Raw genomic sequence first — 57,671 nt, 5'->3', positions numbered from 1 at the left:
TGGGTTATTGCGCTTACCTCTGGAAAATTGCTGTCTAAGGCTTCCTTGGAAATGATGTGGCAGCCTTCAAAGTTCAATAACGGGAAACAAACCCCTTGGGCTTTAGGATGGGGGATGAATAAATTTCGTCCCAAACATAGAGCAGTAGGAATGTCAGGAGGCGGAAGATCCGCATTTTTAATCTATCCTGACGATGATTTATCGGTAATAGTATTGACCAATTTGGGAGGCAGTTATCCAGAAGATTTTTTAGAAGAATTAGCCGGAATTTACAATAGCGATATTATTAAGTCGGATCCTGTGACCTTGCTGCGTACCACTCTTAGAGAAATAGGTTTTGATAAGGCAATAAGCTTTACAGAAAAAGAAAAGAAGAGCAACCCGTACTTTGTTTCAGATGAATTTGAGCTTAATGAATGGGCATATCGATTGGCAGCAAAAGAACAGAATCAGGAAGCGCTGGAGATTTTCAAACTTAATGTACATCTTTTTCCTCACAGCTGGAATGCTTACGACAGTTATGGAGAAATTCTTCTGAAGACGGGCGATGAGAAAAAAGCCGTGGAGATGTATCAAAAGTCAGTCGAACTCAATCCGAAAAATGAACACGGCATTCGTGTATTGCAAAGTATCCAGAAAAAATAATTTCATAGAGCATTTAATCCGTTTATTATTTTTGACGCAAATTTTCTCTATTTCGTTTTAAAGATTTGTTTAAATCACTGATGTTTAAATATAGAAACAGTTTAAATAGTGATACCCAGTGGTTAAAATTATTTTTTACAATTCTATGAAAATCAGCTGAGAAATAAATCTGTTTAAGTCTGCTTTATTCTTTTTGAATCTGCGTGAAAAAATTATAAGTAAAGGATTTCACATTGATTTTAAAGGATTTTAGCCCATCTAATTAGATTTTAACTCTTGAAAAAGCTATTTTATTCTATTTCACCCAACGGGTTAATGAAGTTTTTTTAAGCAGTTATTAGTTTTTTGTCTAGCCGAACCAATAGCTGAGAATATTTTTTAGTATGATGTAAAACGATGAATTAATCTTATTAAATTCATCGTTTTGCTATTGAACCTGCAATGATAGTTTGGTTTTTATTGCAAAAAATGCGTAATATTGCTTTTTTAGATCCTGACTTGTACGAATTAATGTCTGTTTATAGTAAATATGCTGATGATATCTTGTTAAATTTTCTTAAGGAAGATGATCAGTTGGCGTACACCGAAATTTTTGAGAGATATTCTAGGATTCTTGTCAATCATGCGTATAAAATTTTAGGAAATCAGGACGAAGCAAATGATGTTGTGCAAGAAGTTTTTTTGGCGGTCTGGAACAGGAGAGCTGATTTAAATATTACCGGATCACTTTCCTCTTATTTATACAAAGCAGTAAAAAATAGAATCCTCAATCATATCGCACACGAAAAAGTGGTTTCGCGATATGCAGATTCAATTTCAGACTTTATTGAAAACGATTATGTTTTTGCAGATTCTAAACTAAGAGAAAAAGAATTGGAATCAATTATTAAAAGAGAGATTGAACTACTTCCTTCAAAAATGCGTGAAGTTTTTTTACTTAGAAAAGTAGAGGAGCTTTCGTATGATGAAATCGCACTTCAACTAAATATTACAGACAAAACCGCAAAACAACAGGTTTACAATTCACTTAAAATACTGCGAGAAAAACTCAAATTTCTGGCACATGTTTTCATTTGGTAAATTATTGTAAAAGTTTTTGTTAATTTTTACGATAGATTCTTCTCTTAACTCTCTCATTAGTAAATAGAAAATAACATTCCTTTAGATTTATTAATGATATAATAATATTTTTTTAATTTTTTTTGGTGTTTGTCTATGACAAAAGCCTTTTATAACTGTCTTACTTAAAAACAGGACAAAATTTCGTATTATAATTATGAATGAAACTGAAATCAAATCATTGCTGCAAAAATTCCGCGAAGGAATCCTAACTGATGAAGAAAAGGATAAATTGGATGCGTGGTATTTGCAGCAGGCTAGAAACAGTACGCTCCATCTTAATGAATATGAGCTTGAAGACAGCTATGAACATTTGAAATCTAAATTACCGATAAAGCAGGAGGCGAAGACCGTTAGGTTATGGCCTCGTGTTGCAGTCGCTGCTTCCGTTGCAATATTGCTGGGAACGGGCTTCTTTTATTTTACTGAATCAGAAGAAAAAGCTGTTCAGGTTGTCGAAAGAACAAAAGAAATTGCTCCAGGAGGAAATCGCGGCATTTTGACGCTTTCTAATGGAAAACAGATTGTTTTGGATGATGTCTCGGTACAAGATACTATTGCTGCGGAAGGCGAAAAGCAGGAAGTGACTATTACAATGAACGCAGACGGAACGATATCTTATGTTGTTAATCCGAACGCAGCTGGAAATTCAGATGAGAATTCGTTTAATACACTTTCGACTCCAACGGGAGGACAGTACAATATTGTTTTGGCAGATGGAACCAAAGTTTATCTAAACGCAGTTTCTTCTTTAAAATATCCTACACAGTTTAACGGAGATAAAAGAGTTGTAGAACTCGAAGGAGAGGCTTATTTCGAAGTTGCCAAAAACAAAAACAAACCTTTTATCGTAAAATCCGACAACCAATCTATTGAAGTATTAGGAACACATTTTAATGTTCATTCTTATGCTAATGAATCAGTTGTTAAGACTACTTTGCTTGAAGGAAGCGTAGCGGTTACTTCTAAAAATCAGAAAGCGATTTTAAAACCAGGGCAGCAGTCTGATGTGTCGGAGAGTTTCTCTAAAATTAAAGTTAGGGAAGTAGATACAGAAGAAGCGGTTGCCTGGAAAAATGGCCGTTTCAAATTTGACAATGCCGATCTTAAAAATGTAATGCGACAGCTGGAACGCTGGTACGGAATTAAAGTAGAATACCGCGGCGATGTCTCTGATGTTCGTTTTAGCGGCGGTACGTTTAGAAATAAAAATTTATCTGAAGTATTAAAAGTACTTGAGTTTAGTAATATCAAATTTAAAGTCGAAGGAAAAACGGTCATTGTATATCCCTAAATTTTAAGTTTACCCGAATATACTGAGACTATAAACTAAAAAACCAGAAGCAGTTGCGATGCTTCTGGTTGTTTTAAAAGTTTATAGCCAGTATAAGTTGTCCACCTATTGTTTAACTATAACCAATGTAAATGTATGAAATTAAATTTACAACCAAAAAAACCTTACAAAAATCTTGAGAAAAAGATTCCGAAATCTAATTTTTCTACTTATTTAAGTTTGTATGCTTTGCTTTTTATGCTGTTTTGCAGTTTATCGGGGAAGGCACAAAATATTACAATTAATTTTAAAGACGCATCTTTGGAAACGGTGCTGAAAGAAGTGGCAAAACAAGCAAATTACGAAGTTTTGTACACGCAAAAGCAACTGAAAGATTCTAAGCCAGTTACAGTTAACCTTAAGAACTCTTCTTTAAGAGAAGCCTTAAATAAAATTTTCAATGGTCAGAATTTAAAATACAACTTGGCTAATCAGACTATTGTTGTAACAGCCTCAGCTAAAGACAAAGCAGAAAGCTTGGGAAACGACCTAATCCGCGTAAGCGGGAAAGTTACAAACAATAAAAATGAGCCTTTTCCAGGTGTCACTGTAACTTTATCAGGTACAAATAGAACCAGTATAACTGATTTTGATGGCAGCTTTGTTTTTGAAAATGTACCTTCAAATGGGGTTTTGGAATGTTCAGGATTGACAATTGAAACAAAATCTATTGGTATAGGCGGTCGAAATACAATTACGATTATCGTTGAAGATAAGGTTGCGGCAATGAAAGAGGTCGTAATTACAGGTTTCCAGACTTTGGAAAGAAGCCATTCTACTGGAGCAATTACAAGAATTGACGAAAAAGTTTTAAACGAAAACATCAATAAAGATTTGCCGAGCGCATTAGAGGGGCGTGTAGCAGGTTTGGTATTTCAAAAAAATCCAACAGGCGCTTCATCAGACACTCCCATATTGCGTGGTATGGGAACTTTTTCTTCCCTGAATGTCGGGTACGCTCCATTGATTGTAATTGACGGTCTTCCATCTGAATTAGCGTTAGAAGATATCAATCCGTATGATGTAGAAAGCATCAACGTGCTTAAAGATGCGGCTGCGGCTTCGATTTATGGTTCACGAGCTGCGAACGGAATTATAGTTATCGTTACTAAGAAAGGAAACGGTAAATTAAAAGTAAGCATCAACTCCGATTTCTTTGTTTCTACAAAGCCAAATTTAAGAGACATGAATTATGCTTCAACCAGCGATTTGATTGATTTTGAACAGGCTATCTACAATCGTGAGAGAGCAAGATTTGCCAACACAGCAACTATGTTTAGCAGTTACGGCGATATCGGAAACAGCAGTTCTAAGTACTACAGTCCGCTTTACCATTTGAACAGAAATTTAGAAGATGGTAAAATTAGTGCTGCAGATTACGATAGCACAATCGCTCAATGGAGAAAGAATGATTATATTAAAGATTATCGTGATAATGTCTGGCAGAACGAATTTAGACAGCGTTATAATGTTTCGTTTTCTGGGAGTACCAGCAGACAAAATACGTATGTGTCGCTTAATTACGATGAATCGAAAAATCGAATTGTAAACAATCAAAGTAATGCATTTAACTTATATGCAAAAAGCAGTTTCCAGATTAACGATTGGCTAAACGCTACATTTGGAGTAAACGGAACCTACAGCAATGATGATGTTACGGATAACGATTTTGGAAATTATGATATCCAAAAACGTTATGAGCGCATAACAGACGACAACGGAAATCTGGTGATTTCTCCTTTCGTAGGAATCAAAGACGGATTTACTTCTAGTGGTGTAATCAATCCGGCAATGGCAGAAAAACTTGCCGCATTAAGTGGCTTTAAACCAATGACTTTTAATGTCTTAGATGCACTCAAAGAGGGTATTACGCATCAAAAATCATTGAGTATGAGAGCTTTCGGAAATCTTCGTGCAAAATTATGGAGAGGGCTAAGTGTGAGTTCCCAGTTCCAATATGAGGTGAGAAAAAATGAGCAAGACCAGTACTATGATGTCAACTCCTATAAAATGCGTTATGCCATTAGTGCTTTAACTGCTTATAATCCAACAACAAATGCCTATACTTATGTAGATGGATTCTCGACGGGTGGCCGTTACAAACAATTAAGCAATCAGTCAACTAACTATTCTTTTAGAAATCAATTAGATTATAATGAGGAATTTGGTGGCGGGAAACATTCGGTAAACGCATTGGCTGGTTTTGAAATGCGCGAAACTTTTCTTCCAAGAAACATAGAGCAATTGCGCTATGGGTACGATCCAGTAACCCTTACATCTGCGGTAATCAACAGTCTTGCTTTAAGTCAGACAGGTACTCCAAGCTATATGTTTGGAAACAACAGAACATTAGCGGCTTTATCTCGAACTCAAACAGAAATACTGCACCGTTATTTCTCTGTGTTTAGTACAGTTGGGTATACTTTTTTATCAAAATACAATGTAACAGGAAGTTACAGAGTTGATAGAGCAGATTTGTTTGGAGTAGATCCTAAATATAAAAATCGTCCGTTGTGGTCAGCAGGTTTAGGATGGAATGTGAGTAACGAAGAGTTTATGAAACAGTATAAATGGGTTACGGCACTTAAACTGAGAGCAACTTATGGTGTAAATGGAAACATTGATCAATCTACTACACCTTACATTACCGCTACTAGACGTAATGACAACTTGTATCAGTCTTTACAATATACAAACATCACAGCGCAACCAAACCCAATGCTGAGATGGGAAAAAACACAGAGTACCAATTTAGGTTTAGATTATAGCTTGTTTAGGGCTAAGTTAAATGGTAGCATCGATATTTATCGTAAATACAGCAGTGACTTATTGGCCACAACCGATTTGGATCCAACTGTTGGTGCGTTGTCAAGAAAAATTAATGCTGGAGCATTAATGAATAAGGGAATCGAATTTAATGTTGGATCTGAGTGGTACAATAACGGAGATTTGCGTATTGGTTCTACAGTGATTTTAGCATTCAACAAAACGACAGTTAAAAAAGTAACAAGAGCACAATCTACAGCTTCTGTGTATACTAGTTCTCCTATTGACTATTTCTTTGAGAACGAAAGGTACAATAGTTTGTATGCTTATCAATATGGCGGAACTACAAATGGTTATCCGTATGTGTTGGATGAAAATGGAAATCCGTCAGTTACTTTTGATGCCGATGGAAATCCAATAGCGACTTCAATCAAAACCATTACAAATCCTGATGCGCTTGTAAACATGGGAAGTTTAACTCCGACTTACTCAGGTTCGTTCTCACAACGTTTTTCGTACAAACAATTTGACTTGAATTTCTTATTTGTTTTTTCAGGCGGAAACGTAATGCGTAAAGAAACAATCGATATGAGTTCAGATGCAGTAAATCTTGCAGGTATCACAGATCGTTATACAGATGCTAATCCGAACGGAAATACACGTCTGTATGTAGATTTAGCTGAAAATGTTAGAAATTATGCAGGAACAATAAGTTCACAATGGAGAAACTCAAGTGCAAATGTGGTTGATGGAGATTATCTAAAACTTAGAAACGTATCGCTTGCTTACAATCTTCCAAAAACTTTTGCTACAAAAATCAATGTTTCTTCGGCTAAATTCACTTTCCAGATGAATAATATCTGGTATTGGAGCGCTGCAGGAAATCGAATTGATCCAGAAGTTTATTCAGCTAATTCTGGTACACGTAATTTACCATTGCCAAAAACATATCTATTTGGCTTTAACCTTACTCTTTAAACTATGAAAAAGATATATATATCAATAGTATCACTTATGATGTTAGGTATGACATCTTGTGAGGATTATACAGACGTAACCCCAAAAGGATCTTTGGTAATCGAAACTGCGGATCAGTTTTTAGAACTGGTTTCTCTTCCGGGACGCGGTTATCCAATCAACAACTTTCAATACTTGTCAGACGATCAATGGATGAGAGAAGCCAATGTAATTGGAAGGACTCCAAACATCGATATTCTTAATTTTACTTTTGATGAAAGTGTTGATCGAGTTTCGTTAATGACAGGATCAAGTTTTTACAATCAGGCTTATAATTACATTAACCGATGGAATACTATTATTTCCTTAGTTGATGAGAGCAAAGGAGATGCAAACACAAAACGTTTGGCCAAAGCCGAGGCTAAGATTTATAGAGCTTACGATCACTTTTTGTTGGTGAACACTTATGCAAAAGGATACGATCCGCAGACCGCAGCTACAGATGGCGGTGTCTGCATTATGGATAAATTCGATTTAGAAGCGCAGCCTTCAAAAGCTACGGTTGCACAGGTTTATGATTTTATTCAGAAAGATATCGAAGAAGCATTGCCGTATCTTCAGGAAAAACCACTTGATGTTTATCATCCGTCATTAGCATTTGCGTATGCTTTTAAAGCAAAAGTTCATTTGTTTAAGCGCGAAATTGCACAAGCTCAGGCAGCAGCCGAAAAATCGTTGAGCTATAACAATCAAATTTTTGATATGGTGGCTTACAACGCTCAAGGCGGACCAACTGCAGTTGCGGTTCCAGCAGCAAATAATGTGGAAGTCTTAAGCTATATGTATATGACGGGTTTTAATGAAATGAACTTTGGACAGCTTTATATCATTAGCCCAGAATTGAGAACGTTATTCGGAACAAATGATGCTCGTTTCAATTTGTTTTTTAATTCTACCAGTACAACCAATTTAGACCAAGGTTCCAATACGGCTTATTGGGGAACGCAGTACACGAGATTTTTCTATCCGACTGTGGGTATGAAAACAACTGAAGTATATCTAATTCTTGCCGAATGTTATGCAAGAGATAACAAATTTAATGAAGCCGTAGCGGTTTTAAATACTTTAAGAGCTAAACGTATTTTATCTGGTACTGTAAATTTGACTGTTCCAACGACCAGAAAAGAGACAATGGATTTGGTAATCAACGAAAGAAGAAAAGAACTGCTTTTGGGGTTTAACCGTTTCTTTGATTTAAAGAGGCTGAACACGGAAACAGAATTTGCCAAAACAATAACAAGAGTGTTTCCATTGGTAAACAAAACCGTTCCTCAGAAAACGTACACTTTACAGCCAAATTCTAGATTATACATTATTCCATTTCCCTTGTCGGCTTTGCAGAAAAATCCAAAACTGACATTAAATACAGACGAGAAAGTACCGTTTTAATTCCAATGAAGAAACTATTATTATTGCTAACCATGCTGTCTTTCGGACAGCATGGTTTTGCTCAAACTCCAGAAAAAAAAGCCGACAGCACCAGTACACAGCCCAAAGGCATGCTGGCTTATACCAAAGTAATTACCGATAAAGCCAAAAATAAAGCTGGTCTTTTTACGGTGAGTCAGGTAGATGCCAAGTATTACTTTCAAATTCCAGACAGCTTGTTCAACAGATACATGCTCGTGGTAACCCGATTTCTTTCTACACCAGAAGGAATGGGAGTTTTTGGCGGAGAAAAAGCCAATGAACAGACTATTTATTTTGAAAAAGGTTCTAACAACACCGTTTTTTTAAGATCACTGCAATACAGACAAGACGTTCGTTCTGCCGATTCAATGCTGGCAAAAGCTTTAGCTGGAAGCAACGAAAATCCGATTGTTGCCGCTTTTCCGATTAAAACAACAAATCCTGATACAAAAGATGTTGTAATTGATGTAACGGATGTTTTTAAGAAAGACAATGCAATGTTTGCTATCGATAGTAAAGAGAAAACAGAGAAAAAGTTAACCTCACTTGCAGATGATAAATCTTTTATTGAAAGTATAGACACCTATCCAATCAATATCGAAGTAAAAACGACAAAGACTTATACTAGTTCAACAGCAAGCAGCGGCAGTATAACATTACGTTTGAATACTTCGATTGTTTTACTTCCAAAAACTCCTATGCGAAAACGTTTCTTTGATGAAAGAGTAGGATATTTTGCCAATAAATATGTTTTGTTTGATGATGACGAACAAAGCGCAAAGAGAAAATATATCGTACAGCGTTACCGATTAGAACCTAAAGATAATGACATCAAAAAATACCTAAGAGGCGAATTGGTTGAACCAAAGAAACAGATTGTTTATTATATCGACCCTGCAACGCCAAAAAAATGGAGACCGTACCTAATTGCGGGAATCAACGACTGGCAGAAAGCATTTGAAGCGGCAGGTTTTAAAAATGCAATTGTGGGTAAAGAATGGCCGGAAGATGATAAAACAATGAGTTTAGAAGACGCAAGATATTCTGTTGTACGATATCTGGCTTCTGAAACACCAAATGCTTACGGACCAAGAATCAGTGATCCAAGAAGTGGCGAAATCATAGAAAGCCATGTAGGCTGGTATCATAATGTGATGAAATTGGTGCAAAGATGGTACATGATTCAGGCTGGACCACTAGACCCGAGAGCCAGAAAAATGCATTTGGATGATGAATTAATGGGACAATTGATTCGTTTTGTTTCTTCTCACGAAATTGGTCATACTATTGGTCTGCGTCATAATATGGGAGCGAGCAGTGCAACTCCTGTTGAAAAACTTCGTGATAAAAAGTGGGTGGAAGAAAACGGTCACACGGTTTCTATCATGGATTATGCTCGTTTTAATTATGTAGCGCAGCCAGAAGATAATATTGGTCCTAAAGGAATTTACCCAAGAATCGGAATCTACGACAAATGGGCGGTAAAATGGGGTTATACCTATTATGCCAATACCAAAGATGAGTTTGAAGAAGAAAACATACTAGCCAAATTAACGACAGACAGTTTAACTGCTAATCCTAAATTATGGTTTGGTGGAGAAGGAAAAGATGAAGATCCGCGCAGTCAGAAGGAAGATTTGGGAGATGATTCGGTTTTAGCAAGTGATTACGGAATTAAAAACCTAAAACGCGTAGTTCCAAATCTGGTTCAATGGACATATGAGCCAAACGATGCTTATGATAATTTATCAGAAATGCATAAAGCGGTGGTGGCGCAATATAGCCGTTATTTATATCATGTATTGAAAAATATTGGTAATAATTATGTAACCAAAAGAACAGTTGACGAAAAAGGGACAGTATATCAGCCAATTCCAAAAGCAAAAGTAAAAGCGGCGGTTGATTATGTGGGCAGACAATTATTTGTTGCACCTTTATGGATGTATCCAAAGGAAATTGAACAGCTTGTACCTTTGAAAACGGCAGACCAAATAGCAGATCAGCAGAATCAGGTTCTGAATATGCTTTTAAGCTCTGGAATGCTTTACAACATCAGCCTAAAATCGATGCAGTTTGAAGGAGCTTACACAGTTCCAGAATTTTTAAATGATTTACAGCAGACTGTTTGGGTAAAATTCAGCGGTGACGAAAAACAAGATTTCTACCGAAGAAGTCTACAGCGCGCTTATATTGAAAAATTAGGAATGCTTTTATTGCCTAAAGAATTAGAACCTGGAAAAGCAGCCAATACGGCACAACGAAGCGACGTGAGATTATACGGAAAACAGCACTTAGTAAAATTAAGAGCCGATGTTGTTAAGTTAATGAACGCAGCATCAGGATTAAGCAAAGATCATTATGAAGCAATCTTGCTTGAAATTGATAAAATAGTTACAAAATTAAATTCAACTACAACAATATGAAAAAAGTATTAGTTATCGCATTAATCTTCTTAGGCAGTATTGCTCAAGCTCAGATAACATCAAAAGATGAAGTTGCACCAGAACTGGTTAAGAAGAGAGAAGAGCAGAAAAAAGAAATCACAAAAAATTATCTGGCTCTAAAAAATAGTCTTGTAGTTTCAGACAGTTTGGCTGTCGTAAAAAATGCGGAAGCTTTAAAAAGCTCTTTAAAGAATTTTAAGTTTAAAAAATTAACGCTGGAGCAGATGAACGCCGCTACTACAACAAGACGAACAATTTCAGATTTAGCAACAGAAATGGCTGCCACTAAAAACATCAATAAGCAACGTAAAATTTTTGAAGCGCTTTCTGCTAAATATTGGGATGTTGCGGCAAAATTTAAAGCGGCAGATGAGACATTATATTTACAAGTGTGCCCAATGACTGGCGCTATGTGGACAAGTGATAGTAAAGAAATCAAAAATCCTTATTATCCAAAAAATATGCTGACTTGTGGAGAAGTAAAAGCAAGTTTGTAAAATTTGAATTAGTTGATGAATGCGGTACTCTGAATAAGGGGCCGTATTTGTGTTTGATAATAGAGCTGTCTAAAACGACAGCTTTTTTTATACAATAGAAATAGGTGTTCCGATTATTTAATTTCTTTTTGGATAATTTTTTATTGAATGAATGACGTCGGGATTTGCTTCTGTTCGACCATATTGTAGTCTTCTGGAAAGATCAAGAGCTGAAAAATTAAGGCTTTTCAGAAAATTTTGAATGCGTAATTTAGACTCAGAATGTTCGGCTATGAAAAATATTTCATCTTTCTGTACAGTTGAAGTATGTTTTTCCAGTTTAACAGGATTGAATAGTTTTACCACATGAGCTTTTGGAAGCAATTCTGCCGTTATCTTATATGTCAAAGCATTGGTAATTCCGGATAACAGAGATTGAGGGTTGAAAATCAGGCTACTGGTATGCACTATTATTTTTCCTGTGGTATCTGGCATATTTTGAAGCACAGATTGAAGGTCGTCTTTAGGAATAAACAATAAAAGGATTTCGCCTTCGGTGGCTTTTTCTAATGATGCTAGTTCAGCATTCTGTCCCAGTTTTTCGACTGTTTCTCTCACTAGTCCGTTGCCTCTCGGATTATTAATGATTACTTGATATCCTGCCTGTGTAGCTCTTCTGGCTAATTCCAGCGTAAGTGTCCCAATTCCGATTATTCCTATTTTCATAATATTTGGATTTAAATTAAAAACCTTATGACCGATATGAAATATGCCGAGGAAAGTGAATAATTTCCTGATAAATTAGTATGCTAAATTTATGGAAAATAACTGATTTTGCAGCAAGTATTTTTACCTGTTTTAATTAAAATAATCAAAATGAGCATTGATTTTCAGATAAATCATTTTCTAATTCATATTATTATAAAAGAATAAATCCGCATCTGAGGACACGGATTTATTCTGGTCATAATGTTTTATTTGGCATAAAACTTAACAATTGTTTTCATCTTTTCAGTTGTGGCGTCCCATGAAGTATTTTTTAAAATTTTGGCATATTCCGCTTCCATTTCTGGACATTCTGTATCATCGCACAAAAATGCTATGGCGTTGGTAAAATCTTCAGCATTATCAATCAAGTTGATGCAATCGCCATAATCACGCATTATCTCGATGATTTTGGTTGAAATGATTGGCTTTTTGGCAGCCATATATTCCAGTGTTTTCGTGGGATTGTTGTATTTCACAGCATCGTTTAATACAAACGGAATCATAGCGATATCAAATGCTTTTAGATAATAAGGCAGTTCGTTATAACATTTCGTGCCTAAATAATGAATATTTGAGGCTTCAGGAAGATCTTTCTCGCTAATTTCTGACAATGGACCAATCATTACAAACGATACATTTGGGAGATTTTTAGCTGTTTCTTGCAACAACTCAAAATCTATGCGTGAGTCAATTACGCCGTAATAACCCACAATAGGAGATTGCAGATCGCCTATATCTGCAGGAATAGAAATATTGTTTAGTGCCTTTGCAAAGTGCTCTTCATCTACAGAATTTGGAAATAAATGAACATTATTATGAGTTTCATTCTTTGTGTCGTATAAAGATTTGCTGTTAGTAAAAACGATGTCGGCGCGTTTGATTAAGTATTCTTCCTGTTGCATTAATTCAGATGTTGCATCTTTTGACAAAGAAATATCTTCTATGCAGTCATAAATAATGGTATCAAAATTAAATAGCTCTAACAACGGACAAAATTCTGGAGAATAAAACCAGCCCGCAGCAATATTCTTGTTTTTTACATAAGCTGGAATTATAGACGCAATTGATTTAATGTCTACAGTATTTGGTTGTAATACATGCAGTCTTTCGTTGATTATCATAAGATTGCCAGAATTTTTATTTTCTGGTTTGTAGCAAGGTTCTTCAATGAATAAAATTTTCATTGATTCTGCCATTCTGCTCATAATATGTTGCGGACGCTGGTACACAAACTGGTATCTCACATTTGAAAAAACAATCATGTCGTAATATTGTCCTTGATCTTCTATAGTGGTAGATTCTGAATGAAAATTTAAATCGGTATCTTTTAAATTGTGTATCATAATGCTGTTGATTTATAATTAGTATGGATGTGTCATTAAAAAGTTCAGCAAATGTAAAATCGTAAAAACGGCTTTTCTTACAAATTAAAAGGCTTCATTTATATAATTTACAGATTTCGAATTACTTGCTTTTATGGTAATCTTGTAAACCAATGATAGTAAAGTGTAAAAATGACGTTTGTTAAGATGCAAAATTTGTAATGTATTAAAATATAATTATTTAACAATCAAATTATTAATTTAAGTCAGACATTATGAGAAATTTAATTTTAAGCTTTTGCATGATTTTATTCTTCGGATTTGCATCGGCACAGGAAACTCCTAGAACAAATAAATCTAAGACTCAAACAGACAGTACTTATCAAAAAAAAGGTAAGCATACTAAAGGTACGGTCAAGAGAGGAGATACTATAAAAAGTAAAACTCCAACACAAAAACAGAGAAAGAGTGGAAGCCCTACTACAACACCTCCGAGAAGAGATACAATAAACAGAACTAATTAATCTAGTGCGTTGGGTGAAATTTTTTTTCAATTCTATTAAATCAGCTTAGATATAGATTTGTTTGAATCTGCGTGAAAAATTTATAAGTAAAAGGATTTCACGCAGATTTAAATAAATCAAATTAGATTTTAATTCTTGAATGAAGCTATTTTACTTTCACCCAAAAGATTAACTTATTTTATTGTAAAAAGAAAATCCTGTTTTTTCAAGACAGGATTTTTTTATGATAATCGATTTTTAATAAAGCTCGCAGACATCATTTGCCCTTTTGTGAAAGGACAAAAATAATCTGAGAGGAAATTTACGCTCTTTCTATGTTATACATCGTTTGATATTGAACGTCGAAAAATCATTGTGCTTATTTTTAGGAATTAACCCGTTGGGTGTAATTAAAAAATAAAAGCATTTTAACACATAGAAGCATAGTTTTTGTGCCAAAAAAAGAAAATGGAAGAACAAGTTTCCAAACATAGCTAAACTATGTGCATTTAGACTAGTGAAACGCCTTTTTTAAGCTTAGTTAAACTATGTTTCTATGTGTTGAAAATAATTTCACCCAACGAGTTAGGAATTAATTAAATTTGCGTTTTCTTAAAATTCTGAATTTTCAGTAAAATAAATGACAATACAAGATTTAATAGGAGATTATTCAATTTTCGGAAGCAATCAGGAAGAAAGCAACGCAATAAGTTATAAAGGAACTTTAAGCCTTTCACTAGATAAAAACAATCGAATTGTGGCCGACTGGCTTATTAATGACACACAAAAACAAAAAGGGACCGGATTTTTTAAGGATAATATTCTGGTGATCAACTTCAGCTACAAAGGTGATGACCATAGAACCTATAAAGGAGTTGCGGTTTACAGATGTATAACAAAAGATATACTCGAGGGTTTTTGGTCAGAAAAACATGGAAATCCGCTTTATTTAGGATCAGAACATTGTCTGCGAATGAAAGCATCTGAACCTTTAAATTGATTTTGAAACAAATAAAAAAAGCATGAAAGACAATTATTCTTTCATGCTTTTATAATTGTTTAAAGCAAAATTTAGCTCATTGTTCCGGCCGCTTTGGTATCGACAAGGAATAATAATTGCCCCGAAACCGGTTTGATCAGCTGCATTGGATATTTTTCAGGATTGTAATCTCCTTCTGCAACTTCTTTAAGCGCAGGAGCTTTTTTCTCTCCAAATGCAATTACGATAATTTTAGCCGCTTTATTGATTAAAGGAGCAGTTAAAGTAATTCGGTGCATGTTTTGAGGGGCAAGCCAATAAGCATCTACCCATTTTGTTTTTTCGTGTAAGACAGCTTCACCCGGAAAAAGAGAAGCCGTGTGGCCGTCATCTCCCATACCGAGCAGAATCAGGTCAAATTGTCCTTCGTCTCCGAGAATGTTTCGAATAGATTTCTCATATTCTACAGCAAAATCCGTAGCGGAAATTCCGTCCCTATACATCGGGAAAATATTGTTTTTTGGAATCGGCACATGGCTTAGAAATGTTTCAAAAGACATTTTGGCGTTGCTCAATTCATTATCAAGAGGCACCCATCGCTCATCGCCCCAAAAAATATAAACTTTGCTCCAGTCTATTTTTGATTTGTAAGTTTCTGAAGCTAAAAGTTTGTAAAGACCCGCTGGCGAAGATCCTCCAGTTAGTACCGCGGTAAAACGGCCTTTTTCTTCTATAGCTTTCTGTGCTGCCGTCAGAAAAATAGTAGCAGCATTTTCATTAAGCTCTTCTAGTGATTTAAATATCTGTATCATTTTAATTATTCGTTTAAAGTAACAGGAGTATTGGAAACCCAAGCATGCCCTTGACGAGCAAGAAGCTCATTTGCGGCTTCTGGTCCCCAGCTTCCTGCTGAGTAGTTAGGAAAATCTGTTGGTGCAGTATTTTTCCATACTTGCTGTATCGTATCAATAGCATCCCAAGCTTGTTCTACCTGATCCCAACGCATAAAAAGCGTAGGATCGCCTGCCAAAGCATCAGCAAGAAGCGTTTCATAAGCTTCTGGAGACATAGTTGAACATGAAAAATAATCAAAAACCATTTCTGCAGGTCGTAAAGATAACGAGAGTCCTGGATTTTTGGTCATGAACTGAAGTTTGATATCCATAGCGGGCTGTATATTGATGATTAGCCTGTTTGGTGTCATGCCTTCAGAACCGTAGGTAAAAGTAGAATGCGGAACCGGCTTAAACTGAATAATTATGGAAGATTGTTTTTCCTGCATTCTTTTACCGCTTCGCAAATAAAAAGGAACTCCTTGCCATCTCCAGTTGTCAAGGTAAATCTTCATGGCAACATAAGTCTCTGTTTTAGAATCGGCTGCAATTCCTTTATCCTGACGATAACCAGCTACAGGATTTCCTTTTATGAAACCTGCATCGTACTGGCCTCTTACAATATAATGATCGACTTCTTCTGGTTTTATGCGTCGAATCGATTTTAAGACATCAGCTTTTCGGTTTCGAATATCGTCTGCGCTCAAAGATGCCGGCGCTTCCATGGCCGTCATGCATAAAATCTGAAGCAAGTGATTCTGAATCATATCTTTTAGGGCTCCGACTCCTTCATAGAAACCACCTCTTTCTTCAACACCAACTTCTTCAGCTACTGTAATCTGAACAAAATCAATGAAATTTCGACTCCATAAAGGCTCAAACATCGAGTTCCCAAATCGGAAAGCCAAGATATTCTGAACGGTTTCTTTACCTAAATAATGGTCTATTCTATAAATCTGCTCTTCTTTAAAAGTCTGTGAAAGCATTTCGTTTAATGCAATGGCAGAAGTTTTATCGTAACCAAAAGGTTTTTCAATAATAATTCGGTCTTGTTTTACATTGGCTGCAAGACCAATTTTCTTGATATAAACCGATATAGTGGTAATAAAAGAAGGCGCGATTGAAAGATAAAACAAACGATTGGCACGAATACCAAAAGCTTGATCGATGCTTTCTAATTTGGAGTTTAATTCCTGGTACGATTCTTCTTTGTCAATATCATGCCTCAAATAGGAGATATGTGAAATAAATTTATAGGTATCATTGTCTGTGTGTGCCGCCTTTCTAGAAAATGTATTTAGATTCTCTAAAACGTAATTGTGAAATTCCTCATCTGTCTTTTCAGCTCTTCCGAGAGCGATGATTTGAAATTTTTCGGGCATTCGTCCATCTAGATATAAATTTTGGAATGCTGGGAACAGCTTTCTTTTTGCCAAGTCTCCAGAAGCTCCAAAAATAACGATGATGGTCGGATTTATATTTTTAGTTGTACTCATTTATTTTCGCTTAAAGTTGCTTAATCATTCCATTGTGTGTGAAAAACACCTGGAGCATCAATACGTTCGTAGGTATGTGCCCCGAAATAATCACGCTGTGCCTGAATTAAGTTTGTTGGAAGATTTTCAGATCTATAAGCATCAAAATAGGCTAGAGAGTTCATTAAGCCAGTAGCTGGAATTCCGTTTTGTACTGCAAATTGTATAATGTCTCGTATTCCTTTCTGACTTTGGTTGGCTTTTGCGGCAATGTTGGAATCCAAAAGAATATTTGGCAGTTCAGGGTTTGCGGTAAATGCTTTTCTAAAATCTTCCAAAATCACTGCACGAATGATACAGCCTCCACGCCATATTTTGGTAACGGTTTCCAAATTTAGTTCGTAGTTGTATTCTTTAGAAGCTGTTTTAAGCATTGCAAGACCTTGTGCATAAGTAATAAGAATCGAAAAGAATAATCCATCTTTAAGCGATTTAAGAGCTTCGTCAGTATTGACAGCTGTTTGCTTTTGATTCCATATTAATTTTGTTGAGGCTTCAATTCTTTCTGGTTTGCTTTTGGACATGTCACGCATTACAACGGCAGCATCGATGGTTGGAACTGGTACTTGCAGATCCATTGCGTTCTGAGAGGTCCATTTTCCTGTTCCTTTAGATTTTGCCCAATCAGAAATCAGGTTTATAAGCTTTACGCCGCTTGGATCTTTTTCTTTAAGGATATGGCCTGTAATTTCGATTAAGTATGATTTTAAATCTGTTTGATTCCACTCTTCAAAAGTTTTCTGAATAGTGTCTTCATCCAGATTATAACCGCGTTTCATCAGGTCGTAAATTTCAGAAATAAGTTGCATAATCCCGTATTCGATTCCGTTATGCACCATTTTTACATAGTTTCCAGCCGATCCGTTGCCAAGGTATTCTACACAAGGTTCGCCGTCTACTTTTGCCGCAATGGCTTCAAAAATCGGTCGTAATCTTTCATAAGCTTTTTTGTCGCCACCAGGCATCATACTTGGACCTAATCGAGCGCCTTTTTCACCACCAGAAATTCCCATTCCAAAAAAGTGGATGCCTTTTTCAGATAATTCCAAGAATCTGCGGTCGGTGTCTGTAAAATAAGTATTTCCGCCATCAATTATAATATCACCCTGATCCAAATGAGGAAGAAGGCTCTGAATTGCGCTGTCAACTGGTTTTCCTGCAGGTACCAAAAGCATAATCGCTCTTGGACGTTGGATTAATTCAACAAAATGCTTAACATCTGTTGTTGCTTCAATAGTGTGTTCCGGATTGGCTTCCTGCTTTAGGGAATTTACTTTTTCGGTATCCAAATCTAAACCTGCAGCTGCAAATTTATGACTTGCAATGTTTAAAATTAAGTTTCGGCCCATTACGCCGAGCCCGACAATACCAAAATCAAATGTGCTCATAATTTTTAAATTAACTAAGTTTTTAGGATACTGTCTTTTTGTAATAAATAAAATTCTATTTTGTTGTTGTTTAGGCTTTTATAAAACTTTAAAAAATTAGTGGACAGTTTGTTTTTCGGATCTTTTAATGTAAAAGATCTGATTTGCTAAGTTAATTAAAAAGGCTGAAATATTTCAGGACAAACTGTGACAGTATATTCCCATAAAAAGAATAAAAAGGTCAAGAATTTCATCTTAACCCTCATCTTTCTGCATTTTTTAATTGATGCCTCTAAAGCGCTTCGTACCATTGCAATATATAATCGGCAACATTTTGCCAGCCGGGTTCTCCGCAAATGAAATGGCTTTTTCCTTCAAATATTTTTAGTTCCACTTTACTGTTTGCATCTCTGTATTTGCTAGCAATGGTTTTGGTAAGAGAAGGCGGAAAAATATGATCGTTTCCACCGCCAATGAACAAAAGTGGCGCATGAGGTTTTTTGAAATCAATATTCGAAAAAGAATTAAGCACCAGCTCACGGCTTACTTTGTAACTTTCTGGTACAGCAAATTTTTCAAACGAATTTCTCTTTTCCGATTCCGGTATCGTATTAAAAAAAGCATAGTCATACCATTTTCTGCTTCCCATAAAATACTTATTAAAAGAGAAAAATCCAAAGGCAGGAATTACCGTTTTTAAAGTCTGAAAAGGCGGAAAAACGTTTTTTGGAGGCGCTCCGTCAATGCTTACACCAGCAGCTGCCTTATCCATTTCTATTAATTTCAATACTGCCATTCCAGCCATAGAATGTCCGATAATCAATGGTTTTTCGGGAAGTGTTTTTAAGAGTGTATTGATATTTTCCACAACATCTATAAATCCCGTACTTGTAAGTTTGGGATGTGCTTTTACTCTTAATTCGGCAGGATTTCCATCATGTCCGGGATTTGCGGGGGCATAAACCGTATAGCCTTTTTGTTCGTAATAGTTTTTCCATTCTTGCCAAGTATCATGATTCACAAAATTTCCATGAATAAGTACTATTGTTTTAGATTTTGCCATGATTATTTTATTTGATTAGGTTTAGAATTTCTTTAAATTTTTGATTTTTGGAATTTTTCATCAATTCATACAAACACATTTCAACACTGGTAAGCGATGCGCCACATTTTTGTAATTTTGCTAAAGCCATTTTAGAATTTTCTTTTGATCGAGAAGAAACACAGTCGGCAGCAATTTCTACTTCAAAATCATTATCCAGTAATCCACGAATGGTTTGGTACACGCAGATATGACTCTCAATACCGCAGACAATCCATTGCTTTCTTTTGGTTTTTAAGACTGCTTCTTTGAATTCTTGATTTTCAAAAGCGTCAAAAGAATATTTTTCGATTGGAGTTTGATTTTTTAAAAGTTCTCTAATTTCTGGAACTGTATCGCCAAGTCCTTTCGGATTCTGTTCTGCCCAAATAATAGGAAGCGAGAGAATCTGACAGCCACGAATAAGTTTCTGCAGATTTGAAATTAATATCTCACTTTCGTTTACAATCCGTGCAAGTTTACCTTGTACATCAATTAAAATTAGGCCTGTATTTTCTATGTGGAGCATCTTTTGCATTTTTGGTTAATGTTATAGCCAACTTTCGTGCCTTTGTGTAAAATGACTGAAAATCAATTAAATATAATAATTTCATCTAAAATTATTGGTTATATTTCGTGAATTTCAACTTGGATTAACTTTATTTCAAAAAAAATGAATTGATTCTGAGTTAGGTGTTTTGGTAAAAACAAAAAAGCCCTTAACTAATTTTAAGTTAAAGGCTCTTTCAAAGTATTTTAAAATTTTATTTCGCTGCATAATCAAGTTTTGACAGTATTTCTTTAATCGAGAAATGAGTTCCACAGACAAATTCATCTGCAGCGCCGTAATAAATTGTGAGTTTATCACCATCGACTATATGACCATTGGTAAAAACGACATAACCAAAGAAACCGCTGAGTTCGTAGTTTTCTGTCGGAACCATGATGGGTTCCAGCGTTCTTGCAATAACTTTTGATGGGTCTTCGATATCCATTAAAAAGGCACCTAAGCAATATTGATGTTCGGCATTGGCTCCGTGATAAATTTCAAGCCAACCGGCGTCAGTTTTAATAGGAGCGGCGCCTGCGCCAACTCTTGCGCTGTCCCATAGTCCTTTTCGTGTTCCTACTAGATATTGATGGTTTCCCCAATGAACTCCGTCGGGAGAATCTGAAAGCCAGATGTAATTCCCACCAATTTGTGGGCTAGACGGACGATGCAGCGCATAAAACTTTCCGTTAATCTTTTCTTCAAAAATAGCACAATCTTTATTGTGAGGAGGAAAAATCATTCCTTTGCTTTCAAAGTTTTTCCAGTCTTTTGTGGTTCTCAACCCAACGCCCACGCCACTAGACGAAACTGCTGTATAAGTAAGGTAAAAAGTTTCATCAATTTTACTGACTCTGCAGTCTTCTATTCCGTATTGCTCTAAATTTCCGATTCCCATCAACGAATTATGATTTTCCGGTTCATAAAAATGAATTCCGTCATCGCTGCAAACTAATCTTAAATGAGATAATGTAGTCAAATAATCTAAACCTTTGTACTGAATTACACGGGCATCATTAGCAATTAAGTCAGGGTCGTTTAACGGTATTTCGATAATTTCGACTTTTCCTAGTTCATTAACTACAGGAAAAAAAATCACGCCTTCTTTTTGCGCTATACTTTCTGCCACTCTCACAATGAGCCAGATTTTGTTCTCAAAGGTAAAAACTCCGGGATTCAAAAGGCTAATAATCTGCAGATCACTGGTACTCGACCGAAGATCTTTAGGCATCAATAGCGGATTTTCTGGAAATCGTTTTGCAATATCGCTCATAGAATTGATTTATTAGAAGTCTATAGCTGATAAAGTTCGTTAATTTGCGCCGACTTTTATTTACAAAATATATTTCGTTATTTTATAATATTCGCAGGTAGTTGCTTAGTTTTCGATTAAACAGATTTCAAAAAGTGTATTTCTGTTTTCGTTTTTTTGTTAAGTTTAAACTATTGTTTTAACAAAAGCATATCAGGTAACAAAAATTGATGTCTTAAAATATTTAAAATATGAATAAAAAAATTTAAGAACTAAATCATAATTCAATAAAACAAAAAAGCGATAACCAACAAAATCTTTAGTTATCGCTTTTTTATAGTCTAGCTTGAGAAAGTAAGGCCTTTGTCTTTAAAACTATTATACAGTTCCTGGCGCGCGCTGCTTATTGTTTCTTCAGTACGGTAAATGCTGCACCAGAATTTTATAAGGAGTTTGTATTTTCCTTGAGAAATAGCACTGTAATAGATCTGCGATGGTTTTGCGCTGTTGACCAATTGCAGATTGGCAAGAGTCTCGTTTACAATGGTGTTTATTTCTTCTGGTACGGTTTCGCCGGTAATCTCGAATGTGACTTCTACAAGTTTATAATTATCTGTATAAGTCCAGTTGGTGATATTCTGCGATAATAAGTTACCGTTCGGAATAATAATTTCGGCACCATTTGGCGCATTGATTTTGGTAGTTCTTAGTCCCATAGACTTCACGCGGCCTGATTCTGAACTGATTTCAACAACATCTCCGATTTGGATAGGTTTGTCAAAAATCAAAATGATACCCGAAACAAAATTGTTGACGATATTCTGAAGTCCGAGTCCGACACCAACACCCAGCGCTCCAAGAAGAATGCTCAATTTGTCCAAAGGCATTCCCGAAGCGGCCACAGCCAGAAGATAACCGCTTATTAAGACGATAAGCCTTGTGATAAGAAGTTTTGAATGCTGTCTTTTATTAATGTTTTCTTCGTTTTCATCGTCAATTTCGCCAAAAAAGTACGCCACATAATTTTGAAGCAGGTGCGCCGCCCAAATGATTATGAAAAACAGAACAACGTTTTCTAAAGTAAAAGTAATGCTTCCGATTGTATTGGGATGGATTAAGATTTTTTGTAACGAAGCACGGAGGGACTCCCAAATGTTTAAATTAGATGCAATTACAATCAGCCACATATAACTGATTACTATGATAAATGGTTTTTTCAGAGTGTCTGACAAACTTTCGTAATCAAACATTTTCTCAATGCCTCGTTTTACTCTTGTGGTGTAAATTTGAAGAAGGATGATTTCTAAGATAATCTTCAGTAAAACACTTAAAGCAACAATTTGAGTTAATGATATAAAAGCAGTTATACTAAGCATGTTTGAAAGTGAAACTCGTCCAAATAAATTAAAAATAATGGATAAGGCATTCAAACCTATAAAAATGATGCTAGCCCATTTGAAGAATCCTTTGATATAAAGCTGTTCTTTTAAGGTCTTGATTTGTACTAGTCCGTATCGAATTCCGAAGATATTGATTACAACAAAGGCGCAACGTTGCACTAATCCGACGGTAATGAATAAATCTAGGAAACAAAGCGCAAAAAATAATCCTAAAAGCAAAAGCCAGTTGCGCATTGCGACACCCGACCATTTGTTTTTGAACAATACTGTTAAAGCCGCCAATAAGATGAGCTGAATTAACTCTAAAAACAGGGCAGGTGCATATAGATTGCTTACTACTGCAATGTTTAGTCCGATAACGACAACCGGAATGAGAACACCTCTGTTCAAATATTTAAAATTAAACTGTGAAAGATTCTCAAAACTGTTTTTAGTTTTTAGTAATTTGATGTTTCTCGAAATATACCAGAACAAAAGTCCCATAAAGAAACATAAAGTAATAAGTCCGCCAGCTTTGTAACCTAGATAATAAGCTGCTACATTTTCTTCAATGATTACTTTAGCTTTTATATTATGCGTCACTTTTTTCTTTATAGCAGAATCGCCGAGTTGCCACAAAGATGGATATTCTTTTTTGAAGATATTCACACCCGATTTTTCCAGTTTTCCTTCAACAGTAACCAAAGCGTTGGAAACGGCAATTTTTCGTTGTACCGTAAGCCTTTTTTTTGTGTTAAGTATTCCTTGATTTTCAGTCATTAGGCTGTCTGTAGCCAGATATCTTTTTCTAAGGTCTGCAAATTCTTTTTTGAATTGTTTACGACGGATGGTATCTCTAAGTAGAGTGATTAAAGTCTTGTCTTTTCGAAGGTCGATGACACGTTTTTTAATCTTTTCCAGTATTAAGTTTCGCGCATTGATTGCGGTGTTCTGCTCATTTAGCTCATGCTGAATTTCTTGCAGAACCAAACGGTACATTTGCTGATTTCGAACATTCGGGTTTGCGCCTTTTAAACTCGCTAAGATGAGTTCGAGTTTGCTTTCGGTGCGCTTCATGTCTCCAAAAAGATGATGTGTGCCGCCTTCAAAATCGGTATCGTTATAGGCAGATTCTAAAACTTCTCCAGCTTTTTCGATAGCCATCAGATAATCGCTGTCGGTTGCTGTAGTATCATTGAACAATCGGCCTGAGTTTTCTTTTTTAGGAGATTTGCTTTCTTGCGAAAAGTGTTGCTGCGAATAAAAAAGTGCTAATAATAGTGTTAGATAATAGATAGGCTTTTTCAGAAAAATCATAATTTTAAGGCTTGTTTACGGAGCTCAAATTTAGATTTTTTTGTGTAACTTTTGATTAAGAAAATAATTTTAAAATGAGAAATCGGTTTCTGTTTCTTTACTTTGGAAGTTTTTGCTGAAATAGACTTTTCTTGGATTTTTGTCGGCAAACGCAGAAACCAATTGCATAATGTACTGGCTACTGGTATAGGCAGTTAGATAATCTTTTATTTCTAAAGGTTCGGTAATGGCGGTTTCGGTGGGAAAATAGCCCATTCCGTAAAAATGTCCGTTTTCTATCCAGATACAACTGCGTTCCTCAAGCGAGCGTCCTTTGTCGATAATGGCAAAACTTGGCCTGCTGTTGATTAAGTATTCCAGAGCGTTTTCTACTTGAGTATTATGAACGGCAATTTCGGGATATTCAGAATTATTCTGGGGTATCAAAAATTCGCCTGGAGTTAGTTTGGAATAGCTGCAGAACCTTTGATCGATTTCAAATTTTTGAGAAAGCGAAAGCAACAAGTTTACACCTTCATACTCAGAATTAAAAACTTCAACACAAGTCTGAAATTTATTCAGTCTTCCAATAGCGAGATGTTTGTAGCCGCTACGCGCTTCATATTCGTATAATCCGAATTTGGGTTCGAAGCGTTTTAAAGCACGATTGTATGTAGGCCAGAGTTTTTTGATTTCGCTGTATTCCAGCAGAAGTGCCATAAGTTCGGTGGCACAGACCTCAAAAGATATATTGTAAATGTCTCGAAGAAAATTCTGTCGTTGCGGTTTTACATTATTGCCTGTAAAATGAGAAGCAACACGTTTTTTTATGTTGACCGCTTTTCCGACATAAATCACCTTTTTGTTTTGATCATAGAAATAGTAAATACCAGGTTTTTCTGGAAGCTGTTCAAAATCTGACGGAGGCAGGTTAGGAGGCAAGCGTTGGTCCTGAGAAGTCGTTTTAAGCATTTTTGATATATGCCCTTCGTCATCCCAATCCATAAGCATTGTAAACAAAATGGCGGTAGCATCGGCGTCGCCTCCTGCGCGGTGACGATTCTCAACAGGAATAGCTAGACAACGGCATAAATTTCCGAGACTGTATGAACTTAGTCCAGGTTTTATTTTTCGGGCTGCACGTACTGTACAAAGCTTTCGGGCGGTCCATTTAAATCCAGATTCCTGAAGCTGATGACGTACAAAGGAGTAATCAAAATTTACATTATGTGCCACGAATATACGACCATTGAGCATTTCAAAAATCTGCTCTGATACATCATCAAATATAGGTGCGTCGCGAACCATTTCGTTATTGATTCCCGTTAATGCGAAAATAGGAAGCGGAATATCTTTCTGCGGATTAATAAGCGTTTCAAAACGGTCAATAATGCTGTTTCCGTCATGAATAATGATGGCAATTTCTGTAATACGACTCCCTGAGGCATTTCCGCCCGTGGTTTCTATATCGACTATGGCATATTCAGTTTCTCTCATTTTGCAGTCTCAGAAAACATAAAAGAGCAATTTGTTTCTGATTTTGCAAAATTAGCATAGATTGATAGCTTTTTTTGAAAAAGTGCTGTTATAAATTATAACAAAGTTTTATGTAATTGATTATTTGCGAAATATTTACAACTGAGGAATTTTTAACAATTTCGATTAGAAGCGGAATAGATTTTTATCTATATTTATACATCTAAAGCTGCTGTTTTACAGTAGTTTGAACAAACCAAAAATAATTTAAAAACATCGTAATGGAAAGCACTATTAAACTTAGGGTGAGAAAAGAAATTGACAATGGCAGTGAGTTTAAGGTGATTAAACTGAAAGGTTCACTAATTGCCGGAGGCTTTACTGAAATTATTCATATTTCAGACGAAGACGAACATTTTTACCTCAATACTTTTTCTACACCTTCGGGAAACAAAAAATCGACAGAAGAATTTTTATTGGGATACATTTCAGATCATGAACTTAATGATGCTGTTATGCTTCTAAAATAAGGATTTGCTGTTTATTCAATTTTATTTTAATATAGACGAAAAAAGATGAGTTTTTTAGCTCATCTTTTTTATTTTAGGCATAAAAAAAGAAATGATTCTCAGATTTGGTCAATGCCAGACTCATAGCACCAACGATTACTGAGAATCATTTTCTGTATTCAAAAATTTAAAACTAGGCGTGTAAAAAACGGAATATGATTTTAGTCTATAAAACCAAATTTATCTTCAAATGCTTTTCCAATTATAGGAATTGGTTTCTTTTGCTCGTTTACGGCATTGATAATGCCAAAAATCCATAAAATGAAAATTGCATAACCAACGTAGCTTAGAAAGTAAAGTGAAGGCGTAGCAAATATTACAATAGATAAAAGAATATTTACTATAAATGAAACTACAAAAATGCCAAAGCCTTGCTTTAAGTGATAGGTCACAAGATCGCTTTTTGGAGTTAAATCTTTACTTTTAACAAATGCTATAATCCATCCAATAATAGTGATGTAGCTTAAGATAGAAAGGGTTTTTCTGTTCATCGTTATATTTATTTAGTAAATCAAAAATAGCTACAACTATATATATCTTAAATAGAAAATTTGTCTTTGGCCGCTTTGGGTTGGTATTTGTTCGGGTTAAATCAGTAAAGCGGAAATCCACTTCATCATTTCCTAAATTTCATCTTTCATTAATTTAAAAAATTGCTCTTTTTTGCCTCTCGAAATCGGGACTGTAGATTTATCAATCATTTGCACCATTCCTTCGCGGGAATAACTTACAATCGAGTTCACATTAATTAAGTGCGACTGATGAATACGAAAGAACATTGGAGGCTCTAGTAAATCTTCATAATTTTTTAAAGGCTTTGAAACCATTATTTTTCTTCCATCTGTTAAGATAAAGGTGGTGTAGGAGCCAGAGGTCTCACATCTAATGATTTGGTCCAGTTTTACAACATACATCGCTTCCTGAGTTGGCAGAATAATGCGGTCGGGTGTTTTGTTGAGATTTTGCTGTAATTCGTTTAACTGCTGTTTTTCTAACACTTTTTCTTCTAATAAAGTAATGCGTTCCACCGCAGTTTTGAGTTCTTCTGGATCTATCGGCTTCAAGAGGTAATCTATAGCGCTATATTTAAAAGCATTAATGGCATGCTGTTCGTAGGCTGTTGTGAAAATAAGATGAAAAGAATTGAATGTAATTTGCTGCAGAACATCAAATCCTGTTCCGTCAGTAAGCATGATATCCATAAAAACAAGGTCAGGTTTTAATCGGTCTATGAGTTTAACAGCTTCTGAAGCGCTTTCGGCATAGCCAATAATTTGAATTTGATCGGCTGCGGTCATTTCAAGCATTATAGATAACGCTTCTCTTAATCGTTGTTCATCTTCAATTATAATTGTCTTGTACATTTTAGTCTATTATTGGAATGTTTATAATTACGACACAACCTGTGCTGTCTGTTTCGGAATCGCGCTCTAAAACTTGAAATCCTGCCGATGGATAATCTTTTTGCATTTTACTCAATCGCTCATCGGTAATGGTTGTCGATAGTGATTGGTGATTGTCGTTTAGTTTTAATTTTCTCGAAGCAGCAAGTCCGATGCCGTTGTCTTTTATGGTACAGATTAGATTTTGCTCATCAGAAGCCAATTCGAAATAGATTTCCAATAATCCGTTGCCGTTTTTGGCTATTGGTTTTAAGCCGTGTTCTACCGCATTTTCTATAAAGGGCTGGATTAAGAGAGGCGGAATAAGTAAATCATTTTCAACTGATTCGTCGCATATGATAGAATAATCAAATCCATTGTTTAAACGAAGTTGCTGCAGTTCGATATAATTTTTTAAAGTCCGGATTTCTTCTTCAACAGAAATCGTTTCTTTGCGCGATTGCTCCAAAATCTGACGCGTTAGTTTTGCAAATTTATTGAGATAGGAAACCGCCGGTATAGTGTCTTTTTGCAAAATCATGCTTTGGATGTTTCCTAATGCGTTAAAAATGAAATGAGGATCCATTTGTGAACGAAGCAGTCTGCGCTCTAAAGATAATCGTGCGGCTAGATTTTCGATGGTCTCTTTTTCCATCAGCTGCATTTTTAATTCGGCATTGGCTTGTTCCTGGTTTAGAAAATCTTCTCGATTTTGATAATATCGCTGTCGATAGTAATAAGAACGAAACATAAAAATGAGTCCAATCAATAAAACTCCAGCAACAGCATAACCTAAAAGTTTGTTTTGTTCTTCGAGCTTATTTTCCTGTTCCAGCTGTTCGATTCGTTCCATTTTTTTTGTCGATTCGTACCTCGCTTCAGCATTCTGAAGCTCTCTTTGCATGCTCTCGTTATTCTTTAAGTTATTGTATTTATTGTACAGTGTATCATAAGCATAATAAGCCATATAATCTTTTCTTTTTATCGAAACTTCTTTAAGTGAGTTGTAAAAAGTGGCGAGCAGGTAATTATCTGTATACGGTAGACTTTTTTGATATTTAATTCCTTCGATAAACAATAGTTCGGCTTTGGTGTAGTCGCCTTTTTCGTTGTAGTAAACCCCTTTTAATCCGATTGCGCTTCGGTAAATAATTTTAATATTATATTTTTTTGCGATAGCTGTTGCTTTTTCGAGGTTTTCCAGAAATGATTTTTCATCAATAGGTTTTGGTCCTCTAGAGTACAATGCCGCAAGATTGATGTAAGCTATTCCGATATTGCTTTTACTGACTATTTTTTCCGCGTTCTTCTCAGTATAAGCTACTGTAACCTTAAAAAAGTCTAAAGCCACTCTCCACTCTTCTTCAGAACCGTCTTCAAGCGTATCGGTCAAGTAGCTTCCAAATGCAAGCCTAGCATGAAGTTGGCTTTCGGGATCTCCTGCCTGAGAAGCATGCAGTAATGCTTCACGAACATATTTTTTGACTTTTTCGGGTGAACCTGGAGAGAACAAGTACGAAATATCGGCCGCAATTTTGGCGCATTGATCGTGTGCATCTGCTTGCGAAAATAGCTTGTAAGCCGTAAGCAAATGATTTAATGCTTGAGGTTTATCATCTATATAAGACTTTAAGGTTCCCATTACCAAAGATGCAAATGCTTTTGTTCTTTTTCTATTTGATTTTTGTGAAAGAACATAAGCCGTGTCAGCATATTTGGTGAAATTTTTTAAATGAAGCAAACGCCTTTGTGTAAGTGCGAGATAGGAATAACAAATCACTTCATCATCTATATTTTTGTTTTTCTTGGCGAGGTTTAGGGCGTCAAACTGCATTTTTTTGCAGGCCGAAGAATCTGAAAAACGCTTGGAGTATCCTGCCTCGGCTTTTTTTTCTATTGCTGAAATTTGCTGTGCCTGAAATCTTGTACAGAACAATATACAAAATGCCAGAAATGCAAGTCTGAGTAGGATGCCTTTTTCGAAGTTTGGTTTGAATTTTATCTGCATTTGTTGTGGTAATTGAAGCCAAAATACAAATTGCATACAGATCGACCAAACGATTACGTACACTTTTTTCTCTTCAAATTTTAGTCCCAACAGCTCGTAAAGCTTAGTAAAAACTACGTCTTTTCTAAATCTTTTAAAAGAGTGTCCAAATAAAAATCTAAAACATCCATTTACCAATTCTCGATTGTCGTGCCTTTAACTTAATAGTAATCTTGCATTAGTTATTTTTTTTTAAAACTCTAAAATTATGAATAAGAAATTTTTTACTTTATTGGTTTTTGTATTGTGTTTTTTTACGGAATTGATGCATGCACAACAAGAAGATAAGCGAATTAAAATCGAAATCACGCTTAAAGATGGAAATAAAACAATAAAAGCGGCGGTAAGATCGGCAACATTTTCTTTTACGCGTTCTGTGAATAATTTTTCGGGAACAGAGAGCAAAGAAAACAAAGAAACAAACAATTATTATTTTTCATTAGATTTCGAAAAACAGGATATTGCTCTACTAGCTGTATTTATGAAAAACAAAGGAGGTGTTGACGGCCAGATTACAATGACCGATTCTTATGGAAAACTGCCATCAAGAAAGTTTGATTTTACAAAAGCGAGAATTGATTCGCTGAGTGATCAGATAAATGCCGACTACAGCAGTTCTTATTTTTCTTTAATCTGCTCGTCAATGATTATTGATGGCGTGAATCTTAATTAGTAAATGAGTCAGCTTAAAAAATTCGAAAAAAACGGAAACCAATACATCATGAAAAAACAGTACGGTTTCGGTTTGTTTATAGTTCTGGCAATGGCCGCATTTGCTATTGGATGTCTTTGGTACGGCAAATACATTGGGGCTGTAGTCTTCTTGGTGTTGACAGTACTTTGCGCCTTATCTGTTTTGCAGGATAGTTTTCTAATAGATTTAGATCAAAGGCATTTCGTAGTTAAGAACGGATTGATTAGAAAACCTACCACTATTCAATTTTCTGATTTCGTAAATTTTGAACTTTATAAATTAAAGCAAAACTTTATTACTACTAATGTTTCTTTGAATATGTATTATATCAAAGATAACGAAGAGAAATCTATCGGAATCGCTCAAGGTTTTTTGACTTCATCTATGCAGAAACTTATTAATGAAATATACGACATATTAGAATTAGATGGAAATTCAGGAAAGATATAATATCGAAGAAACTTTGAATACTTTTTCGTTTTGTCCTAAAAAGCCATCGCTTTATTTGTTGTGGTGGTTTTTGAGCGGTATAGCTGTAGGAGTGATTGTACTGTTATTTTTTGATCATCATCTCGAAGAAAGCATGAGATGGGCTATTTACATTGTTCTTTTTTACTTAGCAGTTCAAAGCCTGTACGATAGTATAGTAAGCTCTAGAATACGATACACATTTAACGGGAATGAAAATGCTGTGTATAAATTCAGTCCCATTTTCGGTAAAAGAAAAATTATGAAACTTCATGAAGTTGTAATATTTGCACATTCCGAAATGGGCAATTGGTATTATGCTCTTGGAGCAGCCAGAAGTCAGTTTGTCAAAAATTATATTTTGAGTGAAAGCTTTTCGTCGGGAAAGAAAAGCCTAGGCCGTCAGGATGCTTACGAGAGGTTTATTTTGAAAAAGATAGATAAATTAGTAGAATCGGTACAAACTCAGGCTTAGCCACAGAAAGCAATATTTAATGTTTATATTATGAGAATCAGTAATTTTTTAGTTTTTATTTTGTTTTTCTGTACTGTCTCGTGCAATTTGGTAAACGATAGTCCAGAAAGAATTTTTCAATTGATAGGATTGAATGCAAACAAGATTCCATCGAATTACGAGCGTGTTTTTAAAGAACTTCGATTACAGAAGGAAAATGGGTCTTTAAATGTTCCAACCGAGGATGGCAAAAGCATGAAAAAAGCTAACTGTGTAGAATTTGTAAAATACTTTTATGGAGCTACTTTTAAGGAAGATTTAAAGAAAATAAAGAAGCTAAATCCGGATAAGAATGCTGAAGAAATTGTAAAAGCTGGATTAGATTTATTTGAATATGCTGACCAGATTCAGACTAAAGATTTTCCGATAATTGCAAAAATGATAGACGACGGAAAAAGTGCTGAAGATATTGATGCTGCAGCAAGAAATCTAGATAATACGAAAGGAATCGAAATAGATAAAAAACACCAAAAAGTCATGGATTTGCTTCTTCCGTATGCTGATAAAAACGGAGTAGAGTATAAGAGATTCTAACTTTTGATTTAATTTTAAAACGCATCATGGCAATTGTCACGATGCGTTTTTTTTTATGATTAAACTATTTTAAAACTTCTTTGATCGTTTGTATAAAAGCTTCTACTGGTTGCGCTCCCGAAACAGCATATTTTCGGTCAAAAACAAAAAACGGAACACCTTGAACTCCAATTTCGCCAGCTTCCTTAATGTCTGATTCTACTTCTTTCAAAAACAAAGTATCGCTTTCCAAAACTTCTCTGATTTCATTTTCTGCTAAACCTGCCTGGATTCCAAGTTTTATTAATGTCATTCCATTGTTTAAATCTTCTCCATCGGTAAAATACGCTTTAAAGAAAATCTCTTCCATGGCATCTCCAAGATTTTTCGTTTTCGCCAGTTGAATGATGCGATGTGCATTTAAGGAATTTGAAATAACGGCTTTGTCAAAATCATAATCTAGACCAACGCTTTTTGCACGTTCTGCCACACCTTTATGCATTTCTTTAGATTGTTCAACTGACATGCCTTTTCGTTCTGCCAAATAGGCGTAAACATCTTTATCAGGCTGTGAGGTTATGGTTGGATCCAGCTGAAAGCTTTTCCACTCGATTTCAAATTCATTTTCAGGAAAATCTGCTAATGCAGTTTCCAATTGTCTTTTTCCGATATAACAAAACGGACACATGATGTCCGACCAAATTTCTATTTTCATAATTCAAAGATACGGAAATTTGTTGTTTCAGGTTTCAGGTTTCAAGTTTCAGTTTGATATAGTAGATGTATAGTTTAACCGCAAAGTTCGCAAAGGTTTACGCAAGGTTCGCAAAGGTTTACGCAAGGTTCGCAAAGTTTTTACACAAAGCTTTGCAAACTTTGCGTTTTCGATAGGTTTCGTATATCAAAAAACCTTGCGTGCTTTGCGGTTAAATACATAAAGCACATCAACCTGAAACCTGAAACAAATAAAAAAACCGCAACTCTTTATAAGAATTGCGGTTTCTAGGTATAAAAAATGGTTGGTTAATAGCGATATATTTTTTTTACAATGATATGTTTTTAATTCGAAACTAAAAAAAATCCCTGTAACAAAAAGAAACTTTGATGTTAACTATTTAACATTACGGGCATTACAAGCATCGTAACTGTTTCACCTTCTTCTAAACCATCAACAGGAGTAAGGATTCCCGCTCTGTTTGGAAGAGACATTTCAAGCATAATCATATCAGACTGCAGATTGGTAAGCATTTCTGTCAAGAAACGTGAATTAAAACCAATTTGAAGATCATCTCCTTGATAATCACAAGTTAATCTTTCTTCTGCTTTGTTTGAGTAATCAATATCTTCTGCAGAAACATTTAATTCTGCTCCAGCGATTTTCAAACGGATTTGGTGTGTGGTCTTGTTAGAGAAAATCGCAACACGACGAACTGAGCTTAAAAATAAAGAACGATCTATCATTAATTTGTTTGGATTTTCTTTCGGAATTACCGCTTCGTAATTAGGGTATTTTCCATCAATTAAGCGACACATCAAGATATAATTGTCAAATGAGAAAGTCGCATTTGAATCGTTGTATTCAATTTTTACTTCTGCATCAGAACTTCCTAAAATGCTTTTTAGGATGTTCAAAGGTTTTTTAGGCATGATAAAATCGGCAACCTGAGATGCTTTTACATCTGTTCTAGCATATTTTACCAGTTTATGAGCGTCGGTAGCCACAAAAATTAATCCTTCAGGTGAAAATTGGAAGAAAACTCCAGACATTACAGGACGCAAATCATCATTTCCCGCGGCAAATATTGTTTTGCTTACTGCGGTTGCTAAAACTTCAGCAGGAACAAGAGTTACAGATGGTTCTTCTAACTGAACAGCTTTCGGAAATTCTTCTCCGGCAGCATATGCTAATGCATATTTACCAGAATTTGAGCTAATTTCAACGGTATTGTTGTCTTCAACAGTAAAAGTCAAAGGCTGTTCTGGGAATGTTTTTAAAATTTCCAACAAAAGTTTTGCAGGCACAGCTACGCTTCCTTTGCTTGTAGAATCGATTGATAATGTAGCAGACATTGTCGTTTCAAGATCTGAAGCCGAAACAGTCAACTCATTATTATTCAGCTCAAATAAGAAGTTGTCCAAAATTGGCAACGTATTGTTACTGTTGATTACACTACCTAAAACTTGTAATTGTTTTAATAAGTACGAACTCGATACTATAAATTTCATCTGTATTGTTTTGTTTTTTGGTGGATTTATTTAGCAAATAAAGGGCTAAATATACGGATTACAAATATATCTTAAACTATCTAAAGTATTACATTTTTTTATTAACATCTATATGGCTGTATTTTCTTTTTCTTACAAAAGTAAATACGAGCCCGAAAACGGCCAAAATTAGAATTGGAACTCCGATAGTTATGAATTGGGTTGTGGTGTAGCTCTCATAAACTTTTTCCTTATCCAGTAAAGGCAGTTCTAGATCTTTACTCCTAATGTTAATAAGTCCCGTATCATCTAACAAATAATTGATAGAATTCATGATGAAGTCTTTATTGTCGTAAAGTTTTCCAGTACGCTGATCATATCCGAGCTCAACCGGCATTCCGTTTTTGTCCAATTGATTTCTCGTAATATCTCCATCTGCTACCACAATCATTTTGGTTGGTTTTCCAGATGCTGTAAACGAATCGTCTTTAAAAGGCAGTACTCTGTTCTCAAAAACAGAATGAAAAGAACCTTCGAGTAAAACAGCAAGCGGAATATGTCCTTTGTTCAGATAATCTTGCGGAGTCGTTTTCTCTTCAACCATACCAAGGCTGATTTCGAAAGGAGTTCCAATTACTTTAGAATATTGAGAAGACTGCAGTAAAACAGTCTTTTTTATGCCGTTTTTAAGAGTATCGATTTGATTTGCAAAGTCAAATTTAATTCCGCCCAAGTTTTTTACAATAGGATGTTTGCTTGTAGGGAATACTTCGGGAGCAAATTTCCATCTAAATTCCTGATACTGCGTTGCGCTTCCTTGTTCGCCAATTGCCAATTTTATAGGGCTTGCTTGCTCGTCTTTTACTAGTTCAGGATTAATTCTGAATCCGTATTTGAAAAACATATCGTTTAGGTTCAAATCTCTCGGATAGGCTAGTGTTGCGCCAGAATCATTGTAAAGGCTGTCCATATCGGCAGCGACCTGGTCAATAAGCCATAGGGTTTTACCACCGTTCACTATAAATTGGTCTAAAACCTCTTTTTCTTCATCAGAGAATTTTTCTGTTGGTTTGGCAATGATGGCTAAATCATATTTTTTGAGTTCTTTTAAAGTTCCGTTCGGATTTTTGGCAACAGAATCCAAAGTAAAAGGTCCGAGTAGGTAACTTTCGTGAACCTGCATCAGCATTTTGGCAATATGACTTTCTTTTAATTCGCCATTTCCTTTGATGATCGCAATTTTTTTGCTTTTTGTTTTGGTTACTTTGTTGATGGCATCGGTAATAGAATATTCTAAATGCTGAATCGAGCCGATTACTTTTTCGGTAGTCGAAGCGCCCATTCGGTTTTTCAGTAATGGGATATTTACTTCTTTATTGTTGTAAACTGCAATTGCCCACGGAAAAACCATTGCCTGAGACTGTTTTCCTTTGTCGTCGACTGTAATATTTATTGGGGTCAATCCTTTTTGAAAAAGAGATTTCGCAAAATCCATGCTCTCGTCTTCATTTTCCATCGGATTCACAAATTCGAACACAATATTGCTGTTGTACGCCTGAAATTCTTCTAGTAATTGTTTGGTTTCCTGTTGCAAGCGTCTAAAATCTGCAGGAAGTTCGCCTTCCATATAGATTTTAACCGACAACGGATTTTCGACTTGTTTTAAAATTTGCAGTGTGGTTGGCGATAAAGTATAACGTTTGTCTTTGGTTAAATCAAAACGATAGAAAAACAAGCTTCCCAATACGTTCAAAACAATTAAAACAAATATTGTAATGCCTAATGTCTTTAAATTTAGTTTATTAGATGCTTTCATTACGCTTTATAAGATTTTAATTGATAAACTGTAATTGATAAAAATAAAATGCTGATACTCAAAAAGTAAATCACATCGCGGGTATCGACAACGCCACGGCTCATGCTTTTAAAGTGGTACTGCATTCCTAAAACTGATATAAAGTTTGCAGAAGAAGGAAGCAATGATGATAAACCTTCGAAACCGAAATAAAAGAAAAAGCATAGAAACACAGAAATTATAAAAGCAACAATCTGATTTTCTGAAAGGGTAGAAGTGAAGATTCCGATTGCAGAATAAGAGGCAATCAGAAACAATAATCCAAAATAAGACCCGATTGTGCTCCCCATGTCAATATTTCCTTCAGGCGAGCCCAGATCTGAAATTACTTTTACATAAATCAACGTTGGAATAATGGCCAGGATAATCAGTAAAAATGAACCGAAGAATTTACCGTTTACAATTTGCCAGACGGATAAAGGTTTTGTTAGCAATAATTCTAAAGTTCCTTGTTTTTTTTCATCAGAAAAACTTCTCATTGTTACGGCCGGAATTAAGAAAATTAAAATCCAAGGTGCCAAGGTGAAAAACGGCGTTAAATCGGCATAACCAGTATTGAGAATGTTGTAATCTCCTTCGAAAACCCATAAAAAAAGTCCGTTGATGATAAGGAAAATCGCAATAACTAAATATCCGATCGGCGAGCCGAAGAAAGATTTTATTTCTCGTAAAATGATTGATTTCATTTGTGTTTTTTTTGTTTTAGGTTTTAAGTTTCAAGTTTCATGTTCTTGAAATGACTTAAATAATTATTTCCCGTGTGTGATTTTTATGATTTGTGAATTTCTAGCATCAATAATTATTAGAAATGTTCCACCTAAATAATTTTCAGGCAAAGTTCCAGAAATAACCCAATAATTTTCTAAGAGATAAATTTCATACGGTCTTTGTTTTTCTATATTTTCTTTTCCGTAAATATTATATAAAATTGGTTCTGCGATTTTGGTAGCAGTAATACTATCTTTTATAATTATTTCTTTATTATTGACAACATTATGCTGTGGTTTTTTAGATAGAGCATTTTTTAATTCTTCTTTTGCATATTCCTTTCCTAAAATTAAACGTTTATTTTGTGCACAACTACTAAGAGTAGCTAACAAAAGTGTTAAGAAAAAATACTTCATAAATTATTCTATTTTGTCTCAAGTTTTTCTAACCGCAAAGAACGCAAAGTTTTACGCAATGTTCGCAAAGTTTTTTCTCAAAGCTTTGCGAACTTAGCGTTTTTATAAAAGCTTCTCCAAAAAAAAATTGCGTTCTTTGCGGTTAAATCGGTTTAATTTAAGCTCACCAGTTTATCCACACTCCACGCTTCCGGTTTTGCATTGAATAGCTTTTTTGTAAAATTCCATACGGTATTAAAAAGCTCAGAATTTCTGTAATTTTCTAAATCAGCTTCGCTTTCCCAATAACTGTAAGTAAAAAAGATGCATTTGTCATTTTTATCCTGATACAATTCTAAAAAACGGTTTCCTGCAGCATTTCGTATTTTATCTTTCACCGATTCAAAATTCTCCAGAAAATCAGGGATTTTTTCTTCATGAAAACTCATTTTTACTATTCGGACAAGCATCTTATTGTTTTAAATTTTAGACTGTTGATTTTAGATCTTTTAGAATCTCTAAAGTCTTACAGCGGCGCAAAAATACCAAATTTGATCGTTGTTTTAAATAAAAATTGAAATATTATAAATGCCGATTTTTAAATTCTGTTTTTATAATATTTTCACACATAGCCCGTGGTTTCAATCATGCGCTATGTTAAAGATGCATACAATAATTTGCTTAATCAGTAAAATATGCGGAAAAAAAATCTAAATCTAAAGTCTGAACTCTAAAATTAATTTAAGAAAACTTAATCGTAATAACATCACGATAATTCAATCCCAGCAAGCTATTGGCAGAACCTACTTTTGAAGGGTTGCTTCTGAAAATAGCAATTTCCAAAAAGCCGGCTTCGTTAAAAATGGCCAGTTTTTCCCCTTCGTAGGTTTTTATCGGATATTTGTCTGAAGTAGCAATTGCAGAATAACTCGGTAGTATCGTTTTGATGCTTTTTGGCTTCATCACAATTTCATACGGGCGTCCGAGCGAAACCTCCATAAATTGTTTTTTGGAAATATTCGTAACTACGTTTCCGAAATGATCGATATAAATGACATAACCTTTAATAGAATTTCCGTCATTTGCAACTACAGCCTGCAACTCTGTAGCTTCCTTAATCGAGGTGATTTCCTTGCCGATGACATTAAGCAAACCACCTTTTGAAAGATGTGTAGCAACCTGAATAAAAATATCCAAGTCAGTAGCCTCGATTGGAAAACGATCATGAATATTGATGGCAACAATTTTCTGCGGCACGATTTTCTGTGTCAGCATACTCAAAATTCCGTTGTCTGCGCAGATAAAATAATGATCGTTCCATTGCATGGCAATGTGCTGGTTCTCTTTATTTCGTTCGATATCGACTCCAATCAAATGTACTGTACCTTTTGGGAAGCTCAAATAGGAGGCTCCAATTATGTAGCTTGCCTCGGCGGTGTTAAATGGATCAATGTCATGAGAAATGTCAATAATTTGGACCTCTGGATTTTCAGAAAGCAGTTTACCCTTCAACGACCCCACAAAGTGATCTTTTAAGCCGTAGTCTGTAGTAAGGGTAATTATTGACATCATTTTGTTTATAACTATTGATAGTATTTAAATCTAATTTTCATTAAATTTGAGAAATGCAAAGCTAGTAATAGTAAAGACAAATTGAAAGAAAGAAACGACAATTTGTTTTTTTTAGAACTAACTTGCTGTTAGAGAAGTCTCAGCCTAAGCCTCGGTTTTTGTTTTTTGAAAACGGCCGCTGAGAAGGCTGCTAAAAAAGAACCCGACAACTTCTAAAATAATAACTGAATTATTTAATTTAAAATTACTTCATTTGAACGAAAGAATAATCGAGCTAGTAGATATTGCTCCAAAAGAGTTTTGGGGCGCACAGGACAGCCATCTTGAAATAATTAAAAAGTATTACCCAAAGCTTAAAATCGTAGCGCGAGGGACAACTTTAAAAGCATTTGGCGAAAAAGAAGTTTTAGACGAATTCGAAAAAAGATTTCAAAGATTAATGCTCCACTTTACCCGATACAACAATATTGATGATAATGTGATTGAACGAGTGATCATGAGTGATGGCCAAGAGGAAAAAAGAGCTTATGATCACGACAAAATCCTAGTTCACGGTGTTGGAGGGAAAATCATAAAAGCCATGACGCCCAACCAGCAATTATTGGTTGACACAATCAAAAAGAATGATATGGTCTTTGCTGTAGGTCCTGCTGGTACAGGAAAAACTTATACAGGTGTGGCGATGGCGGTAAAAATGCTGAAGGATAAAGAAGTAAAAAGAATCATATTGACGCGCCCCGCAGTTGAAGCTGGCGAAAACCTCGGATTTCTTCCAGGAGATATGAAAGAAAAACTCGATCCGTATATGCAACCACTTTATGATGCTTTGCGGGACATGCTTCCGAACGAAAAACTGGAAGATTATATTCTGAAAGGAATTATTCAGATTGCGCCTTTGGCTTTTATGCGCGGACGAACCTTAGATAATGCTTTTGTAATTCTAGACGAGGCGCAGAACACTACCCATTCGCAGATGAAAATGTTCCTGACTCGTATGGGAAAGAACGCCAAATTCATGATTACTGGTGATCCAGGACAAGTCGATTTGCCACGCAGAACCATTTCAGGTCTTAAAGAAGCACTTTTGGTACTGAAAGATATTGAAGGAATCGGAATCATTTATCTGGATGATAAAGATATTGTTCGCCACCGATTGGTTAAAAAGGTAATCGATGCTTATAAACAAATTGAGAATCACGATTAATTTTGTGAATTTGACACAGATTAAAGGATTTTCACAGATTTTATAAATTATTTAAATTTTTAATATTTGGCTAAAAACAAATAATATTCGTTTTGTACGTTTTCGATAGAAAGTGCAGAACGAATATTTTTTTGAGATATTTAAAATAAAATTGAATGAAGATAAGAAATCTGATTTTTTTAGTTTTAGTTGGTTTTATTTCTTGTAAAAAAACAGAAACTCCAGTAAATAAATTTGTTGGTACTTGGTACGATACAGAATACATTGTCCCAGGCAGACATGTATTAAAAATAAATAAAGATAGCACATTTTCTTATAAAGGAGCTGGGTGTGATTGGAGGGTATTATCTAAAGGAAAATGGAAGCTCGTAGGCGATTCTATCGAATTAAACAGTACTAGCAGTGATACTTGTTATAGAATGTTTCCGTATATACATTGTTTGAAATTTGGAGAAAACAGAAAAAAAGATACATTGACGATTTCAAATTGCAATCCTAGCCTAAATGCTGATTTTTTAATTTTTTCCAAAGAAAGATTTTATATAAAAAGAGATTCTTTGATTTATAAATTTACTGCTAGATCTAATTGTCCAGGCTATGACACATTAAAAAATACTTATGCCCGTACCGAAAAAATAAGAAAAAGATATTAAATAATGAAACAACTAGATGATTTCTATCTAAACCAATACTAGTGAACTCGATATTGAATCTATTCAAGAGAGTTGGATTTTGTTTGTCCGTCCGAAATAATTATTTATTGGAATGAAAATGGAGATTTTTATTATGTGTTTCTTGTGAATGTGATTGGGAAGAACAACATGGTCTTCAATTAGTTTTTAAGGATGCTTTAAAGCTTACAAGAGCAAGTGGACATGATCGAGGCTTTACTGATCAATATTTGTGTTGAGACTTAAAAGATTTAATTAATAGTTAAATAAATAATAAACTTACCTCAATTTCGGCTTTCAGAGCTTGTAATCTTTGCCTAACCAACCATAAAGACGTAAATTTGCCTAAATCACAAATGATTGATTATTAATATGACAAAACTTAAAAATATAAAAGTTGTAGTAAGTGACCTTGACGGAACTTTACTCAACCCTCAACACAGAATTTCAGATTATACCAAATCAATTTTTCAGGAACTTCACAATCAGGGCTATTTAATTGTTGTAGCTACAGGGCGTCATCACCTTGACGCAATGGCTATTATCGAAACTCTCGAGGTTCCGGTTTACTTGGTGAGTTCTAACGGAGCCAGAATCCATTCGCCAGAAAAAGAGCAACTTTTTGCCTTTAATCTAAATAGCGATGTAGTGAAAGCGGCATTAAATGTCGAAATCGACCCAGAAATTACAGTAGTTTTATTTAAAGAAGAGGTTTGGCAAACCAACAAATGGAACGAAAGACTGAATTCTTTTCAGGCAGAATTAAAATACCGTCCAGAATTGGTAGATTACAAAAAACTTGAAGATTTCGGAGCTATCAAAATTTTCTTTTCTTGCCAGGATCATGAAAAACTTGTCAAGTTAAAAGATGCTATTTTAGAAAACTCTTCAGAACATCTACATCATGCTTTTAGTCTGCCGACTTGTCTAGAATTTATGGATAAATCGATAGATAAGGCAATGGCAATCGAACAGGTTCTGGAAAGAGAAGGTTTTACATTAGCCGAAGCGGTTTCGTTTGGAGATGGTTTTAATGATGTCCAGATGTTGTCTGCATCAGGAAAAGGTTTGATTATGGGAAATGCTCCAACAATGTTGAAAGAAACATTGCCAGATTTAGAAGTGATTAAAACAAATGAAGAAGATGGTGTGGCTCGATTTATAGCCGCTAAAATTCTAGATAAGGAGTTTGCGGCAAGTTAATGTGAATTTTAAATTTTTAGCAGAAAATACAATCCTTGAAGCTTTTCTTCAGGGATTTTTTTTGTTTAATGAATATTATTCAAAGAATTTCGCAAGGAAATAGCAAAAACATTTTTTTAATAATCTGCAAAGCGTATTTTTGTTTTCTCAAAAAAATACACTCATGACAAAAAACATTTTTATCCTCGCCTTTTTAGGATTTTCGACCATAGGCATTAGTCAGAATTTGAAATTAGAAGAAATAATGAAAGGCGATTCTTTTGTTGGGAATCAGCCTACTTTTGGACGGTGGTCTTTAGATGGTAAAAAAGTTTATTTTGAATGGAATCCAACTGATGATTTCGGCGCAAGCACCTATTCATGGCAGAAAGGACAAGCAAAACCCGTTTTGACAGACCCAAAAGAAGCTGCTTTTTCTAAACTTGATTTTAAAAAAAGACCTAATGCTGACATTGTGTACTATGTCGAAAAGGGCGCTTTGTATTCGTATTCTATCAGCAATAAAACAACAAAAAAACTGATTCAGCAGAGTGCATCAATTTCTAATCTGGAATTGGGATCTCAGCCTGATGTTTTGTTTTTTGAGCAGAACCAAAATATTTTTAAATACAATACTAAAGACGGAACTCTTTTGCAAATAACGAATCTAAGCAAAGGTGTAAAAAAAGAAAACAAACCAGAAAAAGAAACTTTCTTGAATACGCAGCAAAAAGAATTGTTTCAATTCATTAAAGATAAAGATGCCCGCAAAAAATGGTTTGACGCCAAAAATAAATTGGCGAAATCTGATTTTGCCAAAGAATATATGTATGGCAAAGATGATTTAAGAAGCCTTCGCGTAAATCCGAATGGTAATTATGTTACGTTTTCTTTGATGGAAACTCCAGAAACGAAGAAAGAGAAAATGGAAGTTTTTATTACCAGTGATGGTTATAACCAAAACCCAGAGACAAAAGACAAAGTTTCGATAAATAATTTTGTGAAAACACGTTATGCGATTTATTCTGTTGCAAAAGATTCGGTTTATTTTGTGAATTTTTCTACTTTGAGCCATATTCAAGAGGCACCAGAATATTTTAAGCTGTATGATAATCTAAAAAACAAACCAAAAGAAGACAAATTAATTATTGCACAGGCTCCAATTTATAACCAAAGTGGTTCGCTTGCAGTAGTTTCTATCAGAAGTCAGGACAATAAAGACAGATGGATTGTGAGTTTAAATCTTGAAAAAGGAACTTTTGAAGAAATAGATCACCAACACGATGATGCTTGGATTGCTGGCCCTGGTATTCCATCGTATTCATTTTCTTCGGGAAATATCGAATTTTTAGGAGATAATGAAACCGTTTATTTCCAATCTGAGGCTACAGGTTATTCTCATTTGTATACTTATAATTTTAGAACCAAAAAGAAAGCACAGCTTACAAGCGGGAAATGGGAAGTTCGTGATGTAACTTTATCCAAAGACAAAAAAGTTTTCTATTTGTCTACAAATACGACACATCCAGGAAATAGAGAATTTTATAAACTTTCTCCGGCAGACGGAATTTTACAGCCAATTCTAACCAAAGACGGAGCGCATGAAGTGGTGCTTTCGCCAGACGAAAAAACACTTTTAGTACGTTATTCTTATAAAAATATTCCATGGGATTTTTATATTGCTGATAACAAGAAAAACGCAAGTTTACAGCAGATCTCTTCTTCTACTACAGAAGCTTTCAAGAAATACCAATGGAGAACGCCAGAAGTTATTACTTTTAAAGCACAAGACGGAACTCCTGTAAACGCAAGACTATATACCCCAAAAACTGAAAACGCAAACAAAGCGGGTGTTATTTTTGTTCACGGTGCTGGTTACCTGCAAAATGCACATAATTTTTGGAGCAATTATCATAGAGAATATATGTTTCATAACTTGTTGACCGATTTGGGTTATACAGTTCTGGATATTGATTATAGAGGTAGTGATGGCTACGGAAGAGATTTCAGAACGGGAATTTATCGTTTCATGGGTGGGAAAGATCTTTCTGACCATTTAGACGGAAAAAAGTACTTGGTTGAAAAATCTGGTATTGATGCTAACCGAGTGGGAATCTATGGTGGTTCGTACGGCGGATTTATCACTCTAATGGGAATGTTGACAACTCCGGGCGAATTTAAATCGGGTGCTGCTTTGCGTTCTGTAACCGATTGGGCGCACTACAATCACGGCTATACCGGGAATATTTTGAATTTCCCAGAGACAGATCCAGAAGCTTACAAGAAAAGTTCGCCAATTTATTATGCCGAGAATTTAAAAGGAAATTTATTGATGCTTCACGGAATGGTTGACGACAATGTAGAATACAAAGATATCGTACGTTTGTCTCAGCGTTTCATCGAATTAGAAAAGAAAAATTGGAGTTTGGCATCTTTTCCAGTAGAATCGCATGGTTTTAAAGAAACCTATTCGTGGATTGATGAATACAGCAGAATTTTGGATTTATTCAATTCAACGCTTTTGAAATAACTATACAGTGTTCAGTTTTTTAGTAGTCAGTATCAGTATTTAGTTTCTATGTGGACAAATTCATTAGTTGTCGAAACTATTTTTATGTCTAAATAATGTGCATTATAGTGTTTTAAATTATGTTGCAACTTTTACAAAAACGATATCAGCAAAAACTGAATGCTAAAAAAAAATCTGAACACTGACGATTTAAAACTATAAATAGTTTTAAATTTGCATTCATTAAAAAACAACACAACACAAAATGAGCAATACAATTACAACTACAAATTTTAATTTCCCAAATCAGAAATCGGTTTACCGCGGAAAAGTTAGAGAAGTTTACAACATCAATGACGATTTATTGGTAATGGTAGCAACCGACAGACTTTCTGCTTTTGATGTAGTTTTGCCAAAAGGAATTCCGTACAAAGGACAGATTTTGAATCAGATTGCTACAAAATTTATGGAATTAACTGAAGACATTGTTCCAAACTGGCTTATTGCGACTCCTGATCCAAACGTTGCTGTTGGACATTTATGTGACCCTTTTAAAGTTGAAATGGTAATTCGTGGGTATCTTTCTGGTCACGCAGCGCGTGAATATGCGGCGGGCAGAAAACAAATCTGTGGCGTTACAATGGCAGAGGGACTGAAAGAAAATGATAAATTTCCGGAACCAATTATCACACCGACAACAAAAGCTGATAATGGATCGCATGACGAAGATATTTCTCGTGAAGATATTCTAGGTAAAGGAATTGTTTCTGAAGAAGATTATTTAGTTTTAGAAAAATACACCCGTGCTTTATTCCAAAGAGGAACTGAAATTGCTGCAAAACGAGGATTGATTTTAGTAGATACAAAATACGAATTCGGAAAAACAAAGGATGGCGTTATTGTTCTGATCGATGAAATTCACACTCCTGATTCTTCTCGATATTTTTATGCTGACGGTTATGAAGAAAGACAAGCAAAAGGAGAGGAGCAGAAACAATTATCTAAAGAATTTGTTCGCCGTTGGTTGATTGAAAATGGTTTTCAAGGACAAGAAGGACAAGAAATTCCGAATATGACAGACGAATATATTGAATCTGTTTCTGAAAGATATATCGAATTGTACGAGAATATTTTAGGTGAAAAATTTGTAAAAGCCCTGATTGACAATATTGATCAACGTATTGAAAAAAACGTATTAGATTACTTATCTTCTAAATAGTAGTTTTGAGGTTTAAACTAACTATTTAGACCATGAAACTCAGAACTAAAAAAAATGCCCTGCTCTTTGTATGTTTTACAGCAGGGCATTTTCTTTTTGCGCAGCTCGATCAAAATGCGACAAAAGAAACCAGAAATCTCTATCAAAACTTAAAGAAAATTTCAAAAAAGCACATTTTATTTGGGCATCAGCACGCGTTAGAATATGGGCATGGATGGAGTAATGAACCTAACCGTTCTGATGTAAAATCGGTAACGGGTTCTCATCCTGCTGTGATTGGTATTGATTTCAGCGATTTTTCTGGTGGCTCCATTGAGCAAATTCAAAAAGCAAAAGAGAGACTAAGGAAAAATGTAATCGATACATATGAAAGAGGAGGAATTACTACTGTTTCTTGGCATTTAAACAATCCCGCTTCTGATGGAGGTTTTTATTGGAAAGATGGGATTTCTACAGCTTCAATCGCACTTATCAAACCGGGTGGTTCTCATCATGAGCAGTACAAAGAAATTTTGAAGACAATTGCCGATTTTGCCCATTCTGTGAAAGCAAAAAACGGAACTCTTTCGCCGATGATTTTCAGACCTTTTCATGAATTTGATGGAGGTTGGTTTTGGTGGGGAAAACCTCACGCTTCGAGAGAAGACTTTATTGCGGTGTGGCAGTTTACGGTTTCCTATTTAAAAAACACCTTGGGCGTTCATAATTTTATTTATGCATTTTCTCCCGATAATCAATTTACCAGCGCAGAAGAATATTTAGAACGTTATCCTGGAGATGATTATGTTGATATGTTGGGAATGGACGATTACGGAGATTTTGGAAGAGACGGCAAATATGATTTAGAAGCTGGCGTAAGAAAACTAAAAATCTTCTCTGACTTAGCGATACAAAAGAACAAACTAGCAGCATTTACGGAAACAGGATTAGAATCAATTCCCAATCCGAAATGGTGGACAAAAGTTTTGCTTAAAACGCTTCAGTCAGAAAAACTTGAACTGGCTTACGTTTTAGTGTGGCGCAATGACAGTACAAGCGCAACCCATTATTACGCTCCTTTTCCGGGACAAATAAGTGAAAAGGATTTTATTGAGTTCTACAATAATCCCTATACGATATTTGAAAAAGATTTAAAAAATAATATTTACAGTAAAAAGTTTAAGATATAATTTGTTCTAAACACTTGTAATAAAGCGCAATTCGGGTAAATCTGAATTGCGCTTTTTAATTTTTTTCGTGATTGATGCAACCAAATCCAGTTTGAGGTCGTCTAAATAGAAATCATCATTATCATCAATCATTTAACAAACAATCATCATGAAAAAAACTGTAGTTATTTTAGGAGTTCTGCTTCTACTAGGTGGTGCATCGATTGCGTCAAACTTAGATTTAAAGGCAAACAATCAAGTTGAATTTTCAAATTATCAAAAATCTGCCCTGCATCTCGCCATAAGCAAAGGCGACATTGATGCTGTTAGGAAATTTATAATGTACGAATCTAATATTGATAAAATGGTCAATAAAATGGTCAATAATATGACACCCTTAATGCTAGCAGCTCGCTTTAATCATTGTGATATTATGCAAATTCTACTTGCCAATGGTGCCGATTTATCAGTACAAAATTCACATGGTCTGACAGCCTTGCATTATGCTGAGTTTGCAAAATCAAACGAAGCAATCGAAATCCTGAAACAAAAAAAAGAGAATAATCGAAAGAAACGTGATTAATGGAAAAGGCATAATTCAGAAGATTTAAAGGCGCGTTTGTTTTTTATGTTCCAAAATCCAACAGCATCTTATCTTCTGAATTGCATTTTTTTTTGAAATATTATTTCCTCTTCGATTATTTCAATTTAAGCGCATAATCCTTTGAAATTAAGGGATTAATTATTCATTCCTGAATACAAAATCCTCACAATGTAAAATAAAATTTTATTTTTTTTTTGATGTAACTGTAACGTTTTGTGTTTTTCTCCGTCTATTAGAGTAAAATCATGAAAATGGTAATGTTGAATACCATAAATTATGTTTTTATTAAGTAAATGTTAAGAATTAGTTAAAACAAGGTACTGTGTAATACATAATAGGTAAAAAATATTTACCTTTACAAAAAATTAAAATCATCATCAATCATTTAACAACAATCATTATGAAAAATTCAGTTATTATTTTAGGATTAGCTTTAGTAGCTTTTACAAATGTTTCAATGGCTTCTAATCAAAAGTCATCAGCTGTTAAACCTCAAACAGAGATTACCAATTTCTTCTCTTCTCCATTACATGTTGCAGTAAGCAAAGGGGATATTGAGGTTGTGAAAAAATTCATCGCGTATGGTGCAGATGTTAACGAGCAGTCAGAAGACATGACTCCATTAATGATTGCGGCGCGTTACAACAAAGTTGATATCATTAAAGTTTTAATTGAGAATGGTGCACGTCCTTCAGACAAAAACGAAAAAGGCTTTACAGCTTTAAAGTATGCACAATTATCTAATGCTGCTGAAGCAGTAGCTTATTTAAAAGATCTTAAATAAGATTTAAAAAAGTTTTGAGTTAGTGAACGGTCTTCTTGAGCAAAAGACCGTTTTTTTATTTATTTCAATTTCGAAATTCTTAAATAGAAAAGCAAAAAAGCACCATTATTTCTAATGATGCTTTTTCTTTTTAAACCCAACAATTGATTTAAAAACTAAAAAAATAAAAAAATATTATTCAATTGGCTCATGTTTCTTTCTGTTGAAGATCCAAAAGAGAATTGGAAAAACCAACAAAGTCAATACAGTTGCGGTCATTAATCCTCCAATAATTACAATGGCTAGAGGTTTTTGAGATTCTGAACCAATTCCTGTCGAAATAGCAGCAGGCAATAATCCGATTGATGCCATTAATGCGGTCATTACTACGGCTCTTGTTCGAGCTTTTACTCCCATAAAAATAGATTCTTGAAGGGTAAATTTGGCCTTCAGATTATGATGGAATTCAGATATCAAGATTACGCCATTCTGAATACAGATTCCTAAAAGGGCAATAAATCCAACTCCTGCAGAGATTCCAAAATTCATTCCTGTAAGATGTAAGGCGATAATTCCGCCAATAATTGCAAACGGTACATTGGCCAAAACAAGAAGAGAATCTTTAAAGTTACCGAACAAAATAAATAAAAGAACAAAAATTCCGATTAAGCTGATTGGCACCACCTGAGCCAGACGGGCACTCGCGCGAACTTGATTTTCAAATTCGCCAGTCCATCCCGTTGTATAACCAGCAGGAAGTTTTAGTTCATTTACTTTTGATTGCGCTTCGGCAATTGTACTTCCCAAATCTCGATCACGCACAGAGAATTTTACTCCAATAAAACGTTTGGTATTGTCTCTGTAAATAAATGCGGGACCCGTAACACTTTTAAGATCGCAAATTTCTTTTAACGGAATTTTGACGCCAGTACTTGTCGGAACTTTTAATTCTTCCAAATCTTTTTCGTCTTTACGGTATTCTTTAGAATAACGAACCCTTACATCAAATCTCTTTTCATCCTCATATTTATGAGTTGCTGTTTTTCCTCCAAAAGCCAATTCTAATACGGCTTGTGCATCACTTAAAGTTACGCCATAGGCGGCCATTTTTTCACGGTCTAAGATTACGCTTATTTCAGGTTGGCCTACATTTCTAAGAATTCCGACATCTTTTATACCAGGAATATTTCTGATTTTTGCCAAAACTTGGTTGGCAAGCTGGTCTAATTTATCTAAATCATCTCCATAAATTTTAACAGCATTTGATGCTTTAAATCCGGCTACAGATTCTGCTACGTTATCAATTACTGGTTGCGAATAATTATAGGTAATTCCTTGATGAACTTTAAGTTTATTATCCATTTCATTAATCAGTTCGTCCATAGAAATCTTGCGTGTCCATTCTTTTTGTGGTTTTAGATCAACCTGAAGCTGGATAAAACCAAAACCATTCGGGTCCGTTCCGTCGTTGCTTCGTCCTGTCTGCGATAAGACATTTTTAACTTCAGGGAAAGTTTCTAAGTCTTTTCTGATCATTGCTGCCGTTTTAACACTTTCAGGAAGAGAAGTACTCATAGGTAATTCGGCCGTAACCCAAAGAGCTCCTTCATTTAATTGAGGCAAAAACTCTGTACCCAAGAAACCTGCTGAAAAGAAAACAGCTACTAATAATCCAATAGATGCAATTAATGTTTGCACTTTATGCTTAAAAGTCCATGCGAACCCCTTTGATACAATTCTGTCCCAAAAATTCACAAACGGATTGTTTTTTTCTTTTACATTTTTGTTTAACAAAATGTGAGATAAAACAGGTACCAAAGTTAAAGTAAAGATCAAAGCTCCTAATAATGCAAAGCCTAATGTAAAGGCTAGAGGAGAGAACATTTTTCCTTCTACTTTTTGGAATGAGAAAATAGGAAGCAAAGCTGTAATAATTATCAATTTAGAAAAGAAAATAGCTTTACCCATTTCTGTTCCTGTTTTCTTAATCAAGCTTCCTTTTGCAATTTTATTGAATTTCTCCATTCCCAATTGATGCGCTCGGTGATCCAGCACTACAAAGAGTCCCTCGACCATTACAACAGCACCATCAATGATAATTCCGAAATCGACAGCACCCAAACTTAGTAAGTTGGCGCTCATTCCCATCATTTTCAAACATAAAAAAGCAAATAATAAAGAAAGCGGAATTACAATAGAAACCGTAAAAGTAGTTCGCCAGTCTGCCATAAAAAGGAATACCACACAAGTTACCAGAATAATTCCTTCAAACAAATTGTGCATTACCGTTTCGGTCGTAAAATTCATCAAATTATCACGATCGTAGAATGTTTCAATCTTAATGTCCTTTGGCAGAACATTATCGTTAAGATCCTTGATTTTTTCTTTTAATAATTTTAAAGTTTCCTGCGGATTTTCGCCTTTTCGCATTACCACAATTCCTTCAACAGCATCATCGTTGTTGCCAAGACCCGTTTGCCCAACTCTAGGCATTGCGCTTTCATACACATCGGCAACGTTTTTAACTAGAATCGGATTACCTCCGGCATCATCAACAATAATATTTTCGATATCAGTTTTAGATTTTAAAAGACCGACACCTCGGACAACAAATGCTTGCCCGTTCTTTTCAATAATATCTCCACCAACATTTAAGTTTCCAGCATCAACGGCATTGTAGACTTGAAGTGGAGAAATATTATATTTGGCTAATTTTATTGGATCAACGCCAACTTCATATGTTTTGGTTTGCCCTCCAAAAACGTTCAAATCGGCAACACCAGGAACCGCACGGAGTTGTTTGTCTATAACCCAGTTTTGGTAAGTCAATAATTCTCTACTGTCTCTACTGTTGCTTTTTACGATATATCTAAAAATTTCTCCAGTTGGTCCGTAAGGAGGCTGCACATCTGGTTCTACATCATCTGGAAGTGAAACGTTTTTCAGTAAGTTATTCACCTGAAAACGGGCAAAAGTATCGTCGACGCCGTCATCAAAAATGATTTTTATTACTGATAATCCAAACATCGTAATGCTTCGAACACTGGTTTTTTTCTGAACAGAGTTCATAGAAATTTCAATAGGCGACGTCACAAAACGCTCCACTTCTTCAGCGCTTTTCCCATTCCACTGTGTGATAATGATAATCTGCGTGTTGGTAACGTCAGGGAAAGCGTCAATAGGCATGTTTTTGAACGAAATAAATCCAGCAACAGCCAATAATCCGACCCAAAAGAAGGTAAATGCTTTATTCTTTAAAGAAAAAGCAATAATATTTTTTATGAATTTGTTCATGTCTTAGTTATTTAAAGCACCATAAATAAACAGCTGATTGTTTGTGATTACTTTCTCGTTTTCTTTTAAACCGCTTGAGATATAAGTAGTATCTCCAACAACTCTATATACTTCAACTTGTCTTGTTTCGATATTATTACGGTCCTTAAACACCACAACAAAGTTTTTACTTTTATCAAATACAATTGCTTTACTTGGAACGGCTATCATTGACTGATTTTCATTAAAAGACAATTTGATATTAGCGTTCATATCTGGCTTTAGCATATAATCAGGATTGCTTAATTTGATTCTGGCTTGCATGGCTTTAGTTTCAGGATCAATTACATTGTAGATTTTATCTACTTTTCCATGAAATATTTTATCTGGATAACTCAAAGTACTTACAGATGCATCTGTTCCTAGTTTTACTTTGTTAATATCTATTTCGTTAATGTTAGCCATTGCCCAGACTTCGCTGATTTCAGCAATATCGAATATATTTTCTGAACGATCGTTACGCAAAAGCATGTCCTGATTGATACTTTTCTGAATGATAAATCCACTTATTGGAGCAGTTACTTCGTAAATAGATCCTGCTTTTATGTTGTAAATTTTATACGTTTCCTGAATTTTGCTTAATTGCGACTGTGCCTTATTGACTTCAGATTTTGCCTGCAGAACATCGCTTTCAGAATTTAATTTACCATCAAACAATTCTTGAGCTACTTTTAAGTTGTTTTTGGCCACCAGTAAATCACTTTTTGCATCGATAGATTGTTTTTCGAAATCGGCAACATCGGTACTTTTTATTGTAGCGAGTACTTGTCCTTTCTTAACGTAATCACCAAGTTCTACGTTTACTTTCATAACATTTCCCCCAACTAGAGGGTAAACATCTATCATTTTGTTATTGTCGGCCGTAATTTTTCCGTAAAAACTAAGTTCGTTTTTTAAGGGCTGCATTTCTGCTGTAGCTGTTGTAGTGGTTTTTAGCATATCATTGCTTAAAACAAATGAGCTATTTGTCTGCGGATTTTCGACTTCTTTTTTGCAGCTTGCCAGAGATAAACTCGCAATTGCAATTCCTATGAATACTGTATATTTCATGTCTTTTAATTTTTTAAAATAAATCTTTATTGATTGTGCTGTTTAGTTCTTCACCTGCTATTACCACTTTTTTCTTTAATTCGTTTAATTGAATTATTGCTTGGTTATAACTTTCCATAAAGTCGGTAAATTCAAGAAGACTTACGTTTCGCTTCTGAAAATTGGTAAGCATACCATTATATACTGCTTCAAAATCTGAATTCACGGTCGGTTTTATTACAGCATAATTTTGTCTAGATTCATCCCATTTTGTCCAAGCCGATGTGATTTCTGTTTGTAATTGGAGTTCAAAATTCTGTTTTTCAATTTTTGACTGTTCCAATAAGGTTTGAGCATACTTAATATTTCCTTTGTTTTTATTCCATAGAGGTAGCGGAATCGCAACATTGACATTGGCTTCATTATTAAAAGCACCGCTTCGTTGATCATAATTTGCTCCTACCGTAATATCTGGAATCGCAAGCGATTTCTGCCATTTTACATTCAGCTCATTAGCATCAATCTCTTTTTGCTTTGCTAAATAATCTGGACGATTTGCAATTGCTTGTTCTTCAAAATTTTTAAGGTCAAAATCGATGACTTTTAAATATTTGTTAGAATCATCTTTGCTTACAACAGGTACTACATTTTCGGTTTCATTTAAGAGCAGTTTTAAGTTTGCTTGCTCTTCTATGTTGTTGTTTATAACTTCTAATCGCTCGTTTTTAAAATTAAGATACAAAGACTGCAAACGAACAACATCTTTTAAAGGAATATTTCCTTTTTGAGCTTGAATAGAGTAGGAATTAATTAAATTCTCAATATGAGCCAATTGTTTATCGGTGTTTTCTAGGTTTTTAGAATTATAATACACCGTGTAAAAACTTTTACGGAGTTGAAATTTTAAGGTTCGCAGCAAGTCATTAAATTGAAGTTCTGCGAGCTGTGCATTTGTTTGAGCCAGCTTAACCTCATTTCGTTTTTTACCTCCTAAATAAATAAGTTGCTCAATTGAAAAAACTTTCTGACCGTTTTTTCCAATATCGAAGTATTTATCGCGTTCGGGATTGTAAGCATTTAATTCTGCGGATATTGTGGGATTATCCCAGATACGAGCTTGAATGGTTAGTGCTTTTGAGGCGTCAATGTTATATTGAGATGCCAGTAAAAAAAGATTCTTTTTTAAGAATTGACTTTCACAGTCTTGAAGTGTGACTGTTTTTTGAGCTATTGCAGCTTGATTAAGAAGTGCAAATAACAGCAATGCGAATAACTTTTTCATTGTACCATTTTTAATTATACAAATATGCTATCAACAGGCTTTAAGAGACCTTAAAATCTACCTTAAAAATAGCTTAAAAATTATTTATAAATTAAAAAATAACTGAAATAAGTTTGTGTTAGTGGCTGGTGTTGAGTAATTTATGTTTGCTTTGTGCAAGGTTAGAATTCTTTGTACGATTCTTAAGCCAAGTCCAAATCCTGAAGTCCCCTGAGCATTTTTACCACGCATGAAGGGTTGAAAAAGATTCTTTTGTTCTTCTTCACTTAAAGTGTCTCCTGTATTTGAAACAGATACTATAAGATGATAATGATCAGTACTTATTTTAACTTTTGCTTGTTTGTTATCTGAATAGACACAGGCATTTTTTAGGATATTTCCTAAAGCTATTTCCAAAAGATTTCTATTTCCTTTGATTTCTAATGCTGTATCAAGATCATCGCTTTCTTCCATTTCAAAAAGAATAACGAAGTCTGGAAAAGATTTATTTATTTTTTCGATAGAAGAAAACAGAATTTCGTCTATTCTCTGTGTTTCATGATGTTCGGCTTCTCGATTGTCAATTTTAGAAAGAATCAACAAAGAGTTAATCAATTCGCTCAAATGATTAACATCGGCCAATATGGCATTTAAGAAAGACTTATTCTTAGGTTTAGCTTCAGGATCAGCAATGGCATTTTCGATTTGAGAAGTCATTCTCGAAAGTGGTGTTCTTAATTCGTGAGAAGCATGTGCAGTAAACTCTTTTTGTTTTTGATACGAAAGCTCGATTCGATCCATCATAAAATTAAACTCATGAGCAATTAAGTCAATTTCATCCTTGCTGCTTTTAGATTCAATACGAGTATCTAGATTGTTCTCATTAATTTTTTTTATTTTCTGATGAAAAGCATTTAGAGGATTCATCGCTTTTTTTATGGTGAAAGAAGTAATGACCCAGCACAAACAGGTAAAGAAAATATAAGATATAATCAAGGTGTATCGCAAGAAAAGTAATTTCTTTTTGCCATAATCATCTGTTGCAGAAATTAGAGCATAAAAATCTTTATCATTTGTATCGTAAAAAACTCCGTAAACTTCATAATCTCCCTGCTGCTTAAAAAAGGTTTTATTTTTTTTTAAATACTTTAAGTCATCAATCGACCAATTAATTTTTGCATCGTCAATGCTGCTGTAAATCAATTTGAAGTTGGAATCAAATACTAAGGTTTTTTCATCGTATAATTTATTGATTGAGTTCTGGTCTATTATTTTTAAAAGCTGATTATCGACCTGCTTAACATTTACCAAAAGTTTTATGTTGGATAAAGCCTTGATTTCTAATCGATCGCGAAATTCTTCTTTTCGATAGTTCGAATACAAAATGAATATCACCGTTGAAGCCAATCCAAAAAGGATTGTAAACAGCAAACTGACTAAAAGTGATATTCTATTTTTTAATGTCATTCCTGATCGCTTAGATAATAACCATAACCAACTTTGGTTCGTATTAATTTAGTTTCATGGTCTTTGTCAATTTTCTTTCTTAAAAAATTGATATAAACTTCAATAGTATTCTGATTGGTTTCAATATGATAATCCCAAAGTTTTTCGGCAATAAACTGCTTTGACAAAACTTTTCCTTTGGCGTGAGCGAGAATGAGAATGAGTTTGAATTCTTTCGGAGTAAGCTTAATTTCTTCTCCAGATCTAAAGACTTTCATTTCTTCTTCAAAAATTTGAAGATCTTTAATGATTATTTTGTTTTCAACTTGCTGCGGTACATCTTTTCGTCTAAGAACAGCTTGCGCTCTAGCCATGAGTTCGTCAAAATGAAAAGGTTTTACCAGATAATCGTCTGCCCCATTATCAAATGAAGATAATTTGTCTTCGATTTCACTAAAGGCAGTAAGCATAATAATAGGAGTCTTTTTATCGACTTCACGAATGCCTTTGCAAACATCAATTCCGTTTACTCCCGGTACATTAATATCTAGTACAATTAAATCGTACTCATACGGAAAATATTTTTTCAGTAATAGAGAACCGTCATAATAAGGTAAACACTCGAACCCCTTTGAAGTAAAGAATGTTGAGATTTCTTTTGATAAAGTAAAGTCGTCTTCAAGCAGTAATATTTTCATGCTGATTTGTTGTTTGTAAATCCGGCTATGAACCGGATTTACATTAAAAATTCATCTTATTCAAAATAAGAAAATGTCTCGTTATTTTCAATTTTCAATAAAGTCTCATAAATAAGCTGTATTACATTTTCAACATCATCTTTATGAACCATTTCTACAGTTGTATGCATATATCGTAAAGGAAGCGAGATTAATGCAGACGGAACACCACCATTGCTGTAAGCAAAAGCATCTGTGTCTGTACCTGTTGCACGAGAAGTAGCGTGTCGCTGGAATGGAATTTTCTTTTCTTCTGCAGTGTCTGCAATCAAGTCACGGAGTTTGTTTTGAATAGCAGGAGAGTAGCCAATAACAGGCCCTTTCCCCATTTTAAGATCGCCTTCTACTTTTTTATCAATCATTGGAGTAGTGGTGTCATGACAAACATCTGTTACAATGGCAACGTTTGGTTTTATTCTATGTGCAATCATTTCTGCTCCTCTAAGACCAATTTCTTCTTGAACAGAATTCACGATATATAGACCAAAAGGAAGTTTTACATTGTTTTCTTTTAATAATCGAGCAACTTCAGCAATCATAAAACCGCCCATTCGATTGTCAATCGCACGGCAGACGAATTTATTTTCGTTTAGGATCATAAATTCATCTGGATAAGTGATGACACATCCAACATGAACTCCCAATGCTTCGACTTGTTCTTTATTTTCACATCCTAAATCAATGAAGATGTTGCTCAACTTAGGAATTTCTTCCTTGTCGCGTAAACGGGTATGAATTGCAGGCCATCCAAACACACCTTTTACGATTCCTTTTTTGGTATGGATATTTACTCTTTTAGAAGGTGCGATTTGATGATCGGAACCACCATTTCTAATGACATATATTAAACCGTCTTCAGTAATATAATTTACATACCATGAAATTTCATCCGCATGCCCTTCAATAACAACTTTATAAGGAGCGTCAGGATTGATTACGCCAACCGCTGTTCCATAAGTATCTGTTATAAAAGTATCAACGTATGGTTTTAAATAATCCATCCAAAGTTTTTGGCCTTCACTTTCGTAGCCAGTAGGAGAAGCATTGTTTAAGTAGCCTTCGAGGAAAGCTATAGAGGTATCTTTCAAGATAGAATTTGTGCTCATAAAATTATTTTTTTAGCTAAAATATAAATTTGGTATCAGAGTTGTATATAAATATATAATTTTACATTTAAATTATGATTCGATGAGACTAACCACCTTTATTTTATTTATACTATTTGTTTCCTTTTCTTCCAAAGCCCAAGTTACTCCTAAAGAGAACCAACAAATGGGATATATATTAACAGAGCAAGATTCTATTTTAAATGATACAATTCAGCTACCAGAGATTATAATATCTAAGGAAAAGCTGGATCCCGAAGCTCAAAAGCAATTTTTGATTTTGCAGAATCGTGTTTATAAGGTTTATCCGTATGCAAAATTAGCCTCTGAGCGACTAACCGCTCTTAACAACGGAATGGCACGCTTGAAAACTAGCCGCGAAAAGAAAAAATACTTTAAGATTGTTGAAGACTATCTAAATAATGAGTTTGAAGAAAGATTAAAAAAACTTTCTCGTAAACAAGGTCAGATTTTGGTTAAGCTAATACATCGACAAACAGGAATAACCACATACGAATTGATAAGAACCTTAAAAAGTGGTTTCAAAGCATTTGTTTCCAATACAACAGCAAATTTGTTTGATATAAGTTTAAAGACAGAATATGATCCTTATCAGGTAAACGAAGATTATCTTATCGAAACAATACTTGTTCGTGCGTTTGAATCGAGAAGACTTATCAATCAAAAACCTGCTAAACAAATCAATTACAACGACCTTTCAGAGAAATGGCAACAAAGAGCTGCAGAATTGAAAAAAGATAATTAAAAATTCATATAATAATAATACAAAGGCCGATAGTTTTTACAATTATCGGTTTTTTGTTTTATGCTATAATATATAGGTATGTTTTTTCAATTTCTAAACCCTACAGATTTTTAAAATCCGTCGGGTTTGTTTTTTTTATACATATATATAATGGTGTAATTCCAATTTTTCGGCAGATACGCACCGCAGTGCGTCTAATGCGTATAAAAGACGTGAAAGA

49 protein-coding genes and 1 pseudogene (1 of these 50 running past the window's edge) are annotated in these 57,671 nt (G+C 34.8%); 24 read left to right on the top strand and 26 right to left on the bottom strand.

Features of this window, described 5'->3' with window-relative positions; all coding sequences use genetic code 11:
* From E0W73_RS19885 to E0W73_RS19855, 7 genes are all read left to right on the top strand, one after another.
* A protein-coding gene (locus tag E0W73_RS19885) for a serine hydrolase (protein WP_135223790.1) crosses the window boundary here: on the top strand, positions 1 to 645 show its 3' portion. 828 nt of this gene lie to the left of the window's left edge; 645 of the gene's 1,473 nt are visible here — the last part of the coding sequence; its start codon lies off the left edge, out of view; the stop codon is at positions 643 to 645.
* 468 nt (positions 646 to 1,113) lie between these two features.
* Entirely contained in the window at positions 1,114 to 1,725 is a 612-nt protein-coding gene (locus E0W73_RS19880) for an RNA polymerase sigma factor (protein WP_244248521.1), read from the top strand.
* A 196-nt stretch (positions 1,726 to 1,921) separates the two neighbouring features.
* Positions 1,922 to 3,058: a FecR family protein gene (locus tag E0W73_RS19875; RefSeq protein ID WP_135223789.1), complete on the top strand. Its 1,137-nt coding sequence runs from the start codon at positions 1,922 to 1,924 to the stop codon at positions 3,056 to 3,058.
* A 135-nt stretch (positions 3,059 to 3,193) separates the two neighbouring features.
* Positions 3,194 to 6,841 carry a SusC/RagA family TonB-linked outer membrane protein gene (locus E0W73_RS19870; RefSeq protein ID WP_135223788.1) on the top strand — a complete coding sequence of 1,216 codons (3,648 nt, stop codon included), beginning with the start codon at positions 3,194 to 3,196 and terminating at the stop codon, positions 6,839 to 6,841.
* Positions 6,842 to 6,844: 3 nt separating this feature from the next.
* Positions 6,845 to 8,269 (top strand): RagB/SusD family nutrient uptake outer membrane protein, encoded by a 1,425-nt coding sequence (locus E0W73_RS19865; RefSeq protein WP_135223787.1) that lies wholly within the window; start codon positions 6,845 to 6,847, stop codon positions 8,267 to 8,269.
* A gap of 5 nt (positions 8,270 to 8,274) precedes the next feature.
* Positions 8,275 to 10,713 (top strand): zinc-dependent metalloprotease, encoded by a 2,439-nt coding sequence (locus E0W73_RS19860; RefSeq protein ID WP_135223786.1) that lies wholly within the window; start codon positions 8,275 to 8,277, stop codon positions 10,711 to 10,713.
* On the top strand, positions 10,710 to 11,231 hold the full coding sequence (locus E0W73_RS19855; RefSeq protein WP_135223785.1) for a DUF3347 domain-containing protein: 522 nt from the start codon (positions 10,710 to 10,712) through the stop codon (positions 11,229 to 11,231). Before E0W73_RS19860 ends, E0W73_RS19855 begins: the two co-directional genes overlap by 4 nt.
* Before the next feature lie 117 nt (positions 11,232 to 11,348).
* On the opposite strand, the gene E0W73_RS19850 is transcribed toward E0W73_RS19855, so the two are convergent.
* Together E0W73_RS19850 and E0W73_RS19845 are read right to left on the bottom strand one after the other, a co-directional pair.
* Positions 11,349 to 11,936, bottom strand: a complete 588-nt coding sequence (locus E0W73_RS19850; RefSeq protein ID WP_135223784.1) for an NAD(P)-binding domain-containing protein — start codon at positions 11,934 to 11,936, stop codon at positions 11,349 to 11,351.
* A 248-nt stretch (positions 11,937 to 12,184) separates the two neighbouring features.
* Entirely contained in the window at positions 12,185 to 13,321 is a 1,137-nt protein-coding gene (locus E0W73_RS19845) for a glycosyltransferase (RefSeq protein WP_135223783.1), read from the bottom strand.
* Between the two features lie 254 nt (positions 13,322 to 13,575).
* Between E0W73_RS19845 and E0W73_RS21525 the strand changes: the two genes are divergently transcribed.
* Positions 13,576 to 13,824, top strand: coding sequence for a hypothetical protein (locus E0W73_RS21525; protein WP_135223782.1), 249 nt, complete (start codon positions 13,576 to 13,578; stop codon positions 13,822 to 13,824).
* A 619-nt stretch (positions 13,825 to 14,443) separates the two neighbouring features.
* Positions 14,444 to 14,803 (top strand): hypothetical protein, encoded by a 360-nt coding sequence (locus tag E0W73_RS19835; RefSeq protein WP_135223781.1) that lies wholly within the window; start codon positions 14,444 to 14,446, stop codon positions 14,801 to 14,803.
* Between the two features lie 71 nt (positions 14,804 to 14,874).
* On the opposite strand, the gene pgl is transcribed toward E0W73_RS19835, so the two are convergent.
* The 8 genes from pgl to E0W73_RS19795 all read right to left on the bottom strand — a co-directional run bounded on the left by pgl (position 14,875) and on the right by E0W73_RS19795 (position 25,572).
* Complete coding sequence (gene pgl, locus E0W73_RS19830; protein WP_135223780.1) at positions 14,875 to 15,594, bottom strand: 6-phosphogluconolactonase; 720 nt, start codon at positions 15,592 to 15,594, stop codon at positions 14,875 to 14,877.
* Between the two features lie 5 nt (positions 15,595 to 15,599).
* Positions 15,600 to 17,111, bottom strand: coding sequence for a glucose-6-phosphate dehydrogenase (gene zwf, locus E0W73_RS19825; protein ID WP_135223779.1), 1,512 nt, complete (start codon positions 17,109 to 17,111; stop codon positions 15,600 to 15,602).
* Positions 17,112 to 17,131: 20 nt separating this feature from the next.
* Complete coding sequence (gene gndA / locus E0W73_RS19820; RefSeq protein ID WP_135223778.1) at positions 17,132 to 18,538, bottom strand: NADP-dependent phosphogluconate dehydrogenase; 1,407 nt, start codon at positions 18,536 to 18,538, stop codon at positions 17,132 to 17,134.
* Between the two features lie 271 nt (positions 18,539 to 18,809).
* Complete coding sequence (locus E0W73_RS19815) at positions 18,810 to 19,580, bottom strand: alpha/beta hydrolase (protein ID WP_135223777.1); 771 nt, start codon at positions 19,578 to 19,580, stop codon at positions 18,810 to 18,812.
* 7 nt (positions 19,581 to 19,587) lie between these two features.
* Complete coding sequence (locus E0W73_RS19810; RefSeq protein WP_135223776.1) at positions 19,588 to 20,127, bottom strand: hydrolase; 540 nt, start codon at positions 20,125 to 20,127, stop codon at positions 19,588 to 19,590.
* Positions 20,128 to 20,362: 235 nt separating this feature from the next.
* A complete protein-coding gene (locus E0W73_RS19805) occupies positions 20,363 to 21,421 on the bottom strand; it encodes a glycoside hydrolase family 130 protein (RefSeq protein WP_135223775.1) in 1,059 nt (352 codons plus the stop codon).
* Between the two features lie 320 nt (positions 21,422 to 21,741).
* A complete protein-coding gene (locus tag E0W73_RS19800) occupies positions 21,742 to 24,096 on the bottom strand; it encodes a mechanosensitive ion channel family protein (protein WP_135223774.1) in 2,355 nt (784 codons plus the stop codon).
* Between the two features lie 69 nt (positions 24,097 to 24,165).
* Positions 24,166 to 25,572, bottom strand: a complete 1,407-nt coding sequence (locus E0W73_RS19795; RefSeq protein ID WP_135223773.1) for an exonuclease domain-containing protein — start codon at positions 25,570 to 25,572, stop codon at positions 24,166 to 24,168.
* Between the two features lie 260 nt (positions 25,573 to 25,832).
* Between E0W73_RS19795 and E0W73_RS19790 the strand changes: the two genes are divergently transcribed.
* On the top strand, positions 25,833 to 26,081 hold the full coding sequence (locus E0W73_RS19790) for a hypothetical protein (RefSeq protein ID WP_135223772.1): 249 nt from the start codon (positions 25,833 to 25,835) through the stop codon (positions 26,079 to 26,081).
* A gap of 200 nt (positions 26,082 to 26,281) precedes the next feature.
* Here the strand turns inward: E0W73_RS19790 and E0W73_RS19785 are convergent, their stop codons facing one another.
* The 3 genes from E0W73_RS19785 to E0W73_RS19775 form a co-directional block, all read right to left on the bottom strand.
* Positions 26,282 to 26,611, bottom strand: a complete 330-nt coding sequence (locus E0W73_RS19785; RefSeq protein WP_135223771.1) for a DUF4870 domain-containing protein — start codon at positions 26,609 to 26,611, stop codon at positions 26,282 to 26,284.
* 132 nt (positions 26,612 to 26,743) lie between these two features.
* The gene (locus tag E0W73_RS19780; RefSeq protein ID WP_135223770.1) at positions 26,744 to 27,484 is read right to left on the bottom strand and encodes a LytR/AlgR family response regulator transcription factor; all 741 of its coding nucleotides are present in this window, start codon (positions 27,482 to 27,484) and stop codon (positions 26,744 to 26,746) included.
* Between the two features lies 1 nt (position 27,485).
* Positions 27,486 to 29,510, bottom strand: a complete 2,025-nt coding sequence (locus E0W73_RS19775) for a sensor histidine kinase (RefSeq protein ID WP_244248520.1) — start codon at positions 29,508 to 29,510, stop codon at positions 27,486 to 27,488.
* 247 nt (positions 29,511 to 29,757) lie between these two features.
* Here E0W73_RS19775 and E0W73_RS19765 point away from each other — a divergent pair, with 247 nt between their 5' ends.
* The 4 genes from E0W73_RS19765 to E0W73_RS19750 are packed head-to-tail and all read left to right on the top strand — an operon-like array spanning position 29,758 to position 31,759.
* The gene (locus tag E0W73_RS19765; RefSeq protein ID WP_135223768.1) at positions 29,758 to 30,222 is read left to right on the top strand and encodes a hypothetical protein; all 465 of its coding nucleotides are present in this window, start codon (positions 29,758 to 29,760) and stop codon (positions 30,220 to 30,222) included.
* A gap of 3 nt (positions 30,223 to 30,225) precedes the next feature.
* Positions 30,226 to 30,693 (top strand): hypothetical protein, encoded by a 468-nt coding sequence (locus E0W73_RS19760; RefSeq protein WP_135223767.1) that lies wholly within the window; start codon positions 30,226 to 30,228, stop codon positions 30,691 to 30,693.
* Positions 30,671 to 31,186, top strand: coding sequence for a hypothetical protein (locus tag E0W73_RS19755; RefSeq protein WP_135223766.1), 516 nt, complete (start codon positions 30,671 to 30,673; stop codon positions 31,184 to 31,186). The genes E0W73_RS19760 and E0W73_RS19755 overlap by 23 nt, the downstream gene beginning before the upstream one ends.
* A 30-nt stretch (positions 31,187 to 31,216) precedes the next feature.
* Positions 31,217 to 31,759 (top strand): hypothetical protein, encoded by a 543-nt coding sequence (locus E0W73_RS19750; protein ID WP_135223765.1) that lies wholly within the window; start codon positions 31,217 to 31,219, stop codon positions 31,757 to 31,759.
* Between the two features lie 64 nt (positions 31,760 to 31,823).
* On the opposite strand, the gene E0W73_RS19745 is transcribed toward E0W73_RS19750, so the two are convergent.
* The 7 genes from E0W73_RS19745 to E0W73_RS19715 form a co-directional block, all read right to left on the bottom strand.
* Positions 31,824 to 32,453 carry a DsbA family oxidoreductase gene (locus tag E0W73_RS19745; protein ID WP_135223764.1) on the bottom strand — a complete coding sequence of 210 codons (630 nt, stop codon included), beginning with the start codon at positions 32,451 to 32,453 and terminating at the stop codon, positions 31,824 to 31,826.
* A gap of 392 nt (positions 32,454 to 32,845) precedes the next feature.
* Complete coding sequence (gene dnaN / locus E0W73_RS19740) at positions 32,846 to 33,964, bottom strand: DNA polymerase III subunit beta (protein ID WP_135223763.1); 1,119 nt, start codon at positions 33,962 to 33,964, stop codon at positions 32,846 to 32,848.
* 88 nt (positions 33,965 to 34,052) lie between these two features.
* Positions 34,053 to 35,759 (bottom strand): gliding motility-associated ABC transporter substrate-binding protein GldG, encoded by a 1,707-nt coding sequence (gene gldG, locus E0W73_RS19735; RefSeq protein ID WP_135223762.1) that lies wholly within the window; start codon positions 35,757 to 35,759, stop codon positions 34,053 to 34,055.
* On the bottom strand, positions 35,759 to 36,484 hold the full coding sequence (gldF, locus tag E0W73_RS19730; protein WP_135223761.1) for a gliding motility-associated ABC transporter permease subunit GldF: 726 nt from the start codon (positions 36,482 to 36,484) through the stop codon (positions 35,759 to 35,761). Before gldF ends, gldG begins: the two co-directional genes overlap by 1 nt.
* Positions 36,485 to 36,547: 63 nt before the next feature.
* Positions 36,548 to 36,922 carry a YbbC/YhhH family protein gene (locus E0W73_RS19725; RefSeq protein ID WP_135223760.1) on the bottom strand — a complete coding sequence of 125 codons (375 nt, stop codon included), beginning with the start codon at positions 36,920 to 36,922 and terminating at the stop codon, positions 36,548 to 36,550.
* A gap of 152 nt (positions 36,923 to 37,074) precedes the next feature.
* Positions 37,075 to 37,371 (bottom strand): putative quinol monooxygenase, encoded by a 297-nt coding sequence (locus E0W73_RS19720; protein WP_135223759.1) that lies wholly within the window; start codon positions 37,369 to 37,371, stop codon positions 37,075 to 37,077.
* 271 nt (positions 37,372 to 37,642) lie between these two features.
* Positions 37,643 to 38,470 carry an SAM hydrolase/SAM-dependent halogenase family protein gene (locus E0W73_RS19715; RefSeq protein WP_135223805.1) on the bottom strand — a complete coding sequence of 276 codons (828 nt, stop codon included), beginning with the start codon at positions 38,468 to 38,470 and terminating at the stop codon, positions 37,643 to 37,645.
* A gap of 256 nt (positions 38,471 to 38,726) precedes the next feature.
* Between E0W73_RS19715 and E0W73_RS19710 the strand changes: the two genes are divergently transcribed.
* The 9 genes and pseudogenes from E0W73_RS19710 (at position 38,727) to E0W73_RS19675 (ending at position 47,794) form a co-directional block, all read left to right on the top strand.
* On the top strand, positions 38,727 to 39,677 hold the full coding sequence (locus E0W73_RS19710) for a PhoH family protein (protein ID WP_135223758.1): 951 nt from the start codon (positions 38,727 to 38,729) through the stop codon (positions 39,675 to 39,677).
* Between the two features lie 155 nt (positions 39,678 to 39,832).
* A complete protein-coding gene (locus E0W73_RS19705) occupies positions 39,833 to 40,330 on the top strand; it encodes a hypothetical protein (protein ID WP_135223757.1) in 498 nt (165 codons plus the stop codon).
* A 146-nt stretch (positions 40,331 to 40,476) separates the two neighbouring features.
* Positions 40,477 to 40,587: pseudogene (locus E0W73_RS21745) on the top strand (DUF6985 domain-containing protein); the annotation flags it as partial.
* A 133-nt stretch (positions 40,588 to 40,720) separates the two neighbouring features.
* On the top strand, positions 40,721 to 41,551 hold the full coding sequence (locus E0W73_RS19700; protein WP_135223756.1) for a Cof-type HAD-IIB family hydrolase: 831 nt from the start codon (positions 40,721 to 40,723) through the stop codon (positions 41,549 to 41,551).
* Positions 41,552 to 41,714: 163 nt separating this feature from the next.
* Entirely contained in the window at positions 41,715 to 44,060 is a 2,346-nt protein-coding gene (locus tag E0W73_RS19695) for a S9 family peptidase (RefSeq protein WP_135223755.1), read from the top strand.
* Positions 44,061 to 44,304: 244 nt separating this feature from the next.
* Positions 44,305 to 45,258, top strand: a complete 954-nt coding sequence (locus E0W73_RS19690; RefSeq protein WP_135223754.1) for a phosphoribosylaminoimidazolesuccinocarboxamide synthase — start codon at positions 44,305 to 44,307, stop codon at positions 45,256 to 45,258.
* A gap of 32 nt (positions 45,259 to 45,290) precedes the next feature.
* Positions 45,291 to 46,427, top strand: coding sequence for a glycoside hydrolase family 26 protein (locus E0W73_RS19685; protein WP_135223753.1), 1,137 nt, complete (start codon positions 45,291 to 45,293; stop codon positions 46,425 to 46,427).
* Positions 46,428 to 46,575: 148 nt separating this feature from the next.
* Positions 46,576 to 46,989, top strand: coding sequence for an ankyrin repeat domain-containing protein (locus tag E0W73_RS19680; RefSeq protein ID WP_135223752.1), 414 nt, complete (start codon positions 46,576 to 46,578; stop codon positions 46,987 to 46,989).
* Positions 46,990 to 47,410: 421 nt separating this feature from the next.
* Complete coding sequence (locus E0W73_RS19675; RefSeq protein WP_135223751.1) at positions 47,411 to 47,794, top strand: ankyrin repeat domain-containing protein; 384 nt, start codon at positions 47,411 to 47,413, stop codon at positions 47,792 to 47,794.
* A 174-nt stretch (positions 47,795 to 47,968) separates the two neighbouring features.
* Here E0W73_RS19675 and E0W73_RS19670 read toward each other — a convergent pair whose 3' ends face one another.
* The 6 genes from E0W73_RS19670 to E0W73_RS19645 form a co-directional block, all read right to left on the bottom strand.
* Positions 47,969 to 51,067 carry an efflux RND transporter permease subunit gene (locus E0W73_RS19670; RefSeq protein ID WP_135223750.1) on the bottom strand — a complete coding sequence of 1,033 codons (3,099 nt, stop codon included), beginning with the start codon at positions 51,065 to 51,067 and terminating at the stop codon, positions 47,969 to 47,971.
* 3 nt (positions 51,068 to 51,070) lie between these two features.
* On the bottom strand, positions 51,071 to 52,156 hold the full coding sequence (locus E0W73_RS19665) for an efflux RND transporter periplasmic adaptor subunit (RefSeq protein WP_135223749.1): 1,086 nt from the start codon (positions 52,154 to 52,156) through the stop codon (positions 51,071 to 51,073).
* A gap of 13 nt (positions 52,157 to 52,169) precedes the next feature.
* Positions 52,170 to 53,417 (bottom strand): TolC family protein, encoded by a 1,248-nt coding sequence (locus tag E0W73_RS19660; RefSeq protein WP_135223748.1) that lies wholly within the window; start codon positions 53,415 to 53,417, stop codon positions 52,170 to 52,172.
* Positions 53,418 to 53,501: 84 nt separating this feature from the next.
* Positions 53,502 to 54,863: a HAMP domain-containing sensor histidine kinase gene (locus E0W73_RS19655; RefSeq protein ID WP_135223747.1), complete on the bottom strand. Its 1,362-nt coding sequence runs from the start codon at positions 54,861 to 54,863 to the stop codon at positions 53,502 to 53,504.
* The gene (locus E0W73_RS19650) at positions 54,860 to 55,540 is read right to left on the bottom strand and encodes a response regulator transcription factor (protein WP_135223746.1); all 681 of its coding nucleotides are present in this window, start codon (positions 55,538 to 55,540) and stop codon (positions 54,860 to 54,862) included. The genes E0W73_RS19655 and E0W73_RS19650 overlap by 4 nt, the downstream gene beginning before the upstream one ends.
* A 56-nt stretch (positions 55,541 to 55,596) precedes the next feature.
* Positions 55,597 to 56,685: a M42 family metallopeptidase gene (locus E0W73_RS19645; protein WP_135223745.1), complete on the bottom strand. Its 1,089-nt coding sequence runs from the start codon at positions 56,683 to 56,685 to the stop codon at positions 55,597 to 55,599.
* Positions 56,686 to 56,767: 82 nt separating this feature from the next.
* Between E0W73_RS19645 and E0W73_RS19640 the strand changes: the two genes are divergently transcribed.
* The gene (locus E0W73_RS19640) at positions 56,768 to 57,451 is read left to right on the top strand and encodes a DUF4294 domain-containing protein (protein ID WP_135223744.1); all 684 of its coding nucleotides are present in this window, start codon (positions 56,768 to 56,770) and stop codon (positions 57,449 to 57,451) included.
* Positions 57,452 to 57,671: the final 220 nt, after the last annotated feature.

It is taken from the genome of Flavobacterium foetidum (assembly GCF_004634245.1).
GTDB classification, from domain to species: Bacteria; Bacteroidota; Bacteroidia; order Flavobacteriales; family Flavobacteriaceae; genus Flavobacterium; species Flavobacterium foetidum.
The sequence above is the reverse complement of the archived record's forward strand: the minus strand, read 5'-3'. Positions and strand labels throughout refer to the sequence as shown.

Bases quoted from the DNA above. Each gene is read 5' to 3' on its own strand.
- E0W73_RS19880 (WP_244248521.1), top strand. From the start codon at position 1,114: ATGCGTAATATTGCTTTTTTAGATCCTGACTTGTACGAATTAATGTCT.
- E0W73_RS19875 (WP_135223789.1), top strand. From the start codon at position 1,922: ATGAATGAAACTGAAATCAAATCATTGCTGCAAAAATTCCGCGAAGGA.
- E0W73_RS19870 (WP_135223788.1), top strand. From the start codon at position 3,194: ATGAAATTAAATTTACAACCAAAAAAACCTTACAAAAATCTTGAGAAA.
- E0W73_RS19865 (WP_135223787.1), top strand. From the start codon at position 6,845: ATGAAAAAGATATATATATCAATAGTATCACTTATGATGTTAGGTATG.
- E0W73_RS19860 (WP_135223786.1), top strand. From the start codon at position 8,275: ATGAAGAAACTATTATTATTGCTAACCATGCTGTCTTTCGGACAGCAT.
- E0W73_RS19855 (WP_135223785.1), top strand. From the start codon at position 10,710: ATGAAAAAAGTATTAGTTATCGCATTAATCTTCTTAGGCAGTATTGCT.
- E0W73_RS19850 (WP_135223784.1), bottom strand. From the start codon at position 11,936: ATGAAAATAGGAATAATCGGAATTGGGACACTTACGCTGGAATTAGCC.
- E0W73_RS19845 (WP_135223783.1), bottom strand. From the start codon at position 13,321: ATGATACACAATTTAAAAGATACCGATTTAAATTTTCATTCAGAATCT.
- E0W73_RS21525 (WP_135223782.1), top strand. From the start codon at position 13,576: ATGAGAAATTTAATTTTAAGCTTTTGCATGATTTTATTCTTCGGATTT.
- E0W73_RS19835 (WP_135223781.1), top strand. From the start codon at position 14,444: ATGACAATACAAGATTTAATAGGAGATTATTCAATTTTCGGAAGCAAT.
- pgl (WP_135223780.1), bottom strand. From the start codon at position 15,594: ATGATACAGATATTTAAATCACTAGAAGAGCTTAATGAAAATGCTGCT.
- zwf (WP_135223779.1), bottom strand. From the start codon at position 17,111: ATGAGTACAACTAAAAATATAAATCCGACCATCATCGTTATTTTTGGA.
- gndA (WP_135223778.1), bottom strand. From the start codon at position 18,538: ATGAGCACATTTGATTTTGGTATTGTCGGGCTCGGCGTAATGGGCCGA.
- E0W73_RS19815 (WP_135223777.1), bottom strand. From the start codon at position 19,580: ATGGCAAAATCTAAAACAATAGTACTTATTCATGGAAATTTTGTGAAT.
- E0W73_RS19810 (WP_135223776.1), bottom strand. From the start codon at position 20,127: ATGCTCCACATAGAAAATACAGGCCTAATTTTAATTGATGTACAAGGT.
- E0W73_RS19805 (WP_135223775.1), bottom strand. From the start codon at position 21,421: ATGAGCGATATTGCAAAACGATTTCCAGAAAATCCGCTATTGATGCCT.
- E0W73_RS19800 (WP_135223774.1), bottom strand. From the start codon at position 24,096: ATGATTTTTCTGAAAAAGCCTATCTATTATCTAACACTATTATTAGCA.
- E0W73_RS19795 (WP_135223773.1), bottom strand. From the start codon at position 25,572: ATGAGAGAAACTGAATATGCCATAGTCGATATAGAAACCACGGGCGGA.
- E0W73_RS19790 (WP_135223772.1), top strand. From the start codon at position 25,833: ATGGAAAGCACTATTAAACTTAGGGTGAGAAAAGAAATTGACAATGGC.
- E0W73_RS19785 (WP_135223771.1), bottom strand. From the start codon at position 26,611: ATGAACAGAAAAACCCTTTCTATCTTAAGCTACATCACTATTATTGGA.
- E0W73_RS19780 (WP_135223770.1), bottom strand. From the start codon at position 27,484: ATGTACAAGACAATTATAATTGAAGATGAACAACGATTAAGAGAAGCG.
- E0W73_RS19775 (WP_244248520.1), bottom strand. From the start codon at position 29,510: ATGCAGATAAAATTCAAACCAAACTTCGAAAAAGGCATCCTACTCAGA.
- E0W73_RS19765 (WP_135223768.1), top strand. From the start codon at position 29,758: ATGAATAAGAAATTTTTTACTTTATTGGTTTTTGTATTGTGTTTTTTT.
- E0W73_RS19760 (WP_135223767.1), top strand. From the start codon at position 30,226: ATGAGTCAGCTTAAAAAATTCGAAAAAAACGGAAACCAATACATCATG.
- E0W73_RS19755 (WP_135223766.1), top strand. From the start codon at position 30,671: ATGGAAATTCAGGAAAGATATAATATCGAAGAAACTTTGAATACTTTT.
- E0W73_RS19750 (WP_135223765.1), top strand. From the start codon at position 31,217: ATGAGAATCAGTAATTTTTTAGTTTTTATTTTGTTTTTCTGTACTGTC.
- E0W73_RS19745 (WP_135223764.1), bottom strand. From the start codon at position 32,453: ATGAAAATAGAAATTTGGTCGGACATCATGTGTCCGTTTTGTTATATC.
- dnaN (WP_135223763.1), bottom strand. From the start codon at position 33,964: ATGAAATTTATAGTATCGAGTTCGTACTTATTAAAACAATTACAAGTT.
- gldG (WP_135223762.1), bottom strand. From the start codon at position 35,759: ATGAAAGCATCTAATAAACTAAATTTAAAGACATTAGGCATTACAATA.
- gldF (WP_135223761.1), bottom strand. From the start codon at position 36,484: ATGAAATCAATCATTTTACGAGAAATAAAATCTTTCTTCGGCTCGCCG.
- E0W73_RS19725 (WP_135223760.1), bottom strand. From the start codon at position 36,922: ATGAAGTATTTTTTCTTAACACTTTTGTTAGCTACTCTTAGTAGTTGT.
- E0W73_RS19720 (WP_135223759.1), bottom strand. From the start codon at position 37,371: ATGCTTGTCCGAATAGTAAAAATGAGTTTTCATGAAGAAAAAATCCCT.
- E0W73_RS19715 (WP_135223805.1), bottom strand. From the start codon at position 38,470: ATGTCAATAATTACCCTTACTACAGACTACGGCTTAAAAGATCACTTT.
- E0W73_RS19705 (WP_135223757.1), top strand. From the start codon at position 39,833: ATGAAGATAAGAAATCTGATTTTTTTAGTTTTAGTTGGTTTTATTTCT.
- E0W73_RS19700 (WP_135223756.1), top strand. From the start codon at position 40,721: ATGACAAAACTTAAAAATATAAAAGTTGTAGTAAGTGACCTTGACGGA.
- E0W73_RS19695 (WP_135223755.1), top strand. From the start codon at position 41,715: ATGACAAAAAACATTTTTATCCTCGCCTTTTTAGGATTTTCGACCATA.
- E0W73_RS19690 (WP_135223754.1), top strand. From the start codon at position 44,305: ATGAGCAATACAATTACAACTACAAATTTTAATTTCCCAAATCAGAAA.
- E0W73_RS19685 (WP_135223753.1), top strand. From the start codon at position 45,291: ATGAAACTCAGAACTAAAAAAAATGCCCTGCTCTTTGTATGTTTTACA.
- E0W73_RS19680 (WP_135223752.1), top strand. From the start codon at position 46,576: ATGAAAAAAACTGTAGTTATTTTAGGAGTTCTGCTTCTACTAGGTGGT.
- E0W73_RS19675 (WP_135223751.1), top strand. From the start codon at position 47,411: ATGAAAAATTCAGTTATTATTTTAGGATTAGCTTTAGTAGCTTTTACA.
- E0W73_RS19670 (WP_135223750.1), bottom strand. From the start codon at position 51,067: ATGAACAAATTCATAAAAAATATTATTGCTTTTTCTTTAAAGAATAAA.
- E0W73_RS19665 (WP_135223749.1), bottom strand. From the start codon at position 52,156: ATGAAATATACAGTATTCATAGGAATTGCAATTGCGAGTTTATCTCTG.
- E0W73_RS19660 (WP_135223748.1), bottom strand. From the start codon at position 53,417: ATGAAAAAGTTATTCGCATTGCTGTTATTTGCACTTCTTAATCAAGCT.
- E0W73_RS19655 (WP_135223747.1), bottom strand. From the start codon at position 54,863: ATGACATTAAAAAATAGAATATCACTTTTAGTCAGTTTGCTGTTTACA.
- E0W73_RS19650 (WP_135223746.1), bottom strand. From the start codon at position 55,540: ATGAAAATATTACTGCTTGAAGACGACTTTACTTTATCAAAAGAAATC.
- E0W73_RS19645 (WP_135223745.1), bottom strand. From the start codon at position 56,685: ATGAGCACAAATTCTATCTTGAAAGATACCTCTATAGCTTTCCTCGAA.
- E0W73_RS19640 (WP_135223744.1), top strand. From the start codon at position 56,768: ATGAGACTAACCACCTTTATTTTATTTATACTATTTGTTTCCTTTTCT.